This window comes from Enterobacter cloacae complex sp. P42RS (assembly GCF_014930595.1).
Taxonomy (GTDB): Bacteria; Pseudomonadota; Gammaproteobacteria; order Enterobacterales; family Enterobacteriaceae; genus Enterobacter; species Enterobacter bugandensis.
This window is the reverse complement of record NZ_JADBRK010000012.1, coordinates 56,606-114,276: the sequence shown is the minus strand read 5'-3', so window position 1 is coordinate 114,276 and position 57,671 is coordinate 56,606. Positions and strand designations below refer to the sequence as shown.

The window sequence follows — 57,671 nt, the reverse complement described above, 5'->3', positions numbered from 1 at the left end:
AGTTCTACAAGGTTCGCTTTGCCGAGCTGAAAAGACGCATCATCATCAGCGAAGAACAGGGCTTAAACTCGCACTCGCGGCATCTGCTGGGCAAAATCCAGTCCCGCGTGCTGAAAGCCGATCAGGAATTTGACGGCCTGTATAACGAACTGCTGCTGGAGATGGCGCGCAATCAAATCTTCCTGATTAACGAACGTCAGCTTTCCGTTAACCAACAAAACTGGCTGCGCCACTACTTTAAACAGTACCTGCGCCAGCACATTACCCCGATTCTCATCAACCGCGAAACCGATCTGGTGCAGTTCCTGAAGGATGACTACACCTACCTGGCGGTGGAAATTATTCGCGGTGAATCCATCCGTTATGCCCTGCTGGAGATCCCGTCCGACAAGGTGCCGCGCTTTGTGAATCTGCCGCCGGAAACGCCGCGCAGACGCAAGCCGATGATCCTGCTGGATAACATCCTGCGCTACTGCCTGGACGACATCTTCAAAGGCTTCTTCGATTACGATGCGTTAAACGCCTACTCGATGAAGATGACCCGTGACGCCGAATATGACCTGGTGCACGAGATGGAAGCCAGCCTGATGGAGCTGATGTCCTCCAGCCTGAAACAGCGCCTGACGGCCGAGCCGGTGCGCTTTGTCTATCAGCGCGACATGCCGGACGCCATGGTGGAGATGCTGCGCGAGAAGCTGACCATTTCGCGCTATGACTCCATCGTGCCGGGTGGCCGTTACCACAACTTTAAAGACTTCATTGGCTTCCCGAACGTTGGCAAAGCCAATCTGGTGAACAAACCGCTGCCGCGCCTGCGTCATATCTGGTTCGATAAGTTCCGCAACGGATTCGACGCCATCCGCGAGCGCGACGTGCTGCTCTACTACCCGTACCACACCTTTGAACACGTGCTGGAGCTGCTGCGTCAGGCCTCGTTCGATCCGAACGTGCTGGCGATCAAAATCAACATCTACCGCGTGGCAAAAGATTCCCGCATCATCGATGCGATGATCCACGCGGCACACAACGGCAAAAAAGTCACCGTGGTGGTTGAGCTGCAGGCGCGCTTCGACGAAGAGGCGAACATTCACTGGGCGCGCCGCCTGACGGAAGCGGGCGTGCACGTGATCTTCTCCGCGCCGGGTCTGAAAATTCACGCCAAGCTGTTCCTGATCTCGCGTAAAGAGGGTGATGACGTGGTGCGCTATGCCCACATCGGCACCGGGAACTTTAACGAAAAAACCGCGCGGATTTATACCGACTACTCGCTCTTAACCGCTGACGCCCGCATTACCAACGAAGTGCGCCGGGTGTTTAACTTCATCGAAAACCCGTACCGCCCGGTCAGCTTCGACTATCTGCTGGTCTCACCGCAGAACTCGCGCCGTCTGCTGTACGATATGATCGATAAAGAGATTGCCAATGCCCAGAATGGGCTGTCGTCCGGCATCACGCTGAAGCTTAACAACCTGGTCGATAAAGGGCTGGTGGACAGGCTGTACGCGGCGTCCAGCTCCGGCGTGCCGGTTAACCTGCTGATCCGCGGCATGTGCTCGCTTATTCCGGAACTGGAAGGCATCAGCGACAATATTCGCGTTATCAGCATCGTTGACCGCTACCTGGAGCACGATCGGGTCTATATTTTCGATAATGCGGGCGATAAACAGGTTTATCTCTCTTCGGCAGACTGGATGACGCGCAATATTGACTATCGAATTGAAGTCGCGACGCCGCTGCTGGATCCGCGTCTGAAACAGCGTATCCTCGACATTATCGAGATCCTGTTCAGCGATACGGTGAAGGCGCGCTATATCGACAAAGAACTCAGTAACCGCTACGTACCGCGCGGCAACCGCCGTAAAGTGCGGTCACAGCTGGCGATTTACGACTATATCAAATCACTCGAGCAACCCGATTAACCTATGCCGATAAATGATAAGACCCCACGCCCGCAGGAATACGCCGCGGTCGATCTTGGCTCTAACAGTTTTCACATGGTCATCGCCCGTGAGGTTGATGGCGCGCTGCAGATCATCGGTCGTCTGAAGCAGCGCGTACACCTGGCGGATGGGCTTGATGAGCGCAGCATGCTCAGCGAAGAGGCGATGGAGCGCGGTTTAAACTGCCTGTCGCTGTTTGCCGAACGCCTGCAGGGCTTCTCGCCCTCCAGCGTTTGTATCGTGGGCACTCACACGCTGCGCCAGGCGCTGAACGCGCCGGAGTTCCTCAAGCGGGCCGAAAAAGTGATCCCCTACCCGATTGAGATCATCTCCGGTAACGAGGAGGCGCGTCTGATTTTCATGGGCGTTGAACATACCCAGCCGGAAAAAGGGCGCAAGCTGGTGATCGACATCGGCGGTGGTTCTACTGAGCTGGTGATCGGCGAAGACTTTGAGCCGCGCCTGGTGGAGAGCCGTCGCATGGGCTGCGTCAGCTTCGCGCAGATGTACTTCCCCGGCGGCACCATTACCCGTGAAAACTTCCAGCGGGCGAAAATGGCTGCGATCCAGAAGCTGGAGAATCTGGCCTGGCAGTACCGCATTCAGGGCTGGAACGTGGCGCTGGGCGCGTCGGGCACCATCAAAGCGGCGCATGAAGTGCTGCTGGCGATGGGTGAAAAAGACGGTTTTATCACGCCTGAACGCCTGACCCTGCTGACCGAAGAGGTGCTGAAGCATAAAAGTTTTGACGCCCTAAGCCTGCCGGGGCTTTCCGACGAGCGTAAGGCAGTCTTCGTGCCGGGCCTGGCTATTCTCTGCGGCGTATTTGACGCCCTGGCGATTAAAGAGCTGCGCCTTTCCGACGGCGCGCTGCGTGAGGGGGTGCTGTATGAGATGGAGGGCCGCTTCCGCCATCAGGACATTCGCAGCCGCACCGCGCAAAGCCTGGCCAACCAGTACAACATCGACCGCGAGCAGGCGAAGCGCGTGCTGGAAACCACGGTGCAGATGTACGAGCAGTGGCAGGAGCAGAACCCCAAGCTGGCGCACCCGCAGCTTGCCGCGCTGCTGAAATGGGCCGCGATGCTGCACGAGGTGGGGCTGAACATCAACCACAGCGGGATGCACCGCCATTCAGCGTATATTCTGCAAAACAGCGATCTGCCCGGCTTCAACCAGGAGCAGCAAACCATGATGGCGACCCTGGTGCGCTATCACCGTAAAGCCATCAAGCTCGACGATCTGCCGCGCTTCACGCTGTTTAAGAAAAAGCAGTTCCTGCCGCTTATTCAGCTGCTGCGCCTGGGCGTGCTGCTGAACAATCAGCGTCAGGCCACCACCACACCGCCAACGCTGAAGCTGAAAACCGACGATCACCACTGGACGCTGAGCTTCCCGCACGACTGGTTCAGCCAGAACGCGCTGGTCCTGCTGGACCTGGAAAAAGAGCAGCAGTACTGGGAAGCGGTCACCGGCTGGATGCTCAAAATCGAGGAAGATAGCGCCGACGTCGCCGCGTAACGGCTCAGGCGTCCGCCGTGGACGCCTCTGCTTCCAGCAGTGACTCAAGCGGTGCCGGTCTGCCAATCAGATAGCCCTGCACATAATCAATGCCTAGCGCGTGCACCGCGCTACGTATCTCTTCGGTCTCGACATATTCCGCCACCACCAGCATCTTCTTCATGCGCGCCAGATGACAGATAGAGGCCACAATCTGGTAATCCAGACTGTTGTTGACGATATTGCGGATGAAATCGCCGTCGATTTTGAGAATGTCCGCATCCACGCTTTTCAGTCGCGCATAGCTCGCATAGCCGGTACCAAAATCATCGATCGCAATGCGTACCCCCATTTTCTGCAGCTGCCGCAGGATGTGGAGCCCCTGCTCCGCGTTGCAGAAGGTGCTGCACTCCGTCACTTCAAAGATCAGCTGCCACGGCTCAATGGCATATTTCGCCAGCAGGCGACTCACCTCAAGCGGGAACTGCACCCGACACACCGTTGAAGGGGCCAGATTAATGGCAAAGCGCTGGCCGGGCAGCCGTTCGCGATGCGCGGCGAGGAAGCGCAGCGTATGCTCCAGCACCCACAAATCCACCCGCGAAGAGAGGCCAAACTCCTGGGCTATCGGCAGGAATTGTTCAGGGGAGATCAACAGCCCGTTTGCATCAGTCATCCGCAGCAAGACCTCATGATAGCTATCGCCACGCAGGCCGCGTACGGGCTGAACAAGCAGCGTGAATGCGTTGTTATCCAGCGCACGCTGCAGACGACTCATCACCGCGACTTTATCCTTCAGGCTGCGCTGCAGATGGACGGCGCCGCGCTGCTGAAGATTTTCCGGGTGGTTAGAGGAGAGCGACAGATCGGCCACCACCCCCAGTTCCCCCAGCACCAGATAGAGGTGGTTAACCGGCGAACGCACATAGCAGTAGCTCACCCCCACCTGCGGCTGCAGCGGCATGCCGTCCCAGACAAAGCGGAACTGCTTGATGTGCTCGTCCAGCGTTTCAATCCGCTGCTGGTGCGATTCGGCATTAAGGCGAACCGCCATATCACAGCCCGTCAGGTGATAGACCTGCTCATTGGGCTGGAGCGTGCCGTTAATCCATTGCGCCAGCTGCTGTTTGTACTGAATGCGCAGTAACACGCCATAGTTACGGCCCAGAATTTCAAGCTCCGGAACGCGGAGTAAACAGAGCGCCGACCACGGGTTTTTTGCCAGATCTCGCGAAAGCGCCCGCAGGTTAGGCATATGCAGAACCGGGTCGAGCAGCGCCAGCCTGCGGGAGCGTTTGTTCACCGCCCGCTGCCGGGTCGCCAGCATCGACATGTAAATCACCACAAACGAGAAGACCAGATAGCTGGAAGAGGTGATTGCCAGCTGAATGTCGTACCCCTGGTTCACGGGGATATAGCGGTAAAAATAGTGAATAGACACCAGCAGTATCGGGATCCAGATAAGCGAAATCAGCTTATAGCCAAAGCGCATCGCCCCCCAGAGCATCACCGGCATCAGCAGCGACAGGGTGTAGTTAGTGGTGAAAATCGAACTGTTTTCATTCATCGGCAGCAGCAGGAGCGAAAGCAGCCCGGCAAGCGCAATGGCCCAAATCAGAAACTCAGCGCGCGTCACCTTTTTGTCTATCTGGGTACGGATCTGCGAGATGAGGCTTTTGAGATAGCGCGGATGACGAATCAGGCGGATCAGCAGATAACTTAACGGCACGCCCGTCAGACCGCTGACCAGCAAGGCCTGATAGTTGATCAGCGTGCGAATGTTGAGGGGGTTAAGCCCTGCCAGGCTCTGGCGACTCTCATACACGCCCAGATACACCGCAAACTGGAACAACAGCAGAAACAGCGTCGCGGGGCAGAAGGCCTGCCAGAAGATGCGCTGCGCCATCAGCCGTACGTCGCCGTACGCCGTCATATTGCGTCTGGGCGTAAACACCCGGTAGCCGCCCCAGCTAAGCACTATAGGGACAATAAAATGGAGCACGCCGGCGACGGTTTCAAACATCCCGACCGACGGGTAATAGCGGATAAACAGCGACAACACGATCCCGGGAAGGGCTTCCAGACCAAAAAACATCATCAGCGAAAGCAAAAACGAGAGCGGTAAATAATAAAGTGCCGCTATCCCGTCGCCCAGGAGCGTGAACGTATTCGCCACGCTCAGTACGGGCAGTAACCCCACCGGCAAAATAAGCGGCAATGCCCACCAGCGGTTTTTATTGTTTTTAAGTAAAGCGAAAATGTTCATAGATGCCCGGTTAAACCCCTTTTACTCCAGAGGGAAAATAAAGACAGGCATCCAACCTGACCTGACGCCGCCCCGGTGATGTGCAGGGCGAACAGTGTGGAGGAGGGATTTTAAATACCAGAGCCGGGAATCCGTTGACTTAAATCAAACTATTTTATGCAAATAAGCCTTACATGCTTTTTTTTTGAAATAATTTTCCTCATATTATCAATATGGTAAATGCAACAATCAATTTCAATAACAATAATTAATGTAAACACTGACGGTTATTTACACATTGCGGAATTGACCCTGTCTTTCCGCTGTGCCTTAATATCCCCATCGCCCAAAAGGGCATGCCCAGGAAAAAGAGAGTGAGTCAGGCCACGCGTATGCGCAAACGACACCGTTTTAACACCCGAATGACCCGCATCATACTGCTCATCAGCTTTCTGTTTTTCTTTGGCCGCTTCGTTTACTCTTCCATTGGCGCCTGGTATCACCACCAGGACAAAATCCAGTCGCAGCAAACGGGTCTGGTGGTCGACGCCCCCGTGCGCTAGCCACAACATCGGGCTTCCCTGCCCTTAGCTGTTAAAGCACGAATCCACCGTCAATCGTCAGGCTCGCTCCTGTCATATATCCAGACTCTTCTCCCGAAAGCCATGCGGCAAGCGATGCGATCTCCTCTGGCTGCCCAATGCGTTTCAAAGGGATATGTGCAGTGATCTGCTCTTCCATTCCGGCCGTCATATCCGTGGCAACGGGGCCGGGCTGGATATTGTTGATTGTGATCCGTTTCGGAGCCAGATCCAGCGCCAGGTTTTGCACCATGGCTGCCACCGCAGCTTTACTCATCGCATAAACGCTACTTCCTGCATGCCCGGTTCGCACAGCGGTATTGCTGCCAATGGTGATTATCCTCCCCCCTTCCCTCATTCGCTTAGCTGCCGCCTGGACAGAGAGGAAAACGCCGCGCACGTTCACCGACAGGGTGGCGTCCAGATCGTCCAGCTGATAATCCTCAAGCATGCCCAGCCGCAGTACGCCTGCGTTCACTACGGCAACATCCAGCCTGCCGTAGTGGTTAATCGTGGCATCGACCGCGGCCTGAATCGCCGTTGCGTCAGCGCTATCAGCGTTAATCGCCAGCGCCACCCCGCCCGCATCAGTAATTGATGAGACGAGAGCATTAACCCGGTCCGGGCGTGATACCCATGTCACGGCAACGCGATAGCCTTCCTTCGCCAGCCGCGTCGCTATAGCCGCGCCAATTCCGCGTGCGCCGCCGAAAATCAATGCAACTTTTTCACTCTTCATGATGTTTTCTCCGGGAAGTATCCGCATCGGATGGATGCGCCTGAAGGCACCATGCCAGCAAACGTCTCGTCATGCTCAGACGAAATGTATCGCACTGTATCTCCCCCACCTGGCTTACGCATCGATACAAAAATCCCGCTTAAGCAAACAGACGCGATACATAAAAATGGTCTGCTGTCTCTCGTGACATAAACCCACGAGGAGATACCGAAATGATTCGCCAGCATCTGTTACTTCCTTTACTCGCTCTGACGACTTCCGTCTGCGCCGCGCCCCTGAGCGGCCTCAGCGCCGCCGATGTTAATGGCCCAGCCGCCGTTGCGCCGTTGGCACAGCCGCAGCCGCCCGCAAAGCTGATAGTCGATCCACCGCTTGCCGGGCCGCTGAGCAAAGGCGCGGTGTTTATTCAGTACCGGGCCGAAAACCTGCGCATTGAACCTGTATTCGGGCCCGACGCGCTGAAAGTCACTCCACGCATCGGCCACATCCACGTCGTGGTTGATGACGCGCCGTGGCACTGGGCTGACGCCAGCGGAGAGCCGGTGATTCTGGTGGGTCTGCCCGCCGGTAAGCACAAGGTGACGATTATTCTGGCCGATCCGACGCATAAGCCCCTCGATCACAAAACCCTCGAATTCACCGTGCCGCCCCACGCGGCGATCCACCATTTTTAAGGAGTCTGAAGATGAAAGCACTGTCTGTACTGACGGCAGGCCTGCTGGCGCTTTCCGCCAGCGCCTTCGCACAGAGTAAAACCAGCGTTGTGCTGGTGCACGGCGCGTTTGCCGACGGCAGCAGCTGGAATAAGGTGATTACCCGGCTGCAAAAAGACCATACCGAGGTCATCGCCGTTCAGCTCCCGCTTACGTCGCTAAAAGATGACGTAGCGGCCACCCAGCGCGCCATCGCCCGTGCTAAGGGGGACGTCGTGCTGGTCGGTCACTCCTGGGGTGGCACCGTGATTAGCGAAGCGGGCAACGATGCACGGGTCAAATCGCTGGTTTACGTGGCGGCGTTCGCGCCGGATTCCGGCCAGTCGACGGCAGAGCTGGCGAATACCTTCCCGGCCCCGCCCGGAAGTGCAGGCATCGCTAAAACGGCTGAAGGTTACTTATACCTGCCGACCGAAGCCGTCAGGAAGGATTTCGCACCGGATGTCAAACCGGCTGAACAACTGACCATCGCCGCCACGCAGGGGCCAATTAAAGCCGATGCATTTGGCGAAAAGGTCACTCACGCCGCGTGGCACAATAAGCCGAGCTGGTATGTGGTGAGTGAGAATGACAGGATGATTAACCCCGCGCTTGAGCGCGCGATGGCGAAAACGATCCACGCGAAAACCACCGGGGTCGCGGCGAGTCACGTGTCGATGGTGAGCCAGCCAGAGGCCATCGCCCGAACGATTGAGCAGGCGTTAGAAGCAAGGTAAGCGTTTCACAGGCCGGGTAAGCGCAGCGCCACCCGGCAACAAAGGCTGCTTCAGTCCCTGCCAGCGCCGGGATAATCCCGATTAATCCACGCGTGGTCCTCTTCCCAGGTGAACATCCATTTGCGCACCGGACCGGCCATCACGTTGAGGTAGTAGCTGTCATACCCGGCCATCGTCGCCACCGGATGATACCCCTTCGGCACCATCACCACGTCACGGTTGTAGACCGCCATACACTCATCCAGCGTTCTGTCGTCGGTGTAGACGCGCTGCATGCAGAACCCCTGCTCCGGGTTGAGGCGATGATAGTAGGTCTCCTCCAGGTAGGTCTCCTGCGGCGGGTTATCCGTGTCATGCTTGTGGCTCGGGTACGAGCTGGTACAGCCCTCGTTAGTCCAGACCTCCACCACCAGCAGGCTGTCGGCGGGCTTGTCTTCCGACAGGATGTTGTGCACGTAGCGCTGGTTGTGCCCCTTGCCGCGCGCTTCAGCGTCGATATCCTGCGGGGCAATCAGCCGCGTCGGGTACGAGCTCTTGCCCGGCGCGGCGCAGACCGCCAGCTCCAGCGCCGTCAGCGCCTTCACCTGCACCGTCTCCTGCGGGGTAACGTACACTGCCCACGGTTTGATGCGCTCGAAGGGGCTCATCCGCTCGCCGATATCGTTAAACTGCGCGGAAGGCGTGGTGATAGAGGCGCGCCCGGCGACCAGCACCAGGCAGCGTTCTTCCCTGACGGCGGGCAGCGTCAGCGTCTGCCCCTCCTGCAGCTCATACGCCTCAAACCCGACGTACCCCCACCCTGCGCGTTCCGGGGTGACGGACTGAGTGCGCCCCTCCGCGTTCGGCTGCTGCCAGCGTGATAACAGACGTGACATGTCACCTCCTCAAATAAGCCCGGCGTCGCGCGCCAGGCGGCTCAGGTTGTTATACCCCAGACGAGCGTAGGTCAGCGGATGGGCAATCGCCGGGTCCTGCTCGGCCTCCACCACCAGCCAGCCGCGATAGTCCTGCGCCTTCAGCAGACTCATGATCGGCGGATAATCGACGCAGCCGTCGCCCGGCACGGTAAACACGCCGCTCAGCACCGCATCGAGGAAGCTGGTTTTGCGGTTTTTCACGTCCGCCAGCACGTCGGCGCGCACGTCTTTGCAGTGAACGTGGTTGATGCGCGACGCCCAGCGCTGCGCCACCGCCAGCGGATCGGCCCCGGCAAAGGTCAGGTGACCGGTGTCCAGCAGCAGTCCAACCTCTTCGCCGGTGTGGGTCATCAGGTTGTCCACGTCGTCAGCGGACTCAATCACCGTGCCCATATGATGATGGTAAGCAATCTGGACTCCCTGCTGCTGCGTGTAGCGGGCAAATTCGGTGAGCTTCTCGCCGTACTCCTTCCAGCGCGCCTGCGGGAAGCGCGGACGCAGATGCACCGGGGTCTGCTGCTCGCCGTGAATGCAGCCGCTCACTTCCGCAAAGACCAGCACCTTCGCCCCCAGCTCGCGCAGCAGCGTCAGGTGCGGCTGCACGGCGGCGATCTCCTCCTCCACGCTGCGCTCCAGCAGGCGGCCGGAGTACCAGCCGGAGACCAGCTGCAGGTCGTGGCGCTGCAAAATCGGGCCAAGCAGGCGCGCTTCACGCGGGAATTTGTTGCCCAGCTCAAAGCCGGCAAAACCGGCCTCTTTCCCTTCGCTCAGGCAGGTCTCCAGCGAGGTTTCCGCGCCGAGGGAAGGCAGATCGTCGTTCGTCCACGTCAGCGGGTTAATGCCTAATTGCACACTCATTGTTATCTCCATTATGCGTGTCCGCGCTCGCGCCACCAGGCGATAAGCTGCAGATAGTTGTCCCGGATGCGCGCTACCAGCTGCGCATCGTCAATATCGTGCTTCAGCCACGCGCGGGAGGCGTCGCCAAACAGCGTGCGCCCCACGGCGAAGCCTTTAACCAGCGGCTGCCCCGCTGCGGCCTTGAAGCCAGCGCGCAGCTGTTCCGCCGGAGCGTCCAGACCGAGGATCACCACCCCGCGGCAGTGCGGGTCCCGGCGTTCGATAATCTCGCCGAGCGCCGTCCAGCCGTCGGCGGAAAGCGGCGGCAGCTTCCACCAGTCCGGGTAAATGCCCAGGTTGTAGAAGCGGGAAATGGCGCGCAGGTAGAGCTCGTCGCTGCGCGGCATGCTGGCGGGCAGGATCACCTCCAGCAGCAGCTCGTGCCCGGACCGGCAGCAGGCGTGGTACACCTCAGCGATTTTCTGCTCCTGCTCCAGGCGCAGGCCGTGGGCGTCTTCCGGGTGGAAGAAGACCAGGCACTTCACCACGTGCTCCTGCGGCCAGCTGATAAGCTGGGTGCCGATATTGCCGTGCTCCATCTCCAGCGGCCGGGAGCCCGGCAGCTCAATGGGGCGACCAATCCACCACCCTTCCCCGGTGATCGCGTTCAGCGCGTCCTGACCAAAGGTGCCGTCGCACAGCAGGCCGGCTTTGCCCTCAAGCCCGGCGCGGCTCGCCGCCTCGCGGCTGGCCTGCAGGATCAGCTGCTTCAGCGCCGGAATGCGCTTAAGCGACGCGCCGCACTGCATCGCCATATCCTCAAGCTGGCTGCGGTGATCGAAGGCCATCACGCACAGCTCCGGCCACTCGCGGCGGCGGGTGGTCACCCGGTGGAGATGGTTAAGACGCGGGTCAAGATCCGGGCGCGACACATCCGCAGCGCGGGAGAGATAGTCATCCAGCTCGATTTTGCTCGGCATCGCCGGGGCGCAGCCGTGGCGCGAGACCACCAGCGCGCCACAGGCGTTGGCGTAGCGGCACGCCTGCTCCCAGCCCTCGTCGTTCAGGTAGCCGCGCAGCAGGCCGGACATAAACGCGTCCCCCGCCCCGAGAACGTTCAGCACCTCCACGCGCACGCCGGTCACCGTCAGGCCGTCGTCCAGCCGGGACGGAATGGCGTCGGTATAGACCGAGCAGCCCAGCGCGCCGCGCTTGCAGACCAGCGTTGCGTGACTCACGTCGCGCACCTGCCCCAGCGCCTGCAGCGTATCCGTGCTGCCGCCCGCAATGTGGAACTCCTCTTCGGTGCCGACAATGACGTCGAAGAGGTGCAGTACCTCCTGCAGCTCGCGGGTGACCTGGTCGGCGGCGATAAAGCGCGTTTCGCCGTCGCCTAAGGAGGTGAGCCCCCACAGCACCGGACGGTAGTCGATGTCCAGCACCGTGCGCACGCCGTGACGGCGGGCATAGCCCAGCGCCGTCAGCACCGCCTCGCGGGTCTGCGGATGAGAAAGGTGGGTCCCGGTGATGGCAAGACAACGTGCGGAGGCAATGTAGCTTTCGTCCACATCGCTGGCGGTAATCGCCATATCCGCGCAGTTATCGCGATAAAAAATCAGAGGAAAGGTGTCCCGGTCTTTAATGCCGAGTAGCACCAGCGCCGTGAGGCGCTCTTTATCGGTAATCAGATGGCTGGTATCGCAGCCTACCTGGTTGAGCTCTTCGCGCAGGAAGCGGCCCATATGTTCATCGCCGACGCGCGCCAGCATCGACGAGCGCAGGCCCTGGCGCGCGGTGCCGTACGCCACGTTGCCGGAGGATCCGCCAAGGTATTTGGCGAAGCTCGACACGTCCTCCAGGCGGGCACCAATCTGCTGACTATAGAGGTCTACCGCCACGCGGCCCATGCATATCACATCAAACTGCTTTTCCACGTTGATACCTCATCAGACAATGTCGTTCACGTTCAGCCAGCGGCCTTCCCGGTGCGAGAGCGCAATCGCGTCCAGCACGCGCGACACCTTCCAGCCCTCTTCGAAGTCCGGCCACATCGGCGCGTCGGCGGCAATCCCGTCCACCAGGTCGCGCACCTCCACCGTTTTTTGATCGTTAAAGCCAATTCCGTGGCCTGCGCCCATGCAGAACGCGGCGTAGTCCGGGTGCGCCGGGCCGACGAGCAGCGTGCGGAACCCCTGACGGTTCACCGGATCGTCATGCAGATAGAGCTTTAGCTCCGCCATGCGCTCCTGGGTGAAGCTGATGGCGCCCTTCGTCCCGGTGATCACGTACGAGAGCCCCATCTTGCGGCCGCAGGCGACGCGGGAGGTTTCAATAACACCCTGCGCCCCGCCCGCGAAGCGCACCATCGCGTGGGCCTGATCCTCGTTTTCCACCGCAATCATCTCTGACGATCCGGCCTTCGCCGGGCGCGCCGGGACCACGATCTTCAGATCGCCGCAGACCTGCTCAATATCGCCCACCAGGTACTGAGCCATATTGACGATATGCGCCGCGAGGTCGCCCAGCGCGCCCAGCCCGGCGGTCTCTTTAAAGCAGTGCCAGTGGATGGGCGACAGCGGGTCGGCCATATAATCTTCGTTGTGGGTGCCGTAGAAGTGGATCACATCGCCTATCTCGCCGCTGGCGATAATCTCCTTCGCCAGCTGCGCCGTCGGGTTCTTCATGTAGTTGAACCCCACCAGCGTTTTCACCCCAGCCCGCTTCGCGGCGTCGACCATCTCGCGCGCATCGTGGGCGTTGAGCGCCAGCGGCTTCTCCGAGTAGACGTGCTTGCCGTGGCGGATCGCCTCCAGCGCCATCTCTTTATGCAGGTGGTTGGGTGAGCAAATATCCACCACGTCAATGGCCGGGTCGGCCACCAGCGCCCGCCAGTCTCCCGTTGAACGGTTAAAGCCAAACGCCCGGGCGCGCTCTGCCGCCAGCTCCGGCGTGACTTCCGCCACCATCTCGCGCACCAGCCTGCCGCGCAGGTTGAACACCGTCGGGGCCTGGGCATAGGCGATAGCGTGCGCCTTGCCGATATACCCGGTGCCAATCAATCCAATACGAACCTCTTTCATCACGATCCTCACAGTGCGCCGCGACGGCTCTTGGCGTAGGTATCAAACGCCACCGCCAGAACGATAATTAACCCGGTGATAATCTGCTGGTAGTAGGCCGAGACGTTCATCAGCACCAGACCGTTAATCAGAATACCCATGATGATGGAGCCGATAATGGTGCCGCCGATGCGCCCGTAGCCGCCCATCAGCGAGGTGCCGCCAATCACCACCGAGGCGATGACGCGCAGCTCAAAGGAGATCCCGGCCACCGCCTCGGCGCTCCCCAGACGCGCGCTCAGGATGAAGCCCGCCAGCCCGGCCAGACAGCCAATCAGCACGTAGACGCTGACGAGCACGCGCTTGACGTTCACCCCCGCCAGGCGCGCCGCCTCCGGGTTGCCGCCGATGGCGTAGACGAAGCGGCCCCAGCGGGTTTTATGCAGCGCCAGATAGCCGCCGACGGCGACGATGGCGAAGATCCAGATCGGAATGGAGATGCCGAGCAGCTCGCCGCGTCCCCACCAGCGGTAGCCAGGGTCGAAACCGGCAATCGGTGCGCCGTCGTTGATCACCAGGGTCAGGCCGCGCCAGATGGTCATCCCGCCGAGGGTGACGATAAACGGCGGCAGGCGCAGGCGGGTGACACCCAGGCCGTGCAGGAAGCCAATCGCCGTGCCCATCGCCAGACAAATCCCCAGCCCGATCAGCCAGCTCATGCCGCCCCAGGCGTTCGGGTCGACGGTGGTGAAGTTATCGCCCTTAATGACGTACGCCGCGGTCATGGCGCACACCGCCAGGATGGAGCCCACGGAGAGGTCTATCCCGGCGGTCAGAATGACGAAGGTCATCCCCACGGCCATGATCCCGTAGATGGAGACTTCGGTCAGGATGTTGAAAATATTGCGTTCAGAGAAAAAGTTACTGTTCTGCGACTGAAAGAAGATCAGCAGCAGGATCATGAAAATCAACACCCCGAAGCGCTCGAAGAAGGCGATGGGATCGATGCGTCCGGCGCGTTTGACCGGGGCCTGCGTTTTAGAAATCATCTGCGTCATGAGAAACTCCGTTATGCCGCGTTCAGGGCGTTGTGGTTGATGGCCATCATCGTCATCAGCCGTTCTTCGTTAGCGTCGTCACCGTGGATCTCGCCGGTCACCCGGCCTTCGCTGAGGGTGATGATCCGGTCAGACACCGCCATCACTTCAGGCAGATCGGAGGAGATCACGATCACCGCCACGCCCTTTTTCGCCATGTCAAACAGCACCTGGTGCACTTCCGATTTGGTCCCCACGTCAATGCCGCGCGTCGGCTCATCGACGATCAGCACCCGCGGGTTGAGCGCCATGCAGCGCGCGAGGATCACCTTCTGCTGGTTACCGCCGGAGAGCTTGCGCACCTCCTGCGCGCTGTTGACCATTTTGATCTGCAGGGCCTGGCGATAGGACTCAATCAGATCGTCCTCTTTACGGGTGTTCACGAACCAGCGCCACTGCAGCAGTGAGGATAGGCACGAGAGCGACAGGTTGTCGCGAATCGACAGCCCGAGCACCGCCCCCTCTTTTTTACGGTCTTCGGGCACCAGCGCCACGCCCTGGTCGAGGGCATACAGCGGGTCGCGCGGCTGGTACGGCACGCCGTCCAGCTCAAAGCTCCCGGAAGTAAAGGCGTCTGCGCCAAACAGGCAGCGGGCCACCTCGGTGCGTCCCGCGCCCACCAGCCCGGCAATGCCCAGAACTTCCCCGGCATGGACGTGGAAGCTGATGTCGTGCAGGGCGATGCCATGCGGATCCAGCGGCGGCTTTTCGCGGCTTAGCCCCTTCACCGCCAGGCGGACAGGTTTGTCCTGATGATGGGTTTCGCTGGCGGGGCGACGGTTAAAGGCCACGTCGCGCCCGACCATCAGGCGGATCAGCTGTTCGACGTTGGTCTCCGCTACCGCGCCAGTGCCGGTGAAGCGGCCGTCCTGAAATACGGTGAAGCGATCGCAGAGCTGGAAAACTTCGTGCAGGCGGTGGGTAACGTAAATAATGCTCACGCCGCGGTTTTTAAGCTCCCGCACCACGCGGTGCAGGCTTTCCACCTCGCTGTCGCTCAGCGCGGCGGAAGGTTCGTCCATGATGATCAGGCGAGCGTTGAGGGTCAGCGCCCGGGCGATCTCCACCATCTGCTGCTGGGCGACGCTCAGACGAGCGACAGGCGTGGTCGGCGCAACGTTTAGCTGCAGGTAATCGAGAATGACCTGCGCCTCCTGATTTACCGCCCTTTCGTCGACGATCAGGTTCCGTTTACGCGGCTCGCGCCCGAGAAACATGTTTTCCGCGACGGTCATGTTGGGCAGCAGGTTGAATTCCTGATAGATGGTGATAATGCCCTTGTTCTGCCGTTCCACCGGGGAGTCGTCCACCGGCAGCATTTCGCCGTTGAACCAGATATCCCCGCGGGTTTGCGGCTGCGCGCCCGCAAGCGCCTTCAGCAGCGTAGATTTTCCCGCTCCGTTTTCCCCCAGCAGGGCGTGGATCTCCCCCGCGCCGACGGTCAGCTGGGCGCTGCTTAGCGCCCAGACGCCGGAAAAGCTTTTTGCCAGGTCGGTCACTTTCAGTAAGGGTTGCGACATCGGTCTGCTCCTCCTCATGTTGAGCCGCCAGAGGCGGCTCGGGACATATCAGTTACCGGCCTCACCGATACGCTCAGCCTGCTGCAGGTTCTCTTTGGTGATAAGCGTTGGCGGGTAGTCGGCCCCGGTGATGGCTTTCTTCTCGCGCACGTTGGCCACCAGCTGGCTCATCGCCGTCTGCACCGCAAAGCCCGGACGCTGATCCGCCGTTACCGCCAGCCAGCCGTCGCGCACGCGGGCCAGCGCTTCCGGTACCGCATCAAAGCCAGTCACGAGGATTTCACCCGGCTTCACGCCCTGGCTCTGCAGGGCTTCAATCGCGCCCAGCGCCATATCGTCGTTGGCGGAGAGGATCACCTGCGGGCGTTTCGGTAGCGAAGGCAGAACGCTTTCGACGATGCGCATCCCTTCAGAACGCATCCAGTTGCCGGTCTGATCGGCGACGATCTTGTACTTATCCCCGCCCGCCTTCAGGCTGTCGCGGATCCCTTTGGTGCGTTCAATATTGGAGGAGGAGCCCGGCTGGCCGGTGAGCAGGATGATCTCTGCCCCGTCGGGGAATTTGGTTTTGACGAAGTCGCCAATCGCCTGGCCGCCTTTGTAGTTGTTGGCGCCAAAGTGGGGCACTTTCTTCTGGCTGTCGACGGAGCGGTCTAGGGTGACCACCGGCAGCTTCGCATCCTGAATTTCATCCACCGCGCTGGAGACCGCGTTCACGTCGTTCGGGGAGACGATAAAGCCCTGCGCCCCGCGGGTGATGGCGTTTTCCAGGTCAGCCACCTGCTTGGGTGAACTGCCCTGCCCGTCCAGCACCTGAAGCTTCACGCCCATCTCTTTTGCGGCTTTTACCGCCGTGCGCTGCATGTGAACCTCAAACGGCATAGCCAGGTTTGGCGTACTGAACACAATTTGCTCGTTTTCGGCGAGGGCGGCCCCGGACGTCATGGCGATGAGGGCGGCTAAGATCAGTTTTTTCATTATTATGTCTCTCTGTGTAGGGTTGTTGTGTTTAGAGGACGATCTCGCGCTGGCTACGCAGCGACTCCAGCGCTTTATCCGCGAGGTACAGCGCACGTTCACCATCATCGCCGCTGCAGTCAGGCACCGCTTCGCCGCGCAGGACCGCAACAAAGTGTTCCCATTCCGCGGCGTAAGCGGATTTGTAGCGCTGCAGGAAGAAGTGTTCCGGCAGCGCGCTGGTGCAGCCCTCTTTGCCGTAGTGCTGCACCTGGTTTTCCAGAATATTGCCGGCGCACAGCAGCCCTTCGGAGCCGTGCAGCTCCAGGCGCTGGTCGTAACCGTAAGAGGAGCGGCGGCTGTTGACGATGGTCGCCATCGCGCCGGAGGCATATTTCAGAACGATAAACGCGGTATCGATATCCCCCGCCTCGCCAATCGCCGGATCCACCAGGTTACTGCCCTGGGCATACACCGACACCGGCTCTTCGCCCATGATGAAACGGGCCATGTCGAAGTCGTGAATGGTCATATCGCGGAACATGCCGCCGGAGACGCGCACGTACTCCGCGGGCGGCGGAGACGGGTCGCGGGAGATGATCAGCAACGATTCCGGCTTGCCGATGCGTCCGGCCTGGGCATCGGTTTTCACGCGGCGGAACTGCGGGTCAAAGCGGCGGTTAAAGCCGATGAACAGCGGCACGTCGTACTCTTTAACCACTTTCAGGCAGTCGCGCACGCGGGCGAGGTCGAGGTGTACCGGCTTTTCGCAGAAGATAGCCTTGCCGTGGCGGGCGGCCATTTCAATCAGATCCGCGTGGGTGTCGGTGGCGGAGGCGATCAGCACGGCGTGAACGTTAGGGTCGGTCATCGCCTCATCCACGCTCTGCTGGCGGGCCTGATACTGTGCGGCGAGACGGGTGGCAAATTCCTGATTCGGGTCAACCACGGACCAGAGCGTAGTCGCGCCGTGGCTGGCGATGTTAGCTGCATGTACCTGGCCAATTCGGCCAGCGCCCAGTAAAGCAATGTTAAACATAACGGCTCCCGGTGTTGGTGAATGCTGTGAACTAACGACCCTATAAATAAAACATTTATTTCATTTTTATAAATAGTGAAAATTATGTTTTTGAGTGCGGGTTAACACTTTTGAGATGAATGAGATAAATTTTGTTATCAATCTCACAACATGAAAGAAGGTACTGCTCACCCCTCACCCCGGCCCTCTCCCCAAAGGAGCGAGGGAGAAAAGAGTGCACCACCCCATCCCCTCTCCACTTTTGGGAGAGGGTTAGGGTGAGGGGGAAATGAAATGAAAATTTCGTTAAGACAGGAAAACTCAATACTGACGGGCTTTTTTCACCTGCGCCTGCGTTTGCTCCGCGGCCTCACGCACGGCAGACGACTCTGCCACCTGCGCGTCACCGGTTCGCCACCACGAGGCGTAGTCATGGGTCATGGTCTTCGGCAATACCTTGATGTCCAGCAGCGTCGGGCCCGGGTGGGCGCGTGACGCCTCAAGCGCCGACCGCAGGCTCTGCTCGTCGTTCACCCGCCACGCGCGACAGCCGTAGCTTTCCGCGTTTTGCGCAAAATCGACTTTCACCAGCGGCCCGTCAAGCCGCCCGGTTTCCGGGTTGCGATGACGGTTTTCCGTGCCAAAGCTGCCCATTCCGTGCCCCATCTGCAGGTTGTTGATGCAGCCGAAGCTGGCGTTATCAAACAGCAGAACGGTGACCTTAATGCCCTCCTGCACCGCGGTTTGCAGCTCGGAGTGCAGCATCATGTAGGAGCCATCCCCCACCATGGCGTAAACCGGCTGCTCGGGGCGGGCGAGCTTCGCGCCGATGGCCGCCGCAATCTCGTAGCCCATGCAGGAGTAGCCGTACTCCAGGTGATAGCTGTCCGGCGTTTTGACCTGCCAGAGGCGCTGTAAATCGCCCGGCAGCGAACCGGCCGCGCCCACCACGATGGCGTTATCTTCCACATGCTGATTGATCAGTCCCAGCACCCGCGTCTGGGTCAGGCGGGTATTGAGCGTCTCGCCGTATTCCGCCAGCTGCGCGTCCAGATGCCCCGCCACTTCGGGCGCGTCGTCCGGATGCCACTGGCGATCCCACAGGCGGCGGCACTCATCGCGCCACGCGGATTTCGCCTGGGCAATCGCCTCTCCCCAGCCGCTGCGGTAATCGCCGAGCGCGTGGGTTAAGGCCTGGAGCCCGGTTTGGGCATCGGCGATCAGCGCGGTGGCGTCCAGCTTCAGGGCGTCAAACTCGGCCACGTTCAGCAGCAGGAATTCGACGTCCGGGTGGGAAAAGAGCGCCTTAGAGCCGGTGGTAAAGTCGGTCAGGCGCGTGCCGACGCCAATCACTAAGTCAGCCTGTGGCGCGAGCTGGTTGGCGGCCATTCCGCCCGTCACTCCTACGCCGCCGAGGTTAAGTGGGTGGTCACTTACCAGCGCCCCCTTCCCGGCCTGCGTTTCGGCAAACGGCAGCTGCAGCGTCTCGACAAATTCGCGAAATGCCTCATGCGCGCCGGAGTAGCGCACGCCGCCGCCGCACACCACCAGCGGACGGCGCTTGCGGGCGATCAGCGCCCGCGCCTGCGCCAGTCGCTGCGGATCGGGCGGACGGCGTTCGATGTAGTGCACCCGACGCGCGAAGAAGCTTAGCGGGTAGTCCCACGCTTCCCCTTGCACGTCCTGCGGCAGACAGAGGGTCACCGCTCCGGTATCTGCGGGGTCAGTAAGCGTTCGCATCGCGCTTAGCATGGCGCTCATGAGCTGCTCGGGGCGGTTGATGCGGTCCCAGTAGCGGGAAACCGGACGGAAGCAGTCGTTGGTGCTGATGCTGAGATCGTGATACTGCTCGATCTGCTGCAGCACCGGGTCCGGCTGGCGGCTGGCGTAGATATCGCCCGGCAGCAGTAAAAGCGGGATGCGGTTCGCCGTGGCGGTGGCCGCCGCCGTGACCATATTGGCGGCGCCCGGCCCGACCGAGGAGGTGACGGCAAAAATGCGCTGGCGGCGGTGCTGTTTGGCGAATCCCGTCGCCATGTGGGCGATGCCCTGCTCGTTGCACCCCTGCATGATTTTCAGATGACCGGGATCCTGCTCCAGCGCCTGGCCAATACCCAGCACGTTGCCGTGCCCAAAGATCGTCGCCACGCCCTCCACGAAGGGCGTTTCGTTGCCGTCAACGCTGACGTACTGTTGATTCAGGAACCGGACCAGCGCCTGGGCCATGGTCATACGTTCGGTTTGCATAATGCCTCCTGTCAGCCCAGCGTCGGCATGGAGAACGCAGCGCCTGTCTCCTGCTGCATTTCCGGCCAGCGCGCGGTGATGGTTTTCATTCGGGTGTAGAAACGCACGCCGTCGTTGCCGTGCACGTTGAGCGCGCCAAAGATGGAACGCTTCCAGCCACCGAAACTGTGGAATGCCATCGGCACCGGGATCGGCACGTTGACCCCCACCATGCCCGCCTGCACCTCTTCGCAGAAGCGGCGCGCGCAGCCGCCGTCACGGGTGAAGATCGCCGAGCCATTACCATATTCATGGCGGTTAATGAGGTCCACCGCGCTGGCGTAATCTGCTACGCGCACCACAGAAAGCACCGGGCCAAAAATCTCTTCTTTATAGATGGTCATCTCCGGTGTGACGTTATCGAACAGCGTCGGCCCGACGAAGTAGCCCTGCTCGTGGCCCTTCACGCTGAAGCCGCGCCCGTCCACGCGCAATTTCGCCCCCTGCGCTTCCCCGCTGTCGATATAGCCCAGCACCTTGCTGCGGTGCGCGGAGGAGATAAGCGGCCCCATTTCGTTTTCCGGTGTTTGGTCCAGCCCCGGCCCGACGCGCAGCGCTTCAATCTGTTTTTCCAGCCTGGTGCAGAGGTCATCGGCGGTTTTATCCCCCACCGCCAGCACCACCGAGAGCGCCATGCAGCGTTCCCCCGCCGCGCCGTAGGCCGCACCCATGATGGCGTTGGTCGCCATCTCCATGTCAGCATCCGGCATTAAAATGCAGTGGTTTTTCGCGCCGCCCAGCGCCTGACAGCGCTTACCGTGGGCGGAGGCGGTCTGGTAAATGTATTCGGCAATCGGCGTGGAGCCGACAAAGCTCACCGCCTGCACGCGCGGGTCGGTCAGGAGCACGTCAACGGACTCTTTATCCCCCTGCACCACGTTGAAGACGCCGTCCGGCAGGCCTGCCTCTTTTAGCAGCTGTGCCAGCGCGAGCGCGAGAGAAGGGTCTTTTTCCGACGGCTTCAGCACGAAGGTATTCCCGGTCGCCAGCGCAATGGGGAACATCCACATCGGCACCATCGCCGGGAAGTTAAACGGCGTGATCCCGGCGCAGACGCCGAGCGGCTGCATCAGCGAGTGGCTGTCGACGCCGGTACCGACGTTCGCAGAGTGTTCACCCTTTTGCAGATGCGGGATACCGCAGGCAAATTCCACCACTTCCAGGCCGCGGGTCAGTTCGCCCACCGCGTCGGAGAAAACCTTGCCGTGCTCTTCGCTGATGATGCGGGCCAGGCGCGTCATGTTCTCTTCCAGCAGCGCCTTGAAGCGGAACATCACGCGCGCGCGCTTAAGCGGAGCCTGGCGCGCCCACGCGGGAAACGCCTGCTGCGCGGCGGCAATCGCCTGCTCCGTTTCCTGCGCCGTACTCATCACCACCTGGCGGATCTGCTCGCCGGTGGCCGGGTTGAAGATCGCCTGAACGCGCTGGCCTGAACCAGTGACACATTCGCCGTGAATAAAATTCGCTACCGTCTCCATCCTTAACCTCTCGCTGTTGATACGTGACTGTTACCTGAACGCTGTGTACAGGACACTATATATGAAACAAATATTCCATTTTAAGTTGAAATAAAATAAATGATGATTATTGTGATCAAGGATGGATTTTTATGTTAACAGCCAGCAACACTGACGCTGCGTGCGCTATTAAGGGATTTCGGGCGAGGAAATGACTGAAGCTTCTGTTTCATTTTTGCTGCCAGATGGATGGCCGACATTTAAAAGACGCAGTTTTGCGTTTAGAATCATCAGACTGTATTTGGGGGATAACATGACGACAGCAACCAGCCTGAACGAACTGCAGCAGCAAATCCGCGATCGCTACGATAGCCTGAGCAAGAGGCTGCAGCAGGTCTCCCGCTACGTGCTGGATAACACCAACAGCGTAGCCTTTGATACGGTTGCCGTCATTGCCGAGCGCGCCGACGTGCCGCCTTCGACGCTGATCCGCTTTGCCAACGCCTTTGACTTCACCGGCTTCAACGAAATGAAACAGCTGTTTCGCATGAACCTGGTGGAGGAGACTGCCAGCTACAGCGACCGCGCGCGGCTGTTCCGCGAAATGGAGAGCGAGGCCGTGCCGGAAACGCCGCTCGATATTCTGCAGGAGTTCGCCCGCTCGAACGCGCAGGCGCTGCAGCAGCTGGCCGCCCGCGCCGAGCCGGAAATGCTGGAGCGCGCGGTACAGCTGCTGGCCGACGCCGACACTATCTACATCGCCGGACTGCGCCGCTCGTTTAGCGTCGCGGCCTACCTCACCTACGCCCTGAGCCACCTGGAGTGCCGCCCTATCCTGCTCGACGGCATGGGCGGGATGCTGCGCGAGCAAATCAGCCGCATTAAGGCGCGCGACATCGTGGTGTCGATCAGCTTCTCGCCATACGCGGAAGAGACGGTGATGGTCAGCGAAACCGCCGCCAGCGTCGGCGCCCGGCAGATCGTGATTACGGACAGCCAGATAAGCCCCCTGGCAACGTTCAGCGATCTCTGCTTTGTGGTGAAAGAGGCGCAAGTGGATGCGTTCCGGTCTCAGTCGGCGACGCTGTGCCTGGTGCAGTCGCTGGTGGTGGCGCTGGCGTATCGGTTGGGTGAAGGGAAATAAGGCAATAAAAAACCCCCTGCGCAGGCAGAGGGTTTGGGTGTTAATTCAGAGGGAAATCATTCCCACTCAATCGTAGCCGGTGGCTTACCGCTGATGTCATATACGACTCGCGATATCCCATTGACTTCGTTGATTATTCTGTTAGACACGCGGCCTAAGAAGTCATACGGCAGATGCGCCCAGTGCGCGGTCATGAAGTCGATGGTTTCCACCGCACGCAGGGAGACAACCCAGTCGTACTTACGGCCATCGCCCATGACGCCTACAGAGCGAACCGGCAGGAACACGGTGAACGCCTGGCTTACTTTGTTGTACAGGTCAGCTTTGTGCAGCTCTTCGATGAAGATCGCGTCCGCGCGACGCAGCAGGTCGCAGTACTCTTTCTTCACTTCGCCCAGCACGCGCACGCCCAGACCCGGACCCGGGAACGGGTGACGGTAGAGCATGTCGTACGGCAGACCCAGTTCCAGACCTATTTTACGCACTTCGTCTTTGAACAGCTCGCGCAGCGGTTCAACCAGACCCATCTTCATCTCTTTCGGCAGGCCGCCCACGTTGTGGTGAGATTTGATGACGTGCGCTTTACCGGTTGCGGAGGCCGCAGACTCGATCACGTCCGGGTAGATGGTACCCTGCGCCAGCCACTTCACGTCTTCCAGCTTCAGCGCTTCTTCGTCGAACACTTCGACGAAGACGCGACCGATGATCTTACGTTTCGCTTCCGGATCGTTCTCGCCTTTCAGCGCGTCCAGGAAGCGCTGCTCGCCTTCCACGTGAACGATGTTCAGACCGAAGTGGTCGCCGAACATGTCCATGACCTGCTTCGCTTCGTTCAGACGCAGCAGACCGTTGTCCACGAAGACGCAGGTCAGGTTTTTGCCAATGGCACGGTGCAGCAGCATCGCGGTGACGGAGGAGTCCACGCCGCCGGAGAGGCCGAGGATCACTTTGTCATCGCCAACCTGCTGGCGGATACGCTCCACGGCGTCGTCGATGATTTTTGCCGGGGTCCACAGGGCTTCACACTGACAGATGTCACGCACGAAGCGCTCCAGCATGCGCATACCCTGACGGGTGTGGGTCACTTCCGGGTGGAACTGCACGCCGTAGAAGCGCTTTTCTTCGTTCGCCATGATCGCAAACGGACAGCTTTCGGTGCTGGCAACGGTCACGAAGTCGGACGGGATGGCGGTGACTTTGTCGCCGTGGCTCATCCACACGTCCAGCAGCGGCTTGCCGTCTGCGGTCAGGGAGTCTTCGATACCGCGCACCAGCGCGCTGTCGGTGACAACTTCAACCTGCGCGTAGCCGAACTCACGTTCGTTAGAGCCTTCTACGTGGCCGCCCAGCTGCATCGCCATGGTCTGCATGCCGTAGCAGACGCCGAATACCGGCACGCCCGCTTCGAACACGTACTGCGGCGCGCGCGGGCTGTTCGCTTCGGTGGTGCTTTCCGGGCCGCCGGACAGGATGATGCCGCTTGGATTGAATTCGCGAATCTGTGCTTCCGTGACATCCCACGCCCAGAGCTCACAGTAAACGCCCAGTTCACGTACGCGACGCGCCACCAGCTGAGTGTACTGAGAACCGAAGTCCAGGATGAGAATGCGATGTTTATGAATGTTTTCCGTCATTGACGCTAATTCCGAGGCAAGTGAAACAGATTAAATAAATCGCCCGACACGAGGTCGGGCGAAGAAAAATCAGGAGCCCAGACGATAGTTCGGGGACTCTTTGGTGATCGTCACGTCGTGAACGTGGCTCTCCTGGATACCCGCGCCGCTGATGCGTACGAATTCCGCTTTAGTACGCAGCAGGTCAATGGTACCACAGCCGGTCAGACCCATACAGGAACGCAGGCCGCCCATCTGCTGGTGAATGATCTCTTTCAGACGGCCTTTATAGGCCACGCGGCCTTCGATACCTTCCGGTACCAATTTGTCAGCAGCGTTATCGGTCTGGAAGTAACGGTCAGAGGAACCTTTGGACATCGCGCCCAGGGAGCCCATCCCACGGTAAGATTTGTAAGAACGGCCCTGGTAGAGTTCGATTTCGCCCGGGGATTCTTCGGTACCAGCGAGCATGGAGCCTACCATTACGGCAGCAGCGCCCGCGGCGATGGCTTTAGCGATGTCGCCAGAGAAGCGGATACCGCCGTCAGCGATAACCGGAATACCGGTGCCTTCCAGCGCTTCAACCGCGTCAGAAACCGCGGTGATCTGCGGAACGCCCACGCCGGTCACGATACGGGTGGTACAGATAGAGCCAGGGCCGATACCCACTTTCACCGCGCTGCAGCCGGCGTCAGCCAGCGCGCGAGCGCCTGCGCCCGTCGCCACGTTGCCGCCGATGATCTGCAGGTCAGGGTATTTTGCACGGGTGTCACGAATACGCTGCAGCACGCCTTCGGAGTGGCCGTGGGAGGAGTCAATCAGCAGGACGTCAACGCCCGCCGCCACCAGCGCGTCAACGCGCTCTTCGTTACCTGCACCCGCGCCTACGGCAGCGCCGACGCGCAGACGGCCATGCTCGTCTTTACAGGCGTTCGGTTTACGTTCTGCTTTCTGGAAATCTTTAACGGTGATCATGCCGCGCAGGTGGAAGTTCGCATCCACAACCAGCGCTTTCTCAACGCGTTTTTCGTGCATTTTCGCCAGCACCACGTCGCGAGTTTCGCCTTCGCGGACGGTCACCAGACGCTCTTTTGGCGTCATGTAGACGCTGACAGGCTGGTTCAGGTCAGTCACGAAGCGCACGTCACGACCGGTGATGATGCCCACCAGTTCATTGTCTTCGGTCACTACCGGGTAGCCGGCAAAGCCGTTACGTTCGGTCAGGGCTTTCACTTCGTGCAGGGTAGTGGTTGGCAGAACAGTCTGAGGATCGGACACGATGCCGGACTCATGCTTCTTCACGCGGCGAACTTCTTCTGCCTGACGTTCGATAGACATGTTTTTGTGGATAAAGCCAATGCCGCCTTCCTGTGCCAGGGCGATAGCCAGGCGCGCTTCAGTCACGGTGTCCATTGCCGCGGAGAGCATAGGAATGTTCAGACGAATGGTTTTCGTCAACTGCGTGCTGAGGTCGGCAGTATTCGGCAGAACGGTGGAATGAGCGGGAACGAGGAGGACGTCGTCAAACGTCAGTGCTTCTTTAGCGATACGTAGCATGGGCAATATCTCTGACCTGGGTGGTTAAATATTGCCGTGGCATTATACAGAGCGTAACCGATTGCATCTACACTTTTTTGAAAAAATGCTTGCGAATGCCTCTCAGCAGGTTACTATCGACTGAATAACTTGCTGATTTAGAATTTGATCCCGCTCACATGTTATCCTCTCAATCCCCCTCAATTTATACTGTCAGCCGCCTTAATCAGACGGTGCGTTTGCTGCTTGAGCAGGAAATGGGGCAGGTCTGGATCAGCGGTGAAATCTCAAACTTCACGCAACCGTCTTCCGGACACTGGTATTTTACCTTAAAAGACGATACCGCCCAGGTGCGCTGCGCGATGTTCCGCAACAGCAACCGTCGCGTGACGTTCCGTCCGCAGCACGGCCAGCAGGTTCTGGTTCGCGCCAATATAACCCTGTATGAACCGCGCGGTGATTATCAGATTATCGTCGAGAGCATGCAGCCTGCGGGCGAAGGTCTGCTGCAGCAGAAGTACGAACAGCTTAAAGCCAAACTCTCTGAGGAAGGTTTGTTCGACCAGCAGTTCAAAAAACCGCTGCCCTCACCCGCCCACTGCGTTGGGGTCATCACCTCGAAAACCGGTGCAGCGCTGCACGATATTTTGCACGTGCTTAAGCGTCGCGACCCTTCCCTGCCCGTCATCATCTACCCGACCGCCGTTCAGGGTGACGATGCGCCAGGCCAGATTGTACGCGCCATTGAACTGGCAAATGCGCGTAAGGAGTGTGACGTGTTGATCGTCGGGCGCGGCGGCGGCTCGCTGGAAGACCTGTGGAGCTTTAACGACGAGCGCGTGGCGCGGGCAATCTTTGCAAGCGATATCCCCGTGGTGAGCGCCGTCGGGCATGAAACGGACGTGACAATCGCGGATTTTGTTGCGGATCTGCGTGCGCCTACCCCGTCCGCGGCGGCGGAAGTGGTGAGCCGTAACCAGCTGGAGCTGCTGCGTCAGCTTCAGAACGGCCAGCAGCGTCTTGAGATGGCGATGGACTACTTCCTTGCCAACCGTACCCGCCGCTTTACCCAGCTTCATCACCGTCTTCAGCAGCAGCACCCGCAGCTTCGTCTGGCGCGTCAGCAGACCGTGCTGGAACGCCTGCGTCAGCGCATGAACTTTGCGCTTGATAATCAGCTTAAGCGCGCGGTGACTCGCCAGCAGCGTGTGACCCAGCGCCTGAACCAGCAGAATCCGCAGCCGAAAATCTATCGTGCGCAAACGCGCATTCAGCAGCTGGAATATCGTCTGGCGGAGACTCTCCGGGCGCGCCTGAGCACCACACGTGAGCGTTTTGGCAACGCGGTGACCCATCTGGAAGCCGTCAGCCCCCTCTCCACGCTGGCGCGCGGCTATAGCGTAACGACGGCAGCGGACGGCAAAGTGCTGAAGCAAACCAAACAGGTGAACACCGGTGACGTTCTTACCACCCGCCTGTCTGACGGCTGGGTGGAAAGCGAAGTGAAATCAATTAAACCGGTGAAAAAGACGCGTCAGCGCAAAACCGGATAATTCTTCGCCGGTTACTTACTATACTGCTGCTATTCCCTTTTTTAATAAGGAGAGCAGCATGTCCCATCTTCGTAGCGTTATTCCCCCTTATATTCTTCGTCGTATTATCGAAAGCGGTTCCGAACCGCAGCAGCGCTATGCCCGTCAGACCTTAACCCACGTCCAGACGCTGATGGCGCATATGCCGGGCAAACCCGCCGCGCCGCACGTGAATAAAGCCGGTCAGCTTGAGCGCGATATCTACGATGCGAAACAGACCCAGGAGCTGCCGGGTACCCAGGTGCGTTACGAGGGCCAGCCGTCGAATGGCGATGTGGCCGTGGACGAGGCGTACGATTATTTGGGTATCACCCATGATTTCTTCTGGAAAGAATATCAGCGCGATTCGCTCGATAATAAGGGGCTGATTTTGACCGGCACCGTTCACTATGGTCGGGAATATCAGAACGCCTTCTGGAACGGTCAGCAGATGGTGTTTGGCGACGGCGACGGGGAGATCTTTAACCGCTTTACGATTGCCATCGACGTGGTGGCACACGAGCTGAGCCACGGCGTCACCGAGACCGAAGCCGGGCTAATCTATTTCGAACAGTCAGGCGCGCTGAATGAGTCCCTGTCAGACGTGTTTGGTTCGCTGGTGAAACAGTACCATCTCAAGCAAACCGCCGATAAAGCAGACTGGTTGATTGGTGAAGGGCTGCTGGCCGCGGACATTAACGGCAAAGGGCTGCGCTCCATGTCTGAACCCGGCACCGCCTACGACGATCCCCTGCTCGGCAAAGACCCGCAGCCCGCGCACATGAAAGATTTCATCAAAACGCGCGAGGATAACGGCGGCGTCCATCTTAACTCCGGCATCCCCAACCGGGCGTTTTACCTGGCCGCGACGGCGATCGGCGGTTACGCCTGGGAAAAAGCCGGTTATGCCTGGTACGACACGGTTTGCGATCGCAATCTGGCGCAGGATGCGGATTTTGATGCCTTCGCAAAACTGACGATAGCGCACGGAGAGAAACGCTCCGGTAGCGACGTTGGGGCGGCGATAAAACAGGCCTGGGAACAGGTGGGAGTGCTGTAAATGCAGGTTCCGGAACTGACGGATGACGCCGTGGTTGAGCTGGCCCGGGAAGGCGGCGTCGCTTTTATTCCTAAGCTGAGCGGCCAGCGTACCATCGCGCTCTCCTCGCTTAATGAGGCCCAGCGCCAGCGCCTGGTGAGCATCCTGGAGCAGGCCTTTCCACGCGGTCAGCCGCCGGGTCAGACGTCGTCACCCGGCAGCGGTGACCAGCGCTATTTCCGCATCCAGATTATCTGGACCGGCCAAAATCAGGCGCACTACGCCGATATCATCGTGCTGGTACCTGAGCAGGAAGCGCCCGAGTCGCTGGTCGAGCTGTGGAAAAAAGGCGAAGACTGCGTGTGCGATTAATCTTCGGCCAGGACAAACTCCACGCGCTTTTTAGAAATTAAGCCGTGGCCGTTCTGGCAGAAATAGTCCACCGCCCCGCAGGCCTTTAAGACCTGGAGTGGCTGATGGCACTCCGGGCAGCGGGCTTCGAGCGCAATATCTTTATTACAGCTGTCGCAGTGCGCCGCCCCGTTCAGGGGTTCAAGCTGTGCCTGGCAATCCGGGCAGGTAATGGTCATGGTGTCTCCTTCAGGGCGTTCAGGTCTGCGATAATTTTACCACGTCTTCAGTGCGGGCCACGCAACTGTTGCTGCAAGGTCAGCAGCAGCGCCACCTCATCGATCCTGCGGCGCGTTGTGCGGCTCACCTCCTGCGGATCGCGCTCAAACAGACTGTTTGCGCCAAGAATATGTCCGGCAAGACAGCGTTCGTAGATCGTGCCGGGGATATGCCAGCGCTGAATAGTCTTACCTTTAACTAGCTCCAGCACATCTTCCGCACCGCGTCGGTCGTAGTTGATAATGCGCCCGTCGCGTAAATAGAGACGCAGGCCCTTTTGCCCGCCCGCGGGTCCCGCGTATTTATTAAGCCAGATGCCCACCGTCACGCCGCTGATGGTTCCCTGCAAGTGCGCCTCGCCTTCCGCGGTGGTCAGGTCACCCTTTGCAATATCGTGGCCCAGGCGGTCTTTAGCCGTTACCATCTGCAGCGTCATATCGTCCTGACCGCCCAGATAGCGCAGCGTTTCACGCAGCATCGCCAGCACGTGCGTTCCGATATCCAGAATCACGCCGTCCGGGTGGCGAAGCGTTCTGGTATCCGGTTCTCCGGTCGCGAAATTGAGCGCGATGGGTTCCCCTGCGGCGTTATATCCGCTCGGCTCCTGCAAAAAACCTTCGATTCTGGCAATGTCAGATACATGGCCGACCAGCGACCGCTTCACCGTTTCGATGCGCGCCATCCAGTGATCGAGCGCCAGCACGCGGGACGCCACGCCGGGCGTTGCCAGCAGCGCGTTGAGTTTTTCGATTTGAGGAAGCGTAGCGACAATCGGTTTTTCAATCACAATCCGCGGAACCGGCGAGGCAATCGCCAGCTCAAGCACCTCTAGGTGGTGCAGCGATGCAGTGGTAATAAAAAGGGTATCCAGCGGGGTGGCTAAAAGCGCCGCAAGCGAGGCGCAGCGCGTAACGCCTTCAGGGTGCTTTGCGGGGAGAACATCAAAGCCGAAACAACGAACAGCGCCATCGAACAGATTACGTAGTGCGGGCAGATAGGCTGTTTCCACTACCGCACCAAGACCAACAAATCCTAACTGCATGGTTTCACCTCAGGAAGTACAGTGCCGGGGCATAACGCCTGCCCCGGCACACTGAGGTTTATGAGGCGCTAGCTGCCGGTTTAGTTTGTGCATTTTCCAGCATGCGGCGCACCGGAACAATGAGGACGATCAGCACTGCGGCACAAATCAGCAGCGCGATGGAGCAGCGCGCGAAGAGATCCGGCAGCATATCCAGCTGGTCGGCCTTCACGTGACCGCCAATCAGGCCCGCCGCCAGGTTACCCAGCGCGCTGGCGCAGAACCACAGCCCCATCATCTGGCCGCGCATTCTCTCCGGCGCCAGCAGGGTCATGGTCGCCAGACCGATCGGGCTCAGGCACAGCTCACCCAGCGTCAGCATCAAGATACTGCCCACCAGCCAGAACGGCGACACGCCCGCCCCGCCGTTGCTCAGCACGTTCTGTGCCGCCAGCATCATCAGGCCAAAGCCCGCTGCCGCACACAGAATACCGATAACAAACTTGGTGATGCTGCTCGGGCGAATGTTCATGCTCGCGAGCTTTGGCCATGCCCAGCTGAACACCGGGGCCAGCAGGATGATGAACAGGGCGTTGATCGACTGGAACCATACCGCCGGAATTTCAAAATCACCGATCATGCGGTTAGTGTAGTCGTTGGCAAACAGGTTGAACGAGGTTGGCTTCTGCTCAAACGCGGACCAGAAGAACGCGGCGGAGACCAGCAGAATAAAGCAGACCAGCAGCCTGGCGCGCTCTTTGCGGTTCAGGCCCGCGAAGATGAACAGGTAGATGAAGTAGAGGGCAACAGACGCCGCAATTACGTAGACCAGCACGCTGGCTACCGCGACCGGGTTAATGACAATCACGCCCTGCGCGATCAGCGTCACGAGCGTTGCCACGCCTGCCGCCAGCGCCAGCAGCCAGACGCCCACGCCGTTGCGCTTCACCACCGGGCTGTTCCATGTCGAGTCCAGACCGACTTCGCTGTCGTAGCGCTTCATCGCCGGAACCGCAAACACGCGGAAGATAATCAGCGCCACCAGCATCCCGATGCCGCCAATACCAAAGCCCCAGTGCCAGCCGTGGGTTTTGATCAGCCAGCCAGAAATCAACGGGGCGATGAACGAGCCCATATTAATGCCCATGTAGAACAGCGAGAAACCGCCGTCACGACGCGCATCGCCTTTTTTATACAGGGTGCCGACCATCACCGAGATACAGGTTTTGAACAGGCCAGAGCCGAGCACGATGAACATCAGGCCGATAAAGAACAGGTTGTTGCCCATGATAGCCGACAGCGCAATCGACAGGTGGCCGAGCGCGATCAGAATCGAACCGTACCAGACGGCTCTCTGCTGGCCGAGCCAGTTATCCGCCAGCCAGCCGCCCGGGAGTGCGGCCAGGTACATGGTGCCGGCAAAAATACCGACAATCGCCGAGGCGTTTTCGCGCGCCAGCCCCATCCCGCCGTCATAGACGGTGGCGGCCATAAACAGGATCAGCAGCGGGCGAATGCCGTAGAACGAGAAACGCTCCCACATCTCGGTAAAGAACAGCGAACCGAGCGGATAAGGATGGCCGAAGAAGGTTCGGCTCTCTTTTTGATTAACAGAGGATTGCATAATTCTCCCGAAAGGTATGTGTCGTGCTTGTAAACACCAGCAGGTACGCCGGCCAGTTACGTATCTGACCGATTTTTTACATGCGGCGAAAAGTTAGTTAACCATTTGATAACCAGTCGCTAGTTTTGTCTAGTACCGGACCAGGGACTTTAAGATGAAAATTCGACGATTGTCTACTTTTCTGGATTTAAAGATGGTTGGGAGTGAATAGTGATTGACTTCACACAGAGAGAACCGACGGTATGATTGGGCCAAAAAAAAGCCCGCGATAAACGCGGGCCTTTTTGAGATCGGCAATGATTATTTGCTTTTCTTAATGTGCTTAATCAAACGCTTACGCTTACGCATCTGGTTCGGCGTCAGGGTGTTGCGCTTGTTGGCGAACGGGTTTTCCCCTTCCTTAAACTGGATACGAATAGGCGTGCCCATCACGTCCAGCGATTTACGGAAGTAGTTCATCAGGTAGCGCTTGTAGGAATCCGGCAGGTCTTTCACCTGGTTGCCGTGAATCACCACGATTGGCGGGTTATAGCCACCGGCGTGGGCATATTTCAGCTTCACGCGACGACCGCGCACCAGCGGCGGCTGGTGGTCTTCCGCTGCCATATTCATGATACGGGTCAGCATGGCGGTGCTCTGACGACGGGTAGAGCTGTCGTAGGCTTCACGCACGGATTCGAACAGGTTACCGACGCCGCTGCCGTGCAGCGCAGAGATAAAGTGCACGCGGGCAAAGTCGATAAAGCCCAGACGGAAGTCCAGGGTCTCTTTCACCTGCTCGCGCACTTCATTGCTCAGGCCGTCCCACTTGTTGACGACGATGACCAGTGAGCGCCCACTATTGAGGATAAAGCCGAGCAGAGAGAGATCCTGATCGGAGATACCTTCGCGCGCGTCGATGACCAGCAGCACCACGTTGGCATCTTCAATCGCCTGCAGGGTTTTGATAACGGAGAATTTTTCCACCACGTCGGTGATTTTTCCGCGCTTACGTACACCGGCGGTGTCGATGAGGACATACTCACGTTCATCGCGCTGCATCGGGATGTAGATGCTGTCACGCGTAGTGCCCGGCATGTCGTAAACCACCACGCGCTCTTCACCCAGAATACGGTTAGTAAGCGTAGACTTACCTACGTTTGGACGACCGACGATAGCCAGCTTGATCGGCAGATCCTGCGGGTTGAAGTCATCCTCAGGCTCTTCTTCTTCGCCCTCTTCACCGTCTTCGAACTGCGCCCAGTATGCGGCGTCTTCGTCCACCTCTTCCGGCGGGTTCACTTCGTCCACCCACGGCAGCAGAACGGTTTCCAGCAGGCTGGTCACACCGCGGCCATGCGATGCCGCAATCGGGTGGATATCCCCCATGCCCAGAGACCAGAAGTCCGCGATAGCCTGATCGGCATCGATGCCGTCAGTTTTGTTCGCCACCAGGAAAGTTGGCTTTTCGCGAGAACGCAGGTGCTTAGCGATTGCGGAGTCCGCCGGCATCAGGCCAGCGCGCGCATCCACCATGAACAGCACAACATCTGCTTCTTCAATCGCCAGCAAGGACTGTTCCGCCATGCGGGTTTCAACGCCGTCTTCTGTGCCATCAATACCGCCGGTATCAATACAGATGAACTCGCGTCCTTCCACCTCTGCACGACCGTACTTACGGTCACGCGTCAGCCCCGGGAAATCCGCAACCAGCGCATCACGGGTGCGTGTTAAACGGTTAAAAAGAGTGGATTTTCCAACGTTAGGGCGCCCGACAAGCGCGACCACAGGTACCATGTTTGAAGCCTCATAAAATTCAAATAAACGTCGCATTCGCGGCGTTTTTAAAAATGTCAAAACGGCTCCTGAGTGAACAGGAGCCGTTTAGTATACTACAACCGCCGGGTAATTAACGCGTGATCGCGTACAGCGTGCCGTCTTTTGCCTGAATCAGCAGTTTGCCGTCAGCCACAACCGGGTCGGTCAGGAAGCCTGAACCGTCCACTTTCTGCTGCGCCACGAAGCGGCCATTCTCTGGATCTACCCAGTGCATATAGCCTTCGCTGTCGCCAACCACCAGGCTACCGTTGTACAGCACTGGCGCGGTCAGCAGACGGTGCAGCAGATCGCTTTGCGTCCACAGCGTCACGCCGCCTTCGGTGCTCAGCGCCAGCAGGCGATCGTTCTGGTCAACCATATAGATGCGGTTACCGTCCACGATGAAATCATTCACAGAGCCCAGCTCACGTTTCCACATGATCTGGCCGCTGCGCAGGTCCAGCGCGGTCAGGTTGCCGTTATAGGCCAGGGCGTAAACCACACCGTCAACGATAACCGGAGTAGTATCTACGTCGCTCAGGCGGTCGATTTCAGTTGAGCCAGTGGCCTGCGAGATACGCTGCTGCCAGATCATCTGGCCCTGCTGCATCAGCACGGCACTCACGCGACCGTTGTCACCACCCACAATGGCAGCGCCAAATGCGGTTGCAGGTGCGGATTCACCGCGCAGAGACAGCGCTGGCATATCCAGGTTAACGGTCCATTTTACCAGACCGTCCGCTTCATTCAGCGCCTGAAGCTGGCCGTTGCTGGTATGGATCAGCACCAGTCCGTCGCTCACGACCGGACGTGACAAGGATTCACCGGCTACGGCGGTCTGCCATGCAACAGAACCATCGCTGGCATTCAGCGCGTAAACCTGCGCTTTTTCGCTGCCCACGTAGACATGCCCACCGGAAACGGTCAGGCCGCCAGACAGCAGTGCAGGTTTACGGGAGAACCAGCCGTCTTTTTCCGCCAGGTTAACGGACCACACTTCTTTCCCGTCATCGGCGTTCACCGCTTTCACGGTACCTTTGCGGTCAGCGGCATAGACAACGCTGTCTGCATACGCAGGATGAAGGTTGGAATAGAAATCACCAATCCCACTGCCCACGGAGACATCCCACGCGGTGGATGGGGTAAACTGGTTTTCAACCGTCGGCAGTGGGGACATTTTCACAACGTCTTCTTCGCCACTGAACAGTGAACAACCACTTAATAACGTAACAGAAAGCAGTCCTGGCAGAAGTAATTTACGCAATTGCATCGGGTCCCTCTCAGACGGACAAATTATTTATTTTCATCTGCATCATTTCGCTCAGCGCAGGTGACGCTTTGCTCTCTACGCCAGCTTGCCACGCTTTACGCGCGCCCGCTTTGTCACCTTTGCTCAGCAGTGCTTCACCGCGCAGATCGGCAACGATGGCAGCAAAACCTTCGCCTTTGATGGTATCGAGCGTTTTCAGCGCGTCGTCAGCTTTTTTCTGCTGAACCTGAATACGTGCCAGGCGCAGATTGATCACCGCTTTCAGGTTTTCATCGCTGGCAGCAGCAAGGCCCTGAGACAGCTGAGCAGCGGCTTTATCCAGTTCGTTTTTATCAACGTACTGCTGAGCCACTTCCAGCGCTGCCAGCGCACCGTAGGTGTTTTTGTTGTCAGCGGCAAATTTCTCTGCCGCAGCCAGCGTTTGCGGCTGGTCGGCACGAATCGCGCTAACGGTATTTTCATAGGACAGGGACGCGCCGCGCGCGGAATCCGCCTGATGGTTGTTCCAGTAACGCCAGCCCACCAGCGCACCCACACCTAAAATAACCCCAACAACCAGCGCTTTGCCGTTTTCAGCAAAGAAGCGTTTAATCGCGTCGACCTGATCGTGTTCGTTCTCGTACATTTCCACGCCGTCTTTCTCCTTAGCCCAATAGAGTGCGCAAGTGCGCCGCAACGCCGTCCTGCGTTACCGTTGTCTGCTCACCAGAGCGCAGGTCTTTTACTACCACTTCGCCGTTAGCCACTTCGGACTCGCCCAGCACCAGTGCAATACTTGCGCCCCACTTATCGGCACGAGCAAACTGTTTTTTGAAGTTGCCGCCGCCATGGTTGGTCATCAGCTTAACGCCCGGCAGCGCATCGCGCACGCGTTCGGCAAGCTGCATCGCCGCAGACTGCGTTTCCGCGCCTGAAGCCACCAGGTATATATCGACAACGGAATCTGCTTTAAATTCCGGATTAACTGCCTGAACCAGCAAAACAAGTCGCTCAAGACCCATCGCGAAGCCAACCGCAGGCGCCGCACGACCACCCAGTTGCTCAACCAGACCGTCATAACGGCCGCCGGCACACACGGTGCCCTGAGAACCGAGGCTGGTGGTTACCCACTCAAACACGGTGCGGTTGTAGTAGTCCAGACCGCGCACCAGACGCTGGTTCACGGTGTAGGCAATGCCCGCCGCTTCGAGCAGCTTGCACAGGCCGGTAAAGTGTTCGCGAGACTCGTCGTCCAGGTAGTCACCCAGCGCAGGGGCATCGTTCAGCAGCGCCTGAACATCAGGGTTTTTGGAATCCAGCACGCGCAGCGGGTTGCTGTACATGCGACGTTTGCAATCTTCGTCCAGCTTCTCTTTATGCTGCTCCAGGAACGCCACCAGCGCATCGCGGTAGTTAGCGCGCGCTTCCAGAGAACCGATTGAGTTCAGTTCCAGCGAAACGTGCTCAGAGATACCGAGGGCGCGCCACCAGCGGGCGGTCAGCATAATCAGTTCGGCATCGATGTCCGGGCCCTGCAGGCCAAAGACTTCCACACCCAGCTGGTTAAACTGGCGATAACGACCTTTCTGCGGACGTTCGTGGCGGAACATCGGGCCGATATACCACAGGCGCTGCTCCTGATTGTACAGAAGACCATGTTCGATGCCGGCGCGTACGCAGCCCGCCGTACCTTCCGGACGCAGGGTCAGGCTGTCGCCGTTGCGGTCCTCAAAGGTGTACATCTCTTTTTCAACCACGTCGGTCACTTCACCGATCGCGCGTTTGAATAACGGGGTCTGCTCTACAATCGGCAAACGGATTTCGCTGTAACCGTAGCTGCCGAGCACCTGCTTCAGCGTGCCTTCAATGCGCTGCCAGATGGCGGTTTCGCCAGGCAGGTAATCGTTCATGCCGCGGATGGCTTGAATGTTTTTTGCCACGTTTATTCTCTTTCTATATACAAAAAAAACCCAAAGAATGGGTTCAATCATACATGGGAAGCGGCACGCTTCCCATCACGTTATTTTTCAACCTGCTGAACGCTGATGCGCTGTGTCTCGTCCATCATCGCGGCTTTGGCGCGGATGCGGGCTTCAAGCTGGTCAATCATGTCGCTATTATCCAGACGATCTTTACGAACGCCATCTTCATAGAGACCACTTTTCTTGTTACCGCCGGTTACGCCCAGGGTTGAGACCAGCGCTTCACCCGGACCGTTCACGACACAGCCGATGATGGAGACGTCCATCGGGGTGATGATGTCTTCCAGACGCTGCTCCAGGGCATTCACCGTGCCGATCACGTCAAATTCCTGACGCGAACAGGTTGGGCAGGCAATGAAGTTGATCCCACGCGAGCGGATACGCAGCGATTTCAGAATATCGAAACCGACCTTGATCTCTTCTACCGGATCCGCCGCCAGCGAGACGCGCAGGGTGTCGCCGATCCCTTCGGAGAGCAGCAGGCCCAGGCCGATCGCAGACTTCACCGAACCGCTACGCAGGCCGCCCGCTTCGGTTATCCCGAGATGCAGAGGCTGGTCGATCTGTTTTGCCAGCAGACGATACGATTCAACGGCCAGGAAAACGTCAGAGGCTTTAACGCTGACCTTGAACTGATCGAAGTTAAGACGATCCAGATGATCGACGTGACGCATGGCGGATTCGAGCAGCGCCTGCGGCGTTGGCTCGCCATATTTTTCCTGCAGATCTTTTTCCAGAGAGCCGGCGTTCACGCCGATACGGATTGGAATGTTTTTGTCGCGGGCGCAGTCAACCACCATGCGAATGCGTTCTTCATTGCCGATGTTGCCCGGGTTAATACGCAGGCAATCAACGCCGTATTCAGCAACTTTCAGCGCGATACGGTAGTCGAAGTGGATATCTGCAACCAGCGGCACGCTGACCTGCTGTTTGATCAGCTTGAACGCCTCAGCGGCATCCATCGTGGGCACTGAGACGCGAACAATGTCCGCGCCTACACGCTCTAATGCTTTGATTTGGTTGACCGTTGCTTCCACATCCGTGGTGCGCGTATTGGTCATCGACTGGACGGCGATAGGTGCCCCATCGCCGACTGGCACATTCCCAACGTAAATCCGTTTCGATTTTCTACGTTGAATCGGAGCCTGGTTATGCATGAAAAATCTCCCGCGTTGCCCGTCTGTTACTGTGCTGCTGATTGTTCGGCATTAACGGTAAGACGTGCAACCTGGTTAGTTCTGATAAAGCGGCTCAGGTCGACAGGTTTTCCTTGATACTGGATCTGTACCGCTGCCGGAGCGCCGATTTTAAGTTTGTAAGGTGCCTGACCCGTTAGGTTTAACGTGCCATCTTTCCGCTGCAGGCCGCTGAACAGTTTTTTACCTGTCGCGTCAGTCACTTCCAGCCAACAGTCGGCCGTGAAGTTCATCACCAGCGCGTTTGGATCGGCGGCTGGCGCGGCGGTTGCCGCCGGGTCGGTCGGCAGGGACGCCGCGGCGTTGTTCGCCGGCTGAGTCGGTGCAGGGGCGTTCGCCGCAGTATCGACATTTGCCTGAGAAGGGGCGACGACCGCGTTTTGATCCTGAGCCTGAGGCGCAGCGGTGTTCGCCGTTGCGGCCGGAGCCTGTGCTGCATCGGTTGCCGGAGCCGTTGTTTGCGGCTCGCTTGAGGCCGCCGCACCGTCGGTGTTCAGCGGAACGCTCTGGGCACCACCATTGCTCGCCTGATTGAGTTCAGCGGAGGATTGATCGGCCATAGTGGTGATCTCTTCCTGCTGCGCCTTGTGGTTTTGCCACCACCATGCGCCGGTCAGGCCGACAACAACAAACAGCACCAGCCAGGTAAAGCTCATCAGCCAGCCATCACGTTTTTTACGACGTTTCCCCAGGGAGAAAGTTTGCATCGGGGCAACTTTTGCTGCACGAACCGGTGCCTGCTTCTCCATCATTGGCAGTAATTCGTTTTCGGGGATGTGCACCAGTTTTGCGTAAGAGCGGATATAGCCGCGCAGAAATGTTGAAGCCAGATCGGCAGGCGCCTTATCTTCTTCAATATCGCGAACCGTGGAAACTTTCAGGCACAAGCGTTCTGCAACAGCTTGCTGGCTGAGTCCGAGTTGTTCACGGGCGTTGCGAAGACGAACGCCAGTGGAGAGTGCTTCATGTTGGTCGTGAGTGGCTTCAGTATTCATTCGCTACAACTACTGGTACGTGAAAAAAAGGGTTCAGGTGCCGGTGAGTCACAATGCCGCCCGCACCGCGAAACTTCAGGTCAGTTAACCTTGAACAGACAGTATAAGACTGTCAGCCGGTAGATGACAGTGCAGCTCTGCCCGCGTGGCTAAACTGTTGTTACGTCGTTACATACTGCCCGAAACTCATATGAAACGCACCGTAATTATTAATCAAACGTCACGAATCTGACTGATTATTCAGTCAGATTATGCATCACAGCGTAGATAATGCGCCGTGATGCATAATAATCAAACAGGTTTAACCGCAATAGTCTCGCCCTGCATGCGTTTACGCAGGGTACGTTTGGTACGGTCAATGACGTCACCGGCCAACTGTCCGCATGCAGCATCAATATCATCACCGCGGGTTTTACGCACGATGGTGGTGAAACCATACTCCATCAGCACCTTGGAGAAACGGTCGATACGGCTGTTCGAGCTACGGCCATACGGCGCGCCCGGGAACGGGTTCCATGGGATCAGGTTGATTTTGCATGGCGTATCCTTCAGCAGTTCAGCCAGCTGATGCGCGTGCTCAGTACCGTCGTTGACGTGGTCCAGCATCACGTACTCGATGGTGACGCGGCCCTGGTTTGCGTTGGATTTCTCCAGGTAGCGACGCACGGCAGCGAGGAAGGTTTCGATATTGTACTTTTTGTTAATCGGTACAATTTCGTCACGAATTTCATCGTTTGGCGCGTGCAGGGAGATAGCCAGCGCAACGTCAATCATGTCGCCGAGCTTATCCAGCGCAGGCACCACGCCTGAGGTAGACAGCGTCACGCGGCGCTTGGACAGGCCGAAACCGAAGTCATCCAGCATGATTTCCATCGCCGGCACCACGTTGGTCAGGTTTAGCAGCGGTTCGCCCATCCCCATCATTACCACGTTGGTAATCGGACGCGTGCCGGTCACTTTTGCCGCACCCACGATCTTCGCGGCACGCCAGACCTGACCGATGATTTCAGACACGCGAAGGTTACGGTTAAAACCTTGCTGAGCCGTAGAGCAGAATTTGCACTCCAGCGCACAGCCCACCTGAGAAGAGACGCACAGCGTGGCACGATCGTCTTCCGGGATGTAGACGGTTTCAACGCGCTGATCGCCTACGGCAATCGCCCATTTGATGGTGCCGTCTGCCGAGCGCTGCTCTTCCACCACTTCCGGCGCGCGGATTTCAGCCACTTCTTTGAGCTTGTTGCGCAGCACTTTGTTGATGTCGGTCATCTCATCAAAGTTGTCGCTGCAGTAGTGGTACATCCATTTCATTACCTGATCGGCACGAAACGGTTTCTCACCCATATCTTTAAAGAACTCGCGCATCTGCTGACGGTTCAGGTCCAGCAGGTTAATTTTTCCATTTTTATTGGGAACCGCAGGAATGGCGACTTCGGAGGTATTCACTAGTTCAGACATAATTTTTTCCGGCCTCGTTGTTACACGTTGTGGCCCTTGGTGGGTTGAAAAGAAACGCCCCGGTAAGCAGTCTGCTCGTCCGGGGCGTTGCATTGTACAAAGTCTGGCGCAGGGATGCCACGTTTGCACGCGGCATTTACGAAATTATTAGCGAGTGCGCGGGCACACTTCGCCTTCAGCGAAGAAGAACGCGATTTCGCGCGCGGCAGACTCAACGGAGTCGGAACCGTGGGTGCCGTTCTCGGTGAAGCTGTCCGCGTAGTCAGCGCGCAGGGTACCTGCCAGCGCGTTGTCCGGGTTGGTTGCACCCAGCAGATCGCGGTGACGCTGTACTGCGTTTTCGCCTTCCAGCACGGAGACCACGATTGGACCGGAGGTCATGAACTCCACCAGGCCGTCAAAGAATGGACGACCTTCGTGCTCAGCGTAGAAACCGCGAGCCTGCTCAACGGTCAGGTGCAGCATTTTGGTGCCAACGATCTTAAACCCTGCTGATTCAAAGCGAGCGAAGATGCTGCCAATAACGTTTTTTGCCACCGCGTTTGGTTTGATGATGGAAAAAGTACGTTCAATAGCCATTGATAACCTCTGTAAAATGTTCTGTTGTTTTGCATACCTGAGTATGGTGTGGCGCGGATTATAAAGAGCAATAGCGCCATTGCCTATGGTTCTGCATAACATTTTTTTAAAATGAGACGAAGATTAGCAACAGGCAGGATTTCGCATACCGTGTTGATGGCGTAAACAGAGCGGGCACTGCTTTTCATCAGGCGTAAATGACCAGAACTGGCGCTGGCACGTCAGGCAAACTGCTTTATATGCGGGAGTGGCCACGTTTTTTGCCGGTCCATCTGTTTCTGCGACGTTTATCGCCTCGTGCTGACATACTGCCTCACAGCCACCGCAGCCGGTACAGCACCCGGTCTCCACCACCAGCGCGGCGTTCTCAAATCGAATCGCGTTTTCCGGGCAGCTTCGCCAGCACGCACCGCACAGCACGCACTTATTAATATCGAGTGCGATATCTGACTCGCTAAACGTCGAGAATGCCCTGCGCAGCTCCCGCGGCCCCGGGGAAACGCGACAGGCTTTTACATCCTCGCGGGGAACGTGCATCAACGCACGACGAGCGATATTCACCTCGCCGATCGGTATGAGCTTAAACCCCCACTCCGCTTCACCACGGCGACGAAGCGCAAGATTAAGCCGGGCAAGCGCCAGCAGCCAGTCAGGGTATTGCTCTGCGTCGATACTGATAAAACGAACCTGGCGTTGCGCGTGCCACAGCAGCAGCTCATTCACCCCAGGTGCGCGTTCAGTAAAAGGCCCAACAAGGGTATCTCCACGCAGAAATCGCTTTCGCGGCGCGATGCCGGTAATGGCCCCGGAGGGGCAGACGAACAGGCAGTCACCGCATTCAATACAGCGATTTTCATCAACCGAGACGCCGGTTTCCGTAAAAGAAAAAGCCTGCGCTGGACAAACGTCCGCGCAGGCGCAGCAGGAAGCGTGGCGAAAACGGTGACGGACGCACGCATGCGTCACGTCCATCGCCGGGGCAAACGTCAATCTGCCCATCAGCCAATACTGAAGAAAACGAAGCGCAGCATCAGCTCACCCACAATCAGCAAGGCGCTGCCCAGCAGCAGCGTGCCGCGCGCCGCTTTCAGGCCGCCCGCAGCAAAGCAGAGCATACCTGCAACGGACACGCACCAGCTCAGCAGATGTACCGCGCGCAGCTGTTCGAGCATCCGTAGCGGTGCGTGAGGGAACGTCACCACGGTATTGTCCATGGCAGTGATGTCTGCCAGCCAGACGGGCTGCATCACCAGACGCACAAGCACCACCAGCGTGATAATGACAACCGCCGCACGCAGGGTAGTCTGGGAACGCATCCCAACTGCCATGCAGGCTGAACCGATGATACCCACCGAGCCGATAAACAGTACCAGCGTGTTAATGTGCTGCCAGGTCACCACGGACGCGTGCATGTAGATTTGTGCCATGCAGAACACGTCCACCAGCCCGACAAGACCCGCCACGGCCAAAAGCAGCTTCCAGCCAGGCTTATTGGAAAACATCAGCAGCACGGCGAGGCCAAGCGCCGCCAGGTAAAGGCTGGCGAAGATAATCTCGCGGCTCAGCCACGAGCTGGAGACGTGGCGTAGCGCGTTCAGGGCGTTGAGCGGATAGCCCATATGCAGCGCTGAGGCGAGCAGCCCCAGGCTCGCCAGTACAAACGCCCCAGCGGCAGGCAGCAGCGCGCTACGCGGTGTAGTATGCGCCCCTCCGAACGCCAGCCAGAGCGTCACGCCAACCGATCCCTGCAGGAACAGCGTAAAAATCAGCAGCGGTAACTCATGCATGACGTTTCCCCTCTTTCTCTGCGCCCTGATGCGCTTTGATCACCAGGTTCGGTTTTGTAATCGAGGAATCCGGCAAGCCCTTCACATCGCATACCGCACCGTATTTCGCCCGAAGTTCATCAATAGGCCCAAATTTGATCGCCTCAAGCGGACAGATTGCCACGCAGACGGGCTGCTCGCCCTTCGCCTGCAGATCCACGCAAAAATCGCATTTGGACATCTGCCCGGTCTGCTCGTTGAGCTGTGGCGCGCCGTAAGGGCAAGACCACGCGCAGTAGCCGCAGCCAACGCACTTGTCCGTATCAACGCGCACGATGCCGTCGCCCGGACGCTTGTGCATTGCGGTGGTCGGACAGTTTTTGGTGCAGATTGGGTCCGCACAGTGGTTACAGGAAATAGAGAGCGTGTAGGCAAAAACGTTGTTGCTAACGCCGCCCTGCCCGGTTGGGATGAAATTCCCGCCGTTGACTTCGTATACGCGACGGAAACGACGTCCGACCTCAAGGTTGTTTTTGTCTTTGCACGCCACCTGGCATGCCTTGCAGCCCGAGCAGCGGGAAGAGTCAATATAGAAACCCAGCTGTTTATCGCTCACCGGCGCATAGTGTTTAAACTGACTCATGCTTTTGTTACCTCCACCAGCATGGTTTGATGGGAATTCCCTTTCGCAAGCGCGGTAATACGGGCAGAGCTGAGCACGTTCGCGCAGCCGCCTTTATCGACGCCCTGTTCGTCCGGCTGCCACCAGGCGCCTGCCTGCATGGCAACAACGCCCGGAATGATGCGCGGCGTGACTTCAGCCGGAATTTCACAAATGCCGCGCGCGTTATGAATGCGCACGGTATCCCCCTGGGAAATGCTGCGCTTTTGAGCGTCCTGCGGGTTGATCCACAGCTTTTGCTGCTGCGCCTCAATCAGCCAGGGGTTGGCGTACTGGGTTGAGTTAGCACGGTTTTTCCCTTTCCAGGTGATCAGCTGCAGCGGGAAGGTTTTCGCCAGTTCGTCTTCCGGCCCTTCGTGGGCGGGCACGTAGTGCGACAGCGCCGGAATCTCCGGATGGTGCATGTCGTACAGACGCTTCGAGAAGATCTCAATTTTCCCGGACGGCGTCGGGAACGGATGATTTTGCGGATCGCGAATATTGTCTTCAAAAGCGACGAACGGCGCGCTTTTGAAAAGATGCTGGCGCGTCTTTTGTAGCGTCGCGAAGTCCGGCAGGTTTTCATCTGGCATGGAGAGCCGTGTCTGCTCCCAGATGTGCTCAATCCACGCTTTTTCGTCACGGCCCTCGCTGAATGCAGGTTCGACGCCAAGCTTAGCAGCAACTTCCCGCAGCCAGTCGTAGTCTGAACGGCGTTCGAATTCAGGTTCAATCAGCTTTTCCGACAGGATTAGATAGCTTGCCGTGCCCCAGGTTTCGCCGATATTCCAGCGTTCCATAAAGCTGGTTTCCGGCAGGAGAAGATCGGCGTATCGGGCGCTCGGCGTCATAAACAGATCGCTTGCCACGATAAACTCGATTTTCGACTCGTCTTCCAGCACGCGCGTCGCCTGATGCAGATCCGGGTTCTGGTTTGCCAGATAATTTCCCGCCAGCGAAAACAGGATGCGGATATTACTGTCCAGCTTCTCTGCATCCTTCAGGCCGTCTTCCGCCGTTACCTTAGAAGCATCATCGGCGGCCTGCACCCAGTTCATCACCGATATTTTGGCTTTTACCGGGTTATCCGGCATCTCCGGCCCGGCAGCAAATTTACGATTAGCGCAGCCGCCATAGCCTGCCGCCCAGCCGCCCTTCACCCCAACGTTACCCGTCAGCGTTGCCAGTAACGTCGAGCCGCGCGCGGTGCGCTCGCCGCAGTTATGGCGCTGCGGTCCCCAGCCCTGGATCAGCGCGGCGGGTTTGGTGGTTGCGTAGTCGCGCGCCAGCTGACGAATGGTCTGCGCAGGCACGTGGGTGATTTTCTCTGCCCACTCGGGCGTTTTCGCCACGCCATCTTTTGCGCCGCTCAGATAAGCCATCAGGGATTCATTGGCCGGAACGCCTTCCGGCATGGATGCTTCGTCAAAGCCCAGGGTATAGCGCTGAATGAAGTCGCGATCGTGCAGATTCTCCGTGACGATCGTGTACATCATCGCGTCCATCAGGGCGTTGTCTGTTGTGGGAAGCAGCGGGATCCACTGGTCAGCCAGGGAGGAAACGGTATCGGAATAGCGCGGATCGACAACGATAAAGCGCGTGCCGTTTTGCTTCATCTTCTGATAGAAGTAGTTGCTGTGACCAAAGATCGTTTCCGTCGGGTTATGTCCCCAGAGAATGACCAGTTTGGTATCCAGCAGCGTGTCCAGAGAGCTGCCGCTGGCGGCGGTGCCGTAGGTATACGGCGTGGCTGCCGCCGTGTTGCCCATACTGACCGAGTGATAGCTTTCGAGATAGCCGCCGGTTAAGTTGAGCAGACGACGAACCATTTTATCGCCGGAAAACGTTCCGCCAGATACCGCAGTGCCCACATGCACATAGCGTGAGGCAGCGCCGTATTTTTGCGTAATCGTTTTTAATTGATTCGCAATAAGCGTGGTGGCTTCATCCCAGGTAATACGCTCGAATTTTCCTTCACCACGTTTACCCACGCGTTTCATTGGATATTTAAGCCGATCGGGATGATAAACAAATTTCCGATAAGCGCGGCCACGAACGCAGGCGCGCATAACAGGCATTTGAGGATCCAGTTCATTATCCGGACGCGTTGAAATTCTCGTGACTACGCCCTCGCTGACGTGAGCGCGAATATCACATTTACCGCCGCAGTCAAACGTGCTGCAGGTTTGCACCACTTTTTCTTCAGGCGTCGCGTGTGTTGCCGCTGCACTCTGTGCCTGTGCTTTACCTGTTGTCGCTACAAAAGGAAGGGCGGCGAGCGCCGACCCTGCCTGAATAAAATGACGCCGGGATAGCGCGGGAATAAGCCCCTCTCCCTGATTTTTATTTTTCTTCATTGCTCGTTCCTTAAAATAAAAACGCATTCTCGTTTTTTTTCAGGAACGAATATTGATAATTATCAAACTAACTCTTCGGGGGTAACACTTAACGGTCTAATTCAAAATTCACCGTCGCCGTTTGTCCTGAGTCATCCATTACAAGTAATTGATATTCGCCAGGCAAATATAATTTTAATGAATGAGTATTATTGCGGCCTTCTAACGGTTCTCCATTTAAAAACCACCAGCGCCCACCTTCTCCTCCAGTCGTAATAACAGATAGCGTCACGTTCCCTTCACCAGGGAGTCGCTTAATAACAGCCCCCTCTCTGATACCCGAAATCATAAGCGGTGCTGCATTGTTATTATCCAGCGGCGGGCAGAGCGTCGATCTCGCAGGAAGACGCGCAGCCCTTTTTTCCGCTGCGGGCAGCCACGGCTCCAGCGGCAGCGGCCAGACGTCGAGAACTTTTTCTGTGGCATCAGGGCAATCTGCCGCCACACGCTTGCCCGTTTTATCCAGCCAGACCGGGAAACGAATGCCGCGAATGCCTTCCTGTTCCGGCAGCAGCAGCGTGGGTGGTTCACTCACTTCGAGCAGCCAGGTCGAAAGACGACGCCGACAGTTTTCACTGCCTTCCGGCAGCGACTGGCCGCCCGGCCAGCAGATCACGCCCCGCCCAACGCTTTCCGGGCGCGGATCGCGCGGCAGGCGGGCCTCGTCTATTGTCGAGCGTGACTGAAGCAGGTTATTCACCTGGTTTAATAGCGGAACCGCGCTGGCAAAACCAAACTGCCCCGCTACCGGCGTGCCGTCAGGTCGCCCTGTCCAGATACCTATTACATACCGGGCATTGAGACCGATGGCCCAGGCATCGCGGTAGCCATAGCTGGTGCCCGTTTTCCACGCCAGCGGCGCAATTTGCGGCAGTGCACTGTCCGGCAGCGGCTGCGCTTCATTCGCCAGAATACGGCGAATAATCCACGCCGAACCTGGCGATAACAGCGGGCGTTCAGTTAGCGGGTCGCCCGGCTGTAAGCGCAGCCGGCCCGCCTTGCCATGCCTTGCAAAGGCGCTGTACGCGGCGGCGATATCCGCCAGCCTCGCGCCTGCGCCCCCCAGGATTAGCGACAGATTCGGCTGCGCTCCGGCAGGCAGGATCAGCGGGAGGCCTGCGTTACTCAGCATCCCGGCAAACCGTTTGGGACCGTAGGCTTCCAGCACCTGGACGGCTGGCAGGTTGAGCGAGCGCACCAGCGCTTCACTCATGCTGACCGGCCCGTGGAACCCGCTGTCAAAATTTCCCGGGCGATAATCACCGGTTTTTCTGGGCACGTCCTGAAGCAGCGAGGCGGGATGGATCAGGCCATCATCCAGCGCCATACCGTAGATAAACGGTTTCAACACCGAGCCCGGGGATCGGATCGCGTTAACCATATCCACATGGCTGAAACGCGTGTCATCATTGATATCCACCGAGCCGACCCAGCCGCGCACCTTCATGTCGGTATGATCGACCACGATCATCGCCAGCGAACTGCGTGCCGGCAGGCGGGATTTCCAGTTCATCGCCAGCTCTTCCAGCTGCCGTTGCAGTCCGGCATCCAGCGTAGTGACAATTTTTGTGTCGCGGCTTTTGCCGAGCATCATGCGTGCAAAGAGCGGCGCCAGTTGCGGCATCTGCCGGGGAGCCAGCCATACAGGCTCTTCACGGGACTCCTTCACCTGCTTTGCTGACCAGACGCCCTGAATCATCATGCGATCGAGCACTTTGTTGCGTGCCGCTTCGGCCCGCTCGGGCCAGCGATCCGGGCGCAGACGGCTGGGTGCCTGCGGCAGTACCGCCAGCAACGCCGCGTCGGAGTAGCTCAGCTGCGACGGGGGTTTCCCAAGGTAGGTCCAGCTTGCTGCTCCCACGCCCTGCAGCGTGCCACCAAACGGAGCACGATTGAGATAGAGCGTAAGAATGTCACGCTTAGAGAGGTGCCATTCCAGCTGCATCGCCCGCCAGAGCTGACGAATTTTGCCGCCAAAGGTGCGCGGATGCGGATCCAGCAGGCGTGCCACCTGCATGGTAAGCGTGCTTCCTCCCGAAACCACTCTTCCGGAACTGAGATCCTGCCAGGCGGCGCGCAGGACAGAGAGCGGGTTTACGCCCGGATGCTCCCAGAACCAGCGATCTTCGTACTGGATCAGAGCCTCAAGATAACGGGGAGAAACCTCTTCAATGGTCACCGGGTAGCGCCAGATGCCTTCGCTGTCGGCAAAACGCCAGAGCGGCGCGCCCTTCTCGTCCACCACAACTCGTGCGGGGTTAACCTCTTTCAGAGGCAGCGGCCACAGGCGGTCGGCGGCGACAATCAGCCCCCCTAAAACGAGAAGCGCTCCCGCCAGCCAAAGCCAGCGGGAGCGTGTCAGACGCGCTATCAACATATTACGGAACAACAATCAGCGGGCCGCTGGCCGCACCCGTTGCCCGCCACTGCGGAACGTACATAGACTCCACCATCGGAACCGGCACCTGGTAGGTGCCCGGCGTTACGGCACGGGCCAGATAAACCAGCGTAACCGGCTGACCTTCGTTTACCGGCACGGCGGCCACAAAGCGGTCGTCGCGGAACTCCATGTGCTGAATGTCCGCCTGCTGCATCTGGCTGAGCAGGTTCTGCACTTCGCTGCCGCTGTCCTGCAGGCTTGCGCTGCTGCTCGCCAGGTTCTGGTTTTCCAGCTCCAGACCAGCCGGGAGGAGATCCACAACCAGCGCATCCGGCACGTTCTGGCTGGCTTTCACTTCAAGCCAGACCAGCACCAGCTCACCGCTCTTCAGCGAAGAGAGCGATTTGCTGCTGCCATCGGTTGCCAGGATATGACGTTCAACCTGCAGCACGTTGGAACTCGGCTGAGGCGCATATTCCGGATAGCCGGTACTGTCCAGACGTACCCACAGCGGTGCCGTGCCGGTATTGGTTACCTGAAGCGCACCAAGCTGGTCGCCGCTTACGTTTTGTACCTGCGCCTTATCGCCGCCTGATGCGGTATCAGACAGGGAGGTTTTCGCCTGCCATGCGCCTGACAGGGTTTGCAGCGAACGTCCGGCCAGGAACAGCGCATTGCTCTCCTGGGTGGATAGCCAGCGCTGGCTGAATGCCTGTTCAGAAAGAGCAATCAGCAGCGTATTTTGCGCATCCGGCAGCAATTTATACTCCTCCAGAAGGGAGAGCATCAGCGCGTTATCGCGAAGCGGGCTGCCGTAATCGGCCATCCATGTTTTGCTGTCGTTGCGCGGCGTTTTGAGCGCCAGATCCAGCGCCTGCTGGCTGCGCGGCGCGTCGCCCATCAGTTTGAGCGCCATACCCAGCTGCATCAGCGGCAGCCCGGAGGCGGCCTGAGCGTGGCGATCCCAGATTTCACGCAGCGCGCCCAGCGGGGCTTTTTGCTGACGCGCCAGCACCAGCGAGGCATACGCCTGCACGGCAAATTTGCTGGCCTGGGTGTCGTCGCTGTAGCGGATAGACATCATGCCCGGATCCTGCAGATAGCGCAGCAGTCGGTTGTTGGCGTTGTTCACCGCATCGGCAGGTACGCTATAACCCTGCTCGCCCGCGCGCACCAGGAAGTCAGTCACATAGGCGGTCAGCCAGTACTCTTCCGGGCCGTTTTTATCCCACAAAGCAAAACCGCCATCATCACGCTGCATCTGCAGCAGACGGGAGATCCCAATATCAATGGCAGCACGGCGCTGGTCATCGGTATCTCCTTTTATACCAAGCGCGGTAAGCTGCGCGGCGTTGGTATAGAGTGACGGGAACAGGCCGCTGGTGGCCTGCTCCAGGCAGCCATACGGATACGCCTGCAGTTCACGAATATAGCGCGCCAGGTTGAGCGGTGGTTTGCCGCTCAGCAGCAGTTGCCCCTGCAGGGTGGCAGGAGAGAAACCGTTGCTGTGCTGCGCCGGTGCGGTCCAGGACTCGCCGGGGTTCAGCATGGCACCGGTATTGACCGTCTGCGCCGGGAATGCCGGACGTACGCCAATTTTCCAGCTCTTCTGCTGCGGGGCAAAGGTTTCGCCCGGAAGCTCCAGGCCGGTAACCTGCGCCGTCACCTCACCGTCGCCATAACCCTCCAGCGCACGCACCGGAATAAACAGGGTACTGCGCGCGCCCGGCGGCAACTGAACCGGCTGCGGCTGTGCACCTTCCAGCGACACTTTGCCTGTCGCGCTCAGGGCGACGTTCAGCGATTGCGGTTTGTCGGTCAGGTTAGTGAGATCCAGCGTCAGCCGTGAGGTATCTCCACTTGCCAGGAAGCGCGGAGTATTAAGCTCGGTAATAACCGGCGCGGCCACCACAACCTTGCTTTCGCTGCTGCCGAAATCATCTTCCGTCCACGCCTGCGCCATCAGACGCAGTTCGCCGTTGAAATCACCAATCGGCAGCGTAACGGTGCCTTCTCCGTTGGCATCCAGCGTAACCGGCTGAGCCTGCTGGGCAATAATGGTGACGTGGTTCACCGGCGGTTTACCGCCGCGCTTGAGTTCATCGCCGTCACCACCGAAACGCAGCGCGGCCATGCGGCCCTGCCCTTCAATGACCTGGCCGTAGATATCATAGATATCCGCGCCGTAACGCTTCTGGCCGAAGAAGGCCTGCCATGGATCTGGCGTAACGTAATCGGTAATGTTCAGCACGCCGCTGTCCACCGCCGACACCAGCACGTTCACTTTCTGCGGAACCGCCCCCTCTTTCACGCTGGCCTTCACCTTCACAGAGAGCGTCTGGTTTGGACGCATTTTTTGCGGGTTATCCAGCGCAATGTTCAGGCGGCGATTTTCGTCGCCCATCGGCAGATGCAGCAGACCAACCGCGCGCTTCGGCGTGGCGGATTTGGATTTATCGCCAGGACGCACCACCAGCGTACTGAGATAAAGATCGTGACGTTTCCAGGCTTTATCCACCGGAATGGAAAGATCGAGCCCGTTTGCCGGTACGTCGATCTCTTTCCACCACAGCGGCCCTTCGCTGGACTCGATCATCGCATAGCCCTTGCCTGCGGCTGGCGCTGCAATGTGCAGCTGGATGGTATCGCCTGGCTGATAGGCCGGTTTATCCAGTTTCAGGGTCACGCGGTCAGGGCGCGCGGCCCCGGTGCCGTCGCTGTTATCCTGCCAGCTGTAACCTGCCCAGAAGCGCACGCTGCTGACCACATCATCAGGCGCTTTCACTTCCAGACGGTATGAGCCCCACTCCACCGGGAAGGTGACTTTGCCGGTTTCATCGGCCTTAAGGCTAAGCTCCTGCTCGCCCTCAATCAGATCTTTTTGATCAAACTGAGACTGCCAGCCTTCGCTCTCGGACCAGTTCCAGAAATAGTCGCGGCGTTCACGGATCAGGCGTACCTGCAAACCGGATACCGCTTTTTTCGCGCCGCTGGCATCGGCATAGACGATGTCAAAGCTGGCGTTACCGTTCTCGTCGACGATCGGTTGGTTGACGGTGGTATCGGTACGGTAGTCGTAGACCGCCTTACTGGCGAACTGCGGACGGATACCCGGCAGTTGCGCCGCCGGCCAGATAGCCTGCTCCGCGCGGCGCGTCACCGGACGACCGCCTGATTCCAGCAGGCTCGCCTGCAGGATCAGCTGCAGAGGAGAGTGTACCTCTTTCCACTGGCTTTCGATGGTGACCTGCCCGTGCCCCTGCTCATCCAGCGTAAGCTGCACTTCATCCAGACTGCGGCTCAGGTTTTCTTCCGCAATATCACCAAACTGGAAGCCGGGCAGCGCAGCAACTGCCTCACGCAGCGGACGCAGGAAAAGCTGGCCCTGAAGAGAATTGCCGTTGGCCGGAGCGCCATACAGGTAATAGCCCACGATGTTGAAGTCCACCTCATCCTGTGGGGAAACCGGTGCTTTTTGTCCCGTCAGATTGAGCGCCATACGCTCGGGCATAAAATCTTCGACGTGGAAATCCCACAGGCGCTGCTGGTTATCGCCCGTATTGGCGCGAATATGCCACATGCCGGTCTGCGCGCCGCTATCCAGCGGGTAGTTGAAGCGGTAGAGGCCGTTCTCAGGCTGAACAACGATCGTGCGTGCCACCTGGCCGTCCGGGCGCAGCACGTCAAGCTTCACGGGCTGATCGGGAAGCGGTTTTCCGTCGCTGTCGCGCAGCAGGCCGTTAAGAATCACCGTTTCACCCGGACGATAAAGATCGCGTGGGCCAAACATAAAGAATTGCTTGCTGAAGCCGGGGCTACCGGCGATGTCAAACTCTGCCAGGTCGAGCGCTGGGAGCTTGAGATCGAGCAGCGTAGTCTGGCCGTCTTTGCTGGCGAGGATCAGCGCGGCTTCTTTGTCTGTTTCAAGCTTCGCATGGCCGTCGGCGTCGCTGCTGGCTTCGGCGAGCGTCTGACCTTTGTCATTCAGCAGCGTGACGGTGACGCCGGACTGCGCCGCACCGTTTTCCAGGCTCTGGGTGAAAATGTCCAGCCGGTTATGATAGCGGTGAGCAGACAAACCGATATCGCTCAGGGTAAAGAGCGTTGCGGCATTGCTGTAGTTGTAGTGCCCTGCCTGGTTCATGACGGCGATATAAACGCCGGACTGCTGAAGCGGCTTGATATCTTTAAGCGGCAGGAGCAGTTTTTCACGCGTGTTGCGCGCCGGGTTGAGGTCAAAACGACCGGTATAGACCAGTTCCGCCATCTTCAGCAGATTGTCAGATTCCCAGTTGGTCAGCGAGTTGCGGTACTCCCACTGGCTGACAAACGAGGCCAGCGATTCCGGCTTCACGCGGTAGAAATTGACGTCCACATTGTTGACGTTAAGCGCCATCACCGGCAGCCCTTCCACCACTTTGCCCGGCAGCAGCGAGCCGCGGCTGGCGAAACCGACCGACGGCTCTATATCTCGCGTGGTCAGGGCTTTTTCATAATCAATGCCAAAGGTCGCTTTGTTCAGCGCCACCAGGCCACGATCCACAGTGATAACCAGATTACGGTTTGGCTCCAGATGGCGCAGGCGCAGCTCTTTCAGGTTAGGCGCAAGTTCCCACGCCCCGTCAACTTTGCCGCTTTTCTTATCCACGACGTGAACCGTCTTCGCGAAATCCTGTTCCGGATCCAGCGGGACAGAGAAGGTCAGCACCAGCGTAGCGGCTCCGTCCAGTTGCACTTCAGACGCATCAAGCAGAGTCAGCGCTTTTCCCTGACTCTGGGCGGCCATTTTAGCCAGCTTTTCAGCGTCGGGCTTTTCCGCGGCTTTCGGTGTTGATGCGGTGGATGCTGCGGGAGCCGCAGCCTGAGGTTTATCGTCGCTGTTATCACAGCCGACAAGCGTAAAGGTGGTGAGCAGCGCGAGAGAGATCGCGGCTAAGCGAAACGGTTTCATCCTGTGTCCCTGGCCTGAGGGGGCCTGTTGGTCGTCGTCCGGATAAGTATTATCCGCAAGTTTCGTTAATTCAAAAAGTCCAATTTTAGAATCTGGAAAGCGCCTCGCAGAATGGCATCACGCCGCTACACCGGGATGGAACCGCGATCACAGCGCATAACGTCACATGTTACCTTTTACGTCATTTGTTTTTAAAACAAGAAGATAGCTGGATATGTTCGCTCAGAGCCTGCTAGTTTTATGACCATGACGCACCCCGAGTGCGCGGTTCAAAAAGAGAGAAAGCCATGAAACGAGCCGTGAACGCCCTACAAAATTTCGGAAAATCATTATACGGACCGGTACTTATCTTACCTATTGTTGGTCTGTTTATCGCCTTTGGCAATGTGCTGGGCAACGGTAACCTGGCCGAATACCTGCCGTTCCTTGGTCATCCGCTTATCCAGAGTATCGGCCAGCTGATCGCCAAATCTGCCGTGTCGGTGCTGGTCAACCTGGCGCTGGTGTTTGCCGTCGGGATCCCGATTGGTCTGGCGACGCGCGATAAAGGCTACGCGGCGCTGATTGGGCTGGTGACTTTCGTGGTGTTTATCAACGCCATGAACGTGACGCTGCAGCTGCAGGGCGAGCTGGCCCCTGCTGAGCAGATGAAAGCTGCGGGGCAAAGCATGGTGCTGGGCGTTCAGGTGCTGGAGATGGGCGTTTTCGCCGGGATCCTGACCGGGGCACTCTCCGGTTATCTGTACAACAAATACTCCGGCGTACAGTTTAACGGCGCGATGGCGATTTACTCCGGCCACTGTTTTGTCGCCATTGTCATGTTGCCCGTCTCTATGCTGCTCGGCGTGGTAATGAGCGAACTCTGGCCGTTTGCCCAGCACGGCATTAGCGCCCTGGCGCTGGCAATTAAAGGCTCCGGCCCGTTCGGGGTGGCGATCTACGGTTTCCTTGAGCGCATTCTGGTGCCGACCGGCCTGCACCATCTGGTTTATACGCCGTTCCTGTATACCGAACTGGGGGGCACGCAGGAGGTGTGCGGCACGGCTTATCAGGGGGCGCGCAATATCTACTTCGCCGAGATGGCCTGCCCGGACGTGAAGCAGCTCAGCAGCACGGTAGTGTGGGACGCGCGCGGCATCAGCAAGATGTTCGGCCTGCCCGCCGCCGCGCTGGCGATGTACATGACCGCGAAGCCGGAGCGTAAAGCCGTTGCGAAAGCCATTCTGATCCCGGCGGCGCTGACCTCGCTGCTGGTCGGCGTGACCGAACCGATTGAATTCTCCTTCCTGTTCGTCGCCCCGCTGCTGTTCGTGGTGCATGCGGTCCTGACCGGTATTGGCATGATGCTGTTCTCGCTGCTGGGCGTTCATGCCATCGGCGCCAACGGGATTATCGATTTCATTCTCTACAACCTGCCGCTCGGCACCGAGAAATCCAACTGGCCGATGTACATCGTGGTTGGGCTGATCATGTTTGCCCTCTACTTCGTGGTGTTCCGCTTCCTGATCCTGCGTTTCAACATGAAAACGCCGGGCCGTGAGGATGAAGATCAGGAGACACGCCTCTACAGCAAGCAGGAGTACCAGGCGAAAGGCAATAACGACGGGCTGGGCGAGTCCATCGTGGTGGGCCTGGGCGGCCGGGAAAATATTGAGGTTGTGGATAACTGCTACACCCGCTTACGCGTCACGGTGAAGGATGTTGCCATCATCGACGAGCCGCGCCTGAAGGCGACCGGCGCGAAAGGGGTTATCAAACAAGGTAACAACGTTCAGGTGGTCTACGGGCTGCACGTCAAAAAAATGCGAGAAGCCGTTGAGACGTTTCTCTGAAAGGAGCTAAAGATGTTTACACCCCCATTCATTCTGTCGATTGCCGGCGGCGGCAGCACTTACACGCCGGGAATTGTGAAAAGCCTGATGGTGCGCCTGCAGGATTTCCCGCTGGCCGAAATCCGCCTCTATGACATTGACGAGGCGCGTCAGAACACCATTGCGCCGGTGGTTGAGAAAGTGATTCGCGACCACAGTCAGAGCATCAAATTTACCGTCACCAGTGACCCGGAAGTGGCTTTCAGCGGCGCGCATTTCGTTTTCGCCCAAATGCGCGTCGGCCAGTACAAAATGCGCGAGCAGGATGAGAAGATCCCGCTGCGTCACGGCGTCGTCGGCCAGGAGACCTGCGGCCCCGGCGGGCTGGCCTACGGACTGCGCACGATCCTGCCGATGGTCGAGCTTATCGATCTGGTGGATCGCTACGCGCATGAGAAAGCCTGGATCGTGAACTACTCCAACCCGGCGGCGATCGTCGCGGAGGGCGTGCGACGCCTGCGACCAAATGCTCGCGTGCTGAACATCTGCGATATGCCGGTCGCGGCGATGCGTAATATGGGGGCCATTCTGGGTGTCGATCGTCGCAAACTGGAGGTGGACTACTTTGGCCTGAACCACTTCGGCTGGTTTACCCGCGTGCTGGTGGACGGCGAGGACAAATTACCGGAGCTGCGTAAACATATCGCGAAGTTTGGCCTGCTGACGGAAGATGCCGCAAAAACCGATCCGCAGCACTCGGATCCTTCGTGGGTTAAAACCTGGCGCAACATCAAGCCGATTATGGATAACTTCCCGGAGTACCTGCCGAACCCGTACCTGCAGTATTACCTGATGCCGAACCAGATTGTGGAGCATCAGAACCCGGACTATACCCGCGCCAATGAAGTGATGGACGGGCGCGAGAAAAAGCTGTTCGCCGCAGCCGAAGAATACAAGCACACCGGGATTTTACCGGATGCCTTCCACGTGGGCGTTCACGGCGAGTTTATCGTCGATGTCGCCTGCTCGCTGGCCTTTAACCTGCGCCAACGCCATCTGGTAATGGTGGAGAACCGCGGGGCGATTACCAACCTGCCTTATGATGCGGTGGTGGAAGTACCCGCCTATATCACCTCCGAAGGGCCGGAGCCTGTGCGCGTGGGGCTGGTACCGCTGTTCCACCAGACCCTGCTGCAACAGCAGCTGGCGTCTGAACAACTGCTCGTAGAGGCGACCATCGAAGGCAGCTATGAGAAAGCGCTTCAGGCGTTCACCCTCAACCGCACCGTGCCCACCATGGAGCACGCAAAAGCGATTCTGGATGAGATGATAGAAGCCAACCGCGACTACTGGCCTGCGCTGCAAAAAGCCTGGCAGGACGGCGAAACGGTGAAAAAATAGGGGCTTGCTCGCGAGTTGAACGTGGTTTGCTTGTCGGTGTCAGAAAAAACACCGACAATCCTTTTTTACGGAAAAGAATGGAGGCAACCCATGTCCACCTCATATTTTGTAGCCGCCGACTGGCTGATTGAGCACGGCGACGATCCGGAAGTCCAGATTATTGACGCGCGTATGGCCCCGCCGGGCCAGGAACATCGTGACGTTCCCGGTGAATACCGCGCAGGGCATCTGCCTGGCGCGGTATTTTTTGATATCGAAGCCCTCTCCGATCATACCTCTCCCCTGCCGCACATGCTGCCGCGCCCGGAAGCGTTTTCCGTGGCGATGCGCGAGCTGGGCGTCAGCAAAGACAAACATCTTGTTGTTTACGATGAAGGCAATCTGTTCTCCGCGCCGCGCGCATGGTGGATGCTGAAACAGTTTGGCGTGGAAAAAGTCTCGATTCTGGCGGGCGGTCTGGCGGGCTGGAAGCGTGACGAGCTGCCGCTCCAGCAGGGCGACGTGACGCTGCCGGAAGGCGAGTTCGACGCGACGTTCGACGCTAACGTGGTGAAGCGCCTGACCGACGTACTGGTCGCGAGCCATGAAAAGACGGCACAAATCGTCGATGCGCGCCCTGCACCACGCTTTAACGCTGAAGCGGATGAACCACGTCCAGGGCTGAGACGAGGCCATATTCCAGGTGCGCTGAACGTGCCGTGGGGCGACCTGGTGTTTGAGGGCGAGCTGAAAACTACCGACGAGCTGCGTGCCATTTTTGACCGCGCGGGCGTGAATTTACATCGCCCGATTATTGCCAGCTGCGGCTCCGGCGTGACGGCCTGCGTGGTGATCCTGGCGCTCGCCACCCTCGGCGTCAACGACGTTACGCTCTACGACGGCGCCTGGAGCGAATGGGGGGCGCGTGACGATCTGCCAGTTGAACCGGCGAAATAATGGATAACCGCCTGGCCACGCTGTTAACGCGCGGGGCGTCCCTGACCCGCGCGGAGTATCGCGTCCTCGCCCACCTGACGGAGCATCCGCTGCTGGTGGGCAACATCACGGTGCGCGAACTGGCGCAGGCGACGTTTGTTTCTACCGCCACCATTATGCGGCTGTGTCAGAAGCTGGGGTTTAGCGGCTTTAGTGAGTTTATCTGGCACTGCAAGCAGTTGCTCTCCGACACGCCGCATATTGCCGCTCAGGCGCAATCCCTTCCTGAGCTCCCGGCGCTGTTTAATCAGTTTATCGCTAACTATCAGCACACCTTCCAGTGGATCACGCAGGAGAAGCGCCAGCAGTTC

44 protein-coding genes (2 of these 44 running past the window's edge) are annotated in these 57,671 nt (G+C 58.6%); 13 read left to right on the top strand and 31 right to left on the bottom strand.

The genetic code is table 11. From position 1 onward, the window contains the following. Together ppk1 and ppx are read left to right on the top strand one after the other, a co-directional pair. A protein-coding gene (gene ppk1 / locus IM314_RS15300) for a polyphosphate kinase 1 (protein ID WP_041908755.1) crosses the window boundary here: on the top strand, nucleotides 1-1,919 show its 3' portion. 142 nt of this gene lie to the left of the window's left edge; only the last 1,919 of its 2,061 coding nucleotides appear in the window; its start codon lies beyond the left edge, outside the window; the stop codon is at nucleotides 1,917-1,919. A gap of 3 nt (nucleotides 1,920-1,922) precedes the next feature. Continuing rightward, on the top strand, nucleotides 1,923-3,461 hold the full coding sequence (ppx, locus tag IM314_RS15295) for an exopolyphosphatase (RefSeq protein WP_028014034.1): 1,539 nt from the start codon (nucleotides 1,923-1,925) through the stop codon (nucleotides 3,459-3,461). A 4-nt stretch (nucleotides 3,462-3,465) separates the two neighbouring features. On the opposite strand, the gene IM314_RS15290 is transcribed toward ppx, so the two are convergent. Next, on the bottom strand, nucleotides 3,466-5,706 hold the full coding sequence (locus tag IM314_RS15290) for an EAL domain-containing protein (RefSeq protein ID WP_193359137.1): 2,241 nt from the start codon (nucleotides 5,704-5,706) through the stop codon (nucleotides 3,466-3,468). A 353-nt stretch (nucleotides 5,707-6,059) separates the two neighbouring features. Here IM314_RS15290 and IM314_RS15285 point away from each other — a divergent pair, with 353 nt between their 5' ends. Further along, complete coding sequence (locus tag IM314_RS15285) at nucleotides 6,060-6,248, top strand: YfgG family protein (protein WP_051486071.1); 189 nt, start codon at nucleotides 6,060-6,062, stop codon at nucleotides 6,246-6,248. Between the two features lie 31 nt (nucleotides 6,249-6,279). Here the strand turns inward: IM314_RS15285 and IM314_RS15280 are convergent, their stop codons facing one another. Then, nucleotides 6,280-7,005, bottom strand: a complete 726-nt coding sequence (locus IM314_RS15280) for a 3-oxoacyl-ACP reductase family protein (protein ID WP_075206238.1) — start codon at nucleotides 7,003-7,005, stop codon at nucleotides 6,280-6,282. A 212-nt stretch (nucleotides 7,006-7,217) separates the two neighbouring features. On the opposite strand from IM314_RS15280, the gene IM314_RS15275 reads away from it, so the two are divergent. Together IM314_RS15275 and IM314_RS15270 are read left to right on the top strand one after the other, a co-directional pair. Next, on the top strand, nucleotides 7,218-7,679 hold the full coding sequence (locus IM314_RS15275; RefSeq protein WP_048957779.1) for a DUF6130 family protein: 462 nt from the start codon (nucleotides 7,218-7,220) through the stop codon (nucleotides 7,677-7,679). Between the two features lie 11 nt (nucleotides 7,680-7,690). After that, complete coding sequence (locus IM314_RS15270) at nucleotides 7,691-8,434, top strand: alpha/beta fold hydrolase (RefSeq protein ID WP_193359138.1); 744 nt, start codon at nucleotides 7,691-7,693, stop codon at nucleotides 8,432-8,434. 50 nt (nucleotides 8,435-8,484) lie between these two features. Here the strand turns inward: IM314_RS15270 and iolB are convergent, their stop codons facing one another. The 10 genes from iolB to IM314_RS15220 form a co-directional block, all read right to left on the bottom strand. Then, nucleotides 8,485-9,309, bottom strand: a complete 825-nt coding sequence (iolB, locus tag IM314_RS15265; protein WP_193359139.1) for a 5-deoxy-glucuronate isomerase — start codon at nucleotides 9,307-9,309, stop codon at nucleotides 8,485-8,487. A gap of 9 nt (nucleotides 9,310-9,318) precedes the next feature. Next, complete coding sequence (gene iolE / locus IM314_RS15260; RefSeq protein ID WP_193359140.1) at nucleotides 9,319-10,209, bottom strand: myo-inosose-2 dehydratase; 891 nt, start codon at nucleotides 10,207-10,209, stop codon at nucleotides 9,319-9,321. An 11-nt stretch (nucleotides 10,210-10,220) separates the two neighbouring features. After that, nucleotides 10,221-12,125 carry a 5-dehydro-2-deoxygluconokinase gene (iolC, locus tag IM314_RS15255; protein ID WP_045631002.1) on the bottom strand — a complete coding sequence of 635 codons (1,905 nt, stop codon included), beginning with the start codon at nucleotides 12,123-12,125 and terminating at the stop codon, nucleotides 10,221-10,223. A 12-nt stretch (nucleotides 12,126-12,137) separates the two neighbouring features. Further along, nucleotides 12,138-13,271, bottom strand: a complete 1,134-nt coding sequence (locus IM314_RS15250; RefSeq protein ID WP_045631001.1) for a Gfo/Idh/MocA family protein — start codon at nucleotides 13,269-13,271, stop codon at nucleotides 12,138-12,140. A gap of 8 nt (nucleotides 13,272-13,279) precedes the next feature. Then, nucleotides 13,280-14,308, bottom strand: a complete 1,029-nt coding sequence (locus tag IM314_RS15245) for an ABC transporter permease (RefSeq protein WP_028014045.1) — start codon at nucleotides 14,306-14,308, stop codon at nucleotides 13,280-13,282. Nucleotides 14,309-14,319: 11 nt separating this feature from the next. Next, nucleotides 14,320-15,867 (bottom strand): sugar ABC transporter ATP-binding protein, encoded by a 1,548-nt coding sequence (locus IM314_RS15240; RefSeq protein WP_028014046.1) that lies wholly within the window; start codon nucleotides 15,865-15,867, stop codon nucleotides 14,320-14,322. A gap of 48 nt (nucleotides 15,868-15,915) precedes the next feature. After that, nucleotides 15,916-16,845 carry a sugar ABC transporter substrate-binding protein gene (locus tag IM314_RS15235; RefSeq protein ID WP_041908742.1) on the bottom strand — a complete coding sequence of 310 codons (930 nt, stop codon included), beginning with the start codon at nucleotides 16,843-16,845 and terminating at the stop codon, nucleotides 15,916-15,918. Between the two features lie 31 nt (nucleotides 16,846-16,876). Next, the gene (iolG, locus tag IM314_RS15230) at nucleotides 16,877-17,863 is read right to left on the bottom strand and encodes an inositol 2-dehydrogenase (protein WP_041908740.1); all 987 of its coding nucleotides are present in this window, start codon (nucleotides 17,861-17,863) and stop codon (nucleotides 16,877-16,879) included. Between the two features lie 300 nt (nucleotides 17,864-18,163). Beyond that, nucleotides 18,164-20,089 (bottom strand): 3D-(3,5/4)-trihydroxycyclohexane-1,2-dione acylhydrolase (decyclizing), encoded by a 1,926-nt coding sequence (gene iolD / locus IM314_RS15225; protein WP_193359141.1) that lies wholly within the window; start codon nucleotides 20,087-20,089, stop codon nucleotides 18,164-18,166. A gap of 11 nt (nucleotides 20,090-20,100) precedes the next feature. Next, nucleotides 20,101-21,606, bottom strand: coding sequence for a CoA-acylating methylmalonate-semialdehyde dehydrogenase (locus IM314_RS15220; protein ID WP_045630997.1), 1,506 nt, complete (start codon nucleotides 21,604-21,606; stop codon nucleotides 20,101-20,103). 292 nt (nucleotides 21,607-21,898) lie between these two features. Between IM314_RS15220 and IM314_RS15215 the strand changes: the two genes are divergently transcribed. Then, complete coding sequence (locus IM314_RS15215; RefSeq protein WP_008502123.1) at nucleotides 21,899-22,729, top strand: MurR/RpiR family transcriptional regulator; 831 nt, start codon at nucleotides 21,899-21,901, stop codon at nucleotides 22,727-22,729. Nucleotides 22,730-22,785: 56 nt separating this feature from the next. Here IM314_RS15215 and guaA read toward each other — a convergent pair whose 3' ends face one another. Together guaA and guaB are read right to left on the bottom strand one after the other, a co-directional pair. Beyond that, nucleotides 22,786-24,363, bottom strand: coding sequence for a glutamine-hydrolyzing GMP synthase (gene guaA / locus IM314_RS15210; RefSeq protein WP_028014050.1), 1,578 nt, complete (start codon nucleotides 24,361-24,363; stop codon nucleotides 22,786-22,788). A 69-nt stretch (nucleotides 24,364-24,432) separates the two neighbouring features. Further along, nucleotides 24,433-25,899, bottom strand: a complete 1,467-nt coding sequence (gene guaB / locus IM314_RS15205) for an IMP dehydrogenase (protein ID WP_014884799.1) — start codon at nucleotides 25,897-25,899, stop codon at nucleotides 24,433-24,435. A 158-nt stretch (nucleotides 25,900-26,057) separates the two neighbouring features. Here guaB and xseA point away from each other — a divergent pair, with 158 nt between their 5' ends. From xseA to IM314_RS15190, 3 genes are read left to right on the top strand one after another with little or no spacing between them, the layout of a single operon-like run. Beyond that, the gene (gene xseA, locus IM314_RS15200) at nucleotides 26,058-27,431 is read left to right on the top strand and encodes an exodeoxyribonuclease VII large subunit (protein WP_047364161.1); all 1,374 of its coding nucleotides are present in this window, start codon (nucleotides 26,058-26,060) and stop codon (nucleotides 27,429-27,431) included. A gap of 58 nt (nucleotides 27,432-27,489) precedes the next feature. Beyond that, nucleotides 27,490-28,509 carry a M4 family metallopeptidase gene (locus IM314_RS15195; RefSeq protein WP_193359142.1) on the top strand — a complete coding sequence of 340 codons (1,020 nt, stop codon included), beginning with the start codon at nucleotides 27,490-27,492 and terminating at the stop codon, nucleotides 28,507-28,509. Next, nucleotides 28,510-28,860 (top strand): protealysin inhibitor emfourin, encoded by a 351-nt coding sequence (locus IM314_RS15190; RefSeq protein WP_028014053.1) that lies wholly within the window; start codon nucleotides 28,510-28,512, stop codon nucleotides 28,858-28,860. On the opposite strand, the gene IM314_RS15185 is transcribed toward IM314_RS15190, so the two are convergent. The 17 genes from IM314_RS15185 to IM314_RS15105 all read right to left on the bottom strand — a co-directional run bounded on the left by IM314_RS15185 (nucleotide 28,857) and on the right by IM314_RS15105 (nucleotide 53,173). After that, nucleotides 28,857-29,078 carry a zinc ribbon domain-containing protein gene (locus IM314_RS15185; protein ID WP_045630994.1) on the bottom strand — a complete coding sequence of 74 codons (222 nt, stop codon included), beginning with the start codon at nucleotides 29,076-29,078 and terminating at the stop codon, nucleotides 28,857-28,859. The two genes, IM314_RS15190 and IM314_RS15185, sit on opposite strands and share 4 nt — an antisense overlap. Before the next feature lie 47 nt (nucleotides 29,079-29,125). Next, nucleotides 29,126-30,160, bottom strand: coding sequence for an oxidoreductase (locus IM314_RS15180; protein WP_193359143.1), 1,035 nt, complete (start codon nucleotides 30,158-30,160; stop codon nucleotides 29,126-29,128). 58 nt (nucleotides 30,161-30,218) lie between these two features. Beyond that, the gene (locus tag IM314_RS15175; RefSeq protein WP_041908728.1) at nucleotides 30,219-31,763 is read right to left on the bottom strand and encodes a peptide MFS transporter; all 1,545 of its coding nucleotides are present in this window, start codon (nucleotides 31,761-31,763) and stop codon (nucleotides 30,219-30,221) included. Between the two features lie 300 nt (nucleotides 31,764-32,063). After that, nucleotides 32,064-33,539, bottom strand: a complete 1,476-nt coding sequence (gene der, locus IM314_RS15170; RefSeq protein WP_028014057.1) for a ribosome biogenesis GTPase Der — start codon at nucleotides 33,537-33,539, stop codon at nucleotides 32,064-32,066. A gap of 112 nt (nucleotides 33,540-33,651) precedes the next feature. Beyond that, the gene (bamB, locus tag IM314_RS15165; RefSeq protein WP_028014058.1) at nucleotides 33,652-34,830 is read right to left on the bottom strand and encodes an outer membrane protein assembly factor BamB; all 1,179 of its coding nucleotides are present in this window, start codon (nucleotides 34,828-34,830) and stop codon (nucleotides 33,652-33,654) included. Between the two features lie 10 nt (nucleotides 34,831-34,840). Further along, nucleotides 34,841-35,461 carry a YfgM family protein gene (locus IM314_RS15160; protein ID WP_028014059.1) on the bottom strand — a complete coding sequence of 207 codons (621 nt, stop codon included), beginning with the start codon at nucleotides 35,459-35,461 and terminating at the stop codon, nucleotides 34,841-34,843. A gap of 13 nt (nucleotides 35,462-35,474) precedes the next feature. After that, nucleotides 35,475-36,749: a histidine--tRNA ligase gene (hisS, locus tag IM314_RS15155; RefSeq protein ID WP_028014060.1), complete on the bottom strand. Its 1,275-nt coding sequence runs from the start codon at nucleotides 36,747-36,749 to the stop codon at nucleotides 35,475-35,477. A gap of 80 nt (nucleotides 36,750-36,829) precedes the next feature. Beyond that, nucleotides 36,830-37,948 carry a flavodoxin-dependent (E)-4-hydroxy-3-methylbut-2-enyl-diphosphate synthase gene (gene ispG, locus IM314_RS15150; RefSeq protein WP_025757688.1) on the bottom strand — a complete coding sequence of 373 codons (1,119 nt, stop codon included), beginning with the start codon at nucleotides 37,946-37,948 and terminating at the stop codon, nucleotides 36,830-36,832. A 26-nt stretch (nucleotides 37,949-37,974) separates the two neighbouring features. Further along, nucleotides 37,975-38,982, bottom strand: coding sequence for a cytoskeleton protein RodZ (rodZ, locus tag IM314_RS15145; protein ID WP_045260189.1), 1,008 nt, complete (start codon nucleotides 38,980-38,982; stop codon nucleotides 37,975-37,977). 291 nt (nucleotides 38,983-39,273) lie between these two features. After that, nucleotides 39,274-40,440, bottom strand: a complete 1,167-nt coding sequence (locus IM314_RS15140; RefSeq protein ID WP_060572529.1) for a bifunctional tRNA (adenosine(37)-C2)-methyltransferase TrmG/ribosomal RNA large subunit methyltransferase RlmN — start codon at nucleotides 40,438-40,440, stop codon at nucleotides 39,274-39,276. A 147-nt stretch (nucleotides 40,441-40,587) separates the two neighbouring features. Next, entirely contained in the window at nucleotides 40,588-41,019 is a 432-nt protein-coding gene (ndk, locus tag IM314_RS15135; RefSeq protein ID WP_003860625.1) for a nucleoside-diphosphate kinase, read from the bottom strand. A 123-nt stretch (nucleotides 41,020-41,142) separates the two neighbouring features. After that, on the bottom strand, nucleotides 41,143-42,018 hold the full coding sequence (locus IM314_RS15130) for a 4Fe-4S binding protein (RefSeq protein WP_193359144.1): 876 nt from the start codon (nucleotides 42,016-42,018) through the stop codon (nucleotides 41,143-41,145). Further along, the gene (locus tag IM314_RS15125; protein ID WP_028014064.1) at nucleotides 42,018-42,806 is read right to left on the bottom strand and encodes a DmsC/YnfH family molybdoenzyme membrane anchor subunit; all 789 of its coding nucleotides are present in this window, start codon (nucleotides 42,804-42,806) and stop codon (nucleotides 42,018-42,020) included. Before IM314_RS15125 ends, IM314_RS15130 begins: the two co-directional genes overlap by 1 nt. Continuing rightward, entirely contained in the window at nucleotides 42,799-43,428 is a 630-nt protein-coding gene (locus tag IM314_RS15120) for a DMSO/selenate family reductase complex B subunit (RefSeq protein WP_193359145.1), read from the bottom strand. Before IM314_RS15120 ends, IM314_RS15125 begins: the two co-directional genes overlap by 8 nt. Further along, nucleotides 43,425-45,803 (bottom strand): DMSO/selenate family reductase complex A subunit, encoded by a 2,379-nt coding sequence (locus IM314_RS15115; RefSeq protein ID WP_305038590.1) that lies wholly within the window; start codon nucleotides 45,801-45,803, stop codon nucleotides 43,425-43,427. The genes IM314_RS15120 and IM314_RS15115 overlap by 4 nt, the downstream gene beginning before the upstream one ends. Nucleotides 45,804-45,891: 88 nt before the next feature. Beyond that, a complete protein-coding gene (pbpC, locus tag IM314_RS15110; protein WP_193359147.1) occupies nucleotides 45,892-48,219 on the bottom strand; it encodes a peptidoglycan glycosyltransferase PbpC in 2,328 nt (775 codons plus the stop codon). Between the two features lies 1 nt (nucleotide 48,220). Beyond that, nucleotides 48,221-53,173 carry an alpha-2-macroglobulin gene (locus tag IM314_RS15105; RefSeq protein WP_193359148.1) on the bottom strand — a complete coding sequence of 1,651 codons (4,953 nt, stop codon included), beginning with the start codon at nucleotides 53,171-53,173 and terminating at the stop codon, nucleotides 48,221-48,223. A 287-nt stretch (nucleotides 53,174-53,460) separates the two neighbouring features. Here IM314_RS15105 and IM314_RS15100 point away from each other — a divergent pair, with 287 nt between their 5' ends. From IM314_RS15100 to IM314_RS15085, 4 genes are all read left to right on the top strand, one after another. Beyond that, nucleotides 53,461-55,005: a PTS transporter subunit EIIC gene (locus IM314_RS15100; RefSeq protein ID WP_041908714.1), complete on the top strand. Its 1,545-nt coding sequence runs from the start codon at nucleotides 53,461-53,463 to the stop codon at nucleotides 55,003-55,005. 12 nt (nucleotides 55,006-55,017) lie between these two features. After that, nucleotides 55,018-56,385 (top strand): 6-phospho-alpha-glucosidase, encoded by a 1,368-nt coding sequence (locus IM314_RS15095; RefSeq protein WP_060572539.1) that lies wholly within the window; start codon nucleotides 55,018-55,020, stop codon nucleotides 56,383-56,385. Nucleotides 56,386-56,475: 90 nt separating this feature from the next. After that, nucleotides 56,476-57,321 carry a 3-mercaptopyruvate sulfurtransferase gene (gene sseA, locus IM314_RS15090; protein ID WP_193359149.1) on the top strand — a complete coding sequence of 282 codons (846 nt, stop codon included), beginning with the start codon at nucleotides 56,476-56,478 and terminating at the stop codon, nucleotides 57,319-57,321. Beyond that, nucleotides 57,321-57,671: the beginning of a MurR/RpiR family transcriptional regulator gene (locus tag IM314_RS15085; RefSeq protein ID WP_028014071.1), read on the top strand. Its footprint extends 420 nt past the window's final position; the window shows 351 of its 771 coding nt (coding positions 1-351); the start codon lies at nucleotides 57,321-57,323; its stop codon lies off the right edge, out of view. The genes sseA and IM314_RS15085 overlap by 1 nt, the downstream gene beginning before the upstream one ends.

Excerpts from the sequence above, each read along its gene's own strand:
- ppx (WP_028014034.1), top strand. The coding sequence starts at position 1,923 with ATGCCGATAAATGATAAGACCCCACGCCCGCAGGAATACGCCGCGGTC.
- IM314_RS15290 (WP_193359137.1), bottom strand. The coding sequence starts at position 5,706 with ATGAACATTTTCGCTTTACTTAAAAACAATAAAAACCGCTGGTGGGCA.
- IM314_RS15280 (WP_075206238.1), bottom strand. The coding sequence starts at position 7,005 with ATGAAGAGTGAAAAAGTTGCATTGATTTTCGGCGGCGCACGCGGAATT.
- IM314_RS15275 (WP_048957779.1), top strand. The coding sequence starts at position 7,218 with ATGATTCGCCAGCATCTGTTACTTCCTTTACTCGCTCTGACGACTTCC.
- IM314_RS15270 (WP_193359138.1), top strand. The coding sequence starts at position 7,691 with ATGAAAGCACTGTCTGTACTGACGGCAGGCCTGCTGGCGCTTTCCGCC.
- iolB (WP_193359139.1), bottom strand. The coding sequence starts at position 9,309 with ATGTCACGTCTGTTATCACGCTGGCAGCAGCCGAACGCGGAGGGGCGC.
- iolE (WP_193359140.1), bottom strand. The coding sequence starts at position 10,209 with ATGAGTGTGCAATTAGGCATTAACCCGCTGACGTGGACGAACGACGAT.
- IM314_RS15250 (WP_045631001.1), bottom strand. The coding sequence starts at position 13,271 with ATGAAAGAGGTTCGTATTGGATTGATTGGCACCGGGTATATCGGCAAG.
- IM314_RS15245 (WP_028014045.1), bottom strand. The coding sequence starts at position 14,308 with ATGACGCAGATGATTTCTAAAACGCAGGCCCCGGTCAAACGCGCCGGA.
- IM314_RS15240 (WP_028014046.1), bottom strand. The coding sequence starts at position 15,867 with ATGTCGCAACCCTTACTGAAAGTGACCGACCTGGCAAAAAGCTTTTCC.
- IM314_RS15235 (WP_041908742.1), bottom strand. The coding sequence starts at position 16,845 with ATGAAAAAACTGATCTTAGCCGCCCTCATCGCCATGACGTCCGGGGCC.
- iolG (WP_041908740.1), bottom strand. The coding sequence starts at position 17,863 with ATGTTTAACATTGCTTTACTGGGCGCTGGCCGAATTGGCCAGGTACAT.
- iolD (WP_193359141.1), bottom strand. The coding sequence starts at position 20,089 with ATGCAAACCGAACGTATGACCATGGCCCAGGCGCTGGTCCGGTTCCTG.
- IM314_RS15220 (WP_045630997.1), bottom strand. The coding sequence starts at position 21,606 with ATGGAGACGGTAGCGAATTTTATTCACGGCGAATGTGTCACTGGTTCA.
- IM314_RS15215 (WP_008502123.1), top strand. The coding sequence starts at position 21,899 with ATGACGACAGCAACCAGCCTGAACGAACTGCAGCAGCAAATCCGCGAT.
- guaA (WP_028014050.1), bottom strand. The coding sequence starts at position 24,363 with ATGACGGAAAACATTCATAAACATCGCATTCTCATCCTGGACTTCGGT.
- guaB (WP_014884799.1), bottom strand. The coding sequence starts at position 25,899 with ATGCTACGTATCGCTAAAGAAGCACTGACGTTTGACGACGTCCTCCTC.
- xseA (WP_047364161.1), top strand. The coding sequence starts at position 26,058 with ATGTTATCCTCTCAATCCCCCTCAATTTATACTGTCAGCCGCCTTAAT.
- IM314_RS15195 (WP_193359142.1), top strand. The coding sequence starts at position 27,490 with ATGTCCCATCTTCGTAGCGTTATTCCCCCTTATATTCTTCGTCGTATT.
- IM314_RS15190 (WP_028014053.1), top strand. The coding sequence starts at position 28,510 with ATGCAGGTTCCGGAACTGACGGATGACGCCGTGGTTGAGCTGGCCCGG.
- IM314_RS15185 (WP_045630994.1), bottom strand. The coding sequence starts at position 29,078 with ATGACCATTACCTGCCCGGATTGCCAGGCACAGCTTGAACCCCTGAAC.
- IM314_RS15180 (WP_193359143.1), bottom strand. The coding sequence starts at position 30,160 with ATGCAGTTAGGATTTGTTGGTCTTGGTGCGGTAGTGGAAACAGCCTAT.
- IM314_RS15175 (WP_041908728.1), bottom strand. The coding sequence starts at position 31,763 with ATGCAATCCTCTGTTAATCAAAAAGAGAGCCGAACCTTCTTCGGCCAT.
- der (WP_028014057.1), bottom strand. The coding sequence starts at position 33,539 with ATGGTACCTGTGGTCGCGCTTGTCGGGCGCCCTAACGTTGGAAAATCC.
- bamB (WP_028014058.1), bottom strand. The coding sequence starts at position 34,830 with ATGCAATTGCGTAAATTACTTCTGCCAGGACTGCTTTCTGTTACGTTA.
- ispG (WP_025757688.1), bottom strand. The coding sequence starts at position 37,948 with ATGCATAACCAGGCTCCGATTCAACGTAGAAAATCGAAACGGATTTAC.
- rodZ (WP_045260189.1), bottom strand. The coding sequence starts at position 38,982 with ATGAATACTGAAGCCACTCACGACCAACATGAAGCACTCTCCACTGGC.
- IM314_RS15140 (WP_060572529.1), bottom strand. The coding sequence starts at position 40,440 with ATGTCTGAACTAGTGAATACCTCCGAAGTCGCCATTCCTGCGGTTCCC.
- ndk (WP_003860625.1), bottom strand. The coding sequence starts at position 41,019 with ATGGCTATTGAACGTACTTTTTCCATCATCAAACCAAACGCGGTGGCA.
- IM314_RS15130 (WP_193359144.1), bottom strand. The coding sequence starts at position 42,018 with ATGGGCAGATTGACGTTTGCCCCGGCGATGGACGTGACGCATGCGTGC.
- IM314_RS15125 (WP_028014064.1), bottom strand. The coding sequence starts at position 42,806 with ATGCATGAGTTACCGCTGCTGATTTTTACGCTGTTCCTGCAGGGATCG.
- IM314_RS15120 (WP_193359145.1), bottom strand. The coding sequence starts at position 43,428 with ATGAGTCAGTTTAAACACTATGCGCCGGTGAGCGATAAACAGCTGGGT.
- IM314_RS15115 (WP_305038590.1), bottom strand. The coding sequence starts at position 45,803 with ATGAAGAAAAATAAAAATCAGGGAGAGGGGCTTATTCCCGCGCTATCC.
- pbpC (WP_193359147.1), bottom strand. The coding sequence starts at position 48,219 with ATGTTGATAGCGCGTCTGACACGCTCCCGCTGGCTTTGGCTGGCGGGA.
- IM314_RS15105 (WP_193359148.1), bottom strand. The coding sequence starts at position 53,173 with ATGAAACCGTTTCGCTTAGCCGCGATCTCTCTCGCGCTGCTCACCACC.
- IM314_RS15100 (WP_041908714.1), top strand. The coding sequence starts at position 53,461 with ATGAAACGAGCCGTGAACGCCCTACAAAATTTCGGAAAATCATTATAC.
- IM314_RS15095 (WP_060572539.1), top strand. The coding sequence starts at position 55,018 with ATGTTTACACCCCCATTCATTCTGTCGATTGCCGGCGGCGGCAGCACT.
- sseA (WP_193359149.1), top strand. The coding sequence starts at position 56,476 with ATGTCCACCTCATATTTTGTAGCCGCCGACTGGCTGATTGAGCACGGC.